General features: G+C 46.6%; 56 protein-coding genes. 21 read left to right on the top strand and 35 right to left on the bottom strand.

The genetic code is table 11. The annotated features are described in order from the left end of the window. A partial coding sequence (locus ACSW3C_RS19070) for a hypothetical protein (protein WP_486564543.1) occupies positions 1–204 on the top strand: 204 nt, incomplete at its 5' end. A 166-nt stretch (positions 205–370) separates the two neighbouring features. Here the strand turns inward: ACSW3C_RS19070 and ACSW3C_RS19065 are convergent. The 6 genes from ACSW3C_RS19065 to ACSW3C_RS19040 form a co-directional block, all read right to left on the bottom strand. Continuing rightward, positions 371–1,915, bottom strand: a complete 1,545-nt coding sequence (locus tag ACSW3C_RS19065; RefSeq protein WP_486564541.1) for a PH domain-containing protein — start codon at positions 1,913–1,915, stop codon at positions 371–373. Next, entirely contained in the window at positions 1,908–2,387 is a 480-nt protein-coding gene (locus ACSW3C_RS19060; RefSeq protein ID WP_486564539.1) for a PH domain-containing protein, read from the bottom strand. Before ACSW3C_RS19060 ends, ACSW3C_RS19065 begins: the two co-directional genes overlap by 8 nt. Positions 2,388–2,927: 540 nt before the next feature. After that, positions 2,928–4,409, bottom strand: a complete 1,482-nt coding sequence (gene cshA / locus ACSW3C_RS19055; protein WP_486564538.1) for a degradosome RNA helicase CshA — start codon at positions 4,407–4,409, stop codon at positions 2,928–2,930. Between the two features lie 344 nt (positions 4,410–4,753). After that, positions 4,754–5,458 (bottom strand): alpha/beta hydrolase, encoded by a 705-nt coding sequence (locus ACSW3C_RS19050; protein ID WP_486564536.1) that lies wholly within the window; start codon positions 5,456–5,458, stop codon positions 4,754–4,756. Beyond that, positions 5,455–6,828, bottom strand: coding sequence for a UDP-N-acetylmuramoyl-tripeptide--D-alanyl-D-alanine ligase (locus ACSW3C_RS19045; protein ID WP_486564534.1), 1,374 nt, complete (start codon positions 6,826–6,828; stop codon positions 5,455–5,457). The genes ACSW3C_RS19050 and ACSW3C_RS19045 overlap by 4 nt, the downstream gene beginning before the upstream one ends. A gap of 10 nt (positions 6,829–6,838) precedes the next feature. Further along, positions 6,839–7,906 carry a D-alanine--D-alanine ligase gene (locus ACSW3C_RS19040; protein ID WP_486564532.1) on the bottom strand — a complete coding sequence of 356 codons (1,068 nt, stop codon included), beginning with the start codon at positions 7,904–7,906 and terminating at the stop codon, positions 6,839–6,841. Between the two features lie 260 nt (positions 7,907–8,166). On the opposite strand from ACSW3C_RS19040, the gene ACSW3C_RS19035 reads away from it, so the two are divergent. Both ACSW3C_RS19035 and ACSW3C_RS19030 read left to right on the top strand, forming a co-directional pair. Then, a complete protein-coding gene (locus ACSW3C_RS19035; protein WP_486564551.1) occupies positions 8,167–9,354 on the top strand; it encodes an FtsW/RodA/SpoVE family cell cycle protein in 1,188 nt (395 codons plus the stop codon). A 94-nt stretch (positions 9,355–9,448) separates the two neighbouring features. Continuing rightward, positions 9,449–10,630, top strand: coding sequence for an FtsW/RodA/SpoVE family cell cycle protein (locus ACSW3C_RS19030; protein ID WP_486564530.1), 1,182 nt, complete (start codon positions 9,449–9,451; stop codon positions 10,628–10,630). Positions 10,631–10,725: 95 nt separating this feature from the next. Here the strand turns inward: ACSW3C_RS19030 and ACSW3C_RS19025 are convergent, their stop codons facing one another. Further along, positions 10,726–10,869 (bottom strand): Lmo0850 family protein, encoded by a 144-nt coding sequence (locus tag ACSW3C_RS19025; RefSeq protein WP_184212283.1) that lies wholly within the window; start codon positions 10,867–10,869, stop codon positions 10,726–10,728. Between the two features lie 327 nt (positions 10,870–11,196). On the opposite strand from ACSW3C_RS19025, the gene ACSW3C_RS19020 reads away from it, so the two are divergent. Beyond that, positions 11,197–12,372 carry an MFS transporter gene (locus ACSW3C_RS19020; protein ID WP_486564529.1) on the top strand — a complete coding sequence of 392 codons (1,176 nt, stop codon included), beginning with the start codon at positions 11,197–11,199 and terminating at the stop codon, positions 12,370–12,372. 52 nt (positions 12,373–12,424) lie between these two features. On the opposite strand, the gene ACSW3C_RS19015 is transcribed toward ACSW3C_RS19020, so the two are convergent. Continuing rightward, a complete protein-coding gene (locus tag ACSW3C_RS19015) occupies positions 12,425–13,690 on the bottom strand; it encodes a S41 family peptidase (RefSeq protein WP_486564527.1) in 1,266 nt (421 codons plus the stop codon). A gap of 19 nt (positions 13,691–13,709) precedes the next feature. After that, positions 13,710–15,011, bottom strand: coding sequence for an MFS transporter (locus ACSW3C_RS19010; RefSeq protein WP_486564525.1), 1,302 nt, complete (start codon positions 15,009–15,011; stop codon positions 13,710–13,712). A 114-nt stretch (positions 15,012–15,125) separates the two neighbouring features. On the opposite strand from ACSW3C_RS19010, the gene ACSW3C_RS19005 reads away from it, so the two are divergent. Next, positions 15,126–16,358 (top strand): helix-turn-helix domain-containing protein, encoded by a 1,233-nt coding sequence (locus ACSW3C_RS19005; RefSeq protein WP_486564523.1) that lies wholly within the window; start codon positions 15,126–15,128, stop codon positions 16,356–16,358. A 39-nt stretch (positions 16,359–16,397) separates the two neighbouring features. On the opposite strand, the gene ACSW3C_RS19000 is transcribed toward ACSW3C_RS19005, so the two are convergent. After that, positions 16,398–17,723 carry an L-cystine transporter gene (locus ACSW3C_RS19000; RefSeq protein ID WP_486564549.1) on the bottom strand — a complete coding sequence of 442 codons (1,326 nt, stop codon included), beginning with the start codon at positions 17,721–17,723 and terminating at the stop codon, positions 16,398–16,400. A gap of 248 nt (positions 17,724–17,971) precedes the next feature. Here ACSW3C_RS19000 and cls point away from each other — a divergent pair, with 248 nt between their 5' ends. Further along, positions 17,972–19,423: a cardiolipin synthase gene (gene cls / locus ACSW3C_RS18995; RefSeq protein ID WP_486564521.1), complete on the top strand. Its 1,452-nt coding sequence runs from the start codon at positions 17,972–17,974 to the stop codon at positions 19,421–19,423. Between the two features lie 46 nt (positions 19,424–19,469). Here cls and ACSW3C_RS18990 read toward each other — a convergent pair whose 3' ends face one another. Continuing rightward, positions 19,470–20,444 (bottom strand): M15 family metallopeptidase, encoded by a 975-nt coding sequence (locus ACSW3C_RS18990; protein WP_486564519.1) that lies wholly within the window; start codon positions 20,442–20,444, stop codon positions 19,470–19,472. Positions 20,445–20,594: 150 nt separating this feature from the next. Between ACSW3C_RS18990 and ACSW3C_RS18985 the strand changes: the two genes are divergently transcribed. Then, positions 20,595–21,746, top strand: coding sequence for an MFS transporter (locus tag ACSW3C_RS18985; RefSeq protein ID WP_486564517.1), 1,152 nt, complete (start codon positions 20,595–20,597; stop codon positions 21,744–21,746). Between the two features lie 53 nt (positions 21,747–21,799). Here the strand turns inward: ACSW3C_RS18985 and ACSW3C_RS18980 are convergent, their stop codons facing one another. The 4 genes from ACSW3C_RS18980 to ACSW3C_RS18965 all read right to left on the bottom strand — a co-directional run bounded on the left by ACSW3C_RS18980 (position 21,800) and on the right by ACSW3C_RS18965 (position 23,989). Continuing rightward, positions 21,800–22,045, bottom strand: a complete 246-nt coding sequence (locus ACSW3C_RS18980; RefSeq protein ID WP_486564515.1) for a hypothetical protein — start codon at positions 22,043–22,045, stop codon at positions 21,800–21,802. A 50-nt stretch (positions 22,046–22,095) separates the two neighbouring features. Further along, the gene (yidC, locus tag ACSW3C_RS18975) at positions 22,096–22,884 is read right to left on the bottom strand and encodes a membrane protein insertase YidC (RefSeq protein ID WP_486564513.1); all 789 of its coding nucleotides are present in this window, start codon (positions 22,882–22,884) and stop codon (positions 22,096–22,098) included. Between the two features lie 184 nt (positions 22,885–23,068). Further along, positions 23,069–23,464, bottom strand: a complete 396-nt coding sequence (locus tag ACSW3C_RS18970; RefSeq protein WP_486564511.1) for a hypothetical protein — start codon at positions 23,462–23,464, stop codon at positions 23,069–23,071. Between the two features lie 69 nt (positions 23,465–23,533). Next, positions 23,534–23,989, bottom strand: coding sequence for a GNAT family N-acetyltransferase (locus ACSW3C_RS18965; protein ID WP_486564509.1), 456 nt, complete (start codon positions 23,987–23,989; stop codon positions 23,534–23,536). 122 nt (positions 23,990–24,111) lie between these two features. Here ACSW3C_RS18965 and ACSW3C_RS18960 point away from each other — a divergent pair, with 122 nt between their 5' ends. Beyond that, positions 24,112–24,606, top strand: coding sequence for a GNAT family N-acetyltransferase (locus ACSW3C_RS18960; protein WP_238079216.1), 495 nt, complete (start codon positions 24,112–24,114; stop codon positions 24,604–24,606). Positions 24,607–24,696: 90 nt separating this feature from the next. On the opposite strand, the gene ACSW3C_RS18955 is transcribed toward ACSW3C_RS18960, so the two are convergent. The 5 genes from ACSW3C_RS18955 to mntR form a co-directional block, all read right to left on the bottom strand. Further along, positions 24,697–25,173, bottom strand: a complete 477-nt coding sequence (locus ACSW3C_RS18955) for a DUF4064 domain-containing protein (RefSeq protein ID WP_486564507.1) — start codon at positions 25,171–25,173, stop codon at positions 24,697–24,699. Between the two features lie 343 nt (positions 25,174–25,516). Then, positions 25,517–25,798, bottom strand: a complete 282-nt coding sequence (locus ACSW3C_RS18950; protein WP_238079218.1) for a GNAT family N-acetyltransferase — start codon at positions 25,796–25,798, stop codon at positions 25,517–25,519. Positions 25,799–25,865: 67 nt separating this feature from the next. Beyond that, positions 25,866–26,702, bottom strand: coding sequence for a DUF1002 domain-containing protein (locus ACSW3C_RS18945; protein ID WP_486564547.1), 837 nt, complete (start codon positions 26,700–26,702; stop codon positions 25,866–25,868). A 105-nt stretch (positions 26,703–26,807) separates the two neighbouring features. Beyond that, positions 26,808–27,665 carry a CvfB family protein gene (locus tag ACSW3C_RS18940; RefSeq protein ID WP_486564505.1) on the bottom strand — a complete coding sequence of 286 codons (858 nt, stop codon included), beginning with the start codon at positions 27,663–27,665 and terminating at the stop codon, positions 26,808–26,810. 18 nt (positions 27,666–27,683) lie between these two features. Next, entirely contained in the window at positions 27,684–28,094 is a 411-nt protein-coding gene (mntR, locus tag ACSW3C_RS18935; RefSeq protein WP_238079220.1) for a transcriptional regulator MntR, read from the bottom strand. A 133-nt stretch (positions 28,095–28,227) separates the two neighbouring features. Here mntR and ACSW3C_RS18930 point away from each other — a divergent pair, with 133 nt between their 5' ends. Next, positions 28,228–28,383: a lmo0937 family membrane protein gene (locus ACSW3C_RS18930; protein WP_238079221.1), complete on the top strand. Its 156-nt coding sequence runs from the start codon at positions 28,228–28,230 to the stop codon at positions 28,381–28,383. 29 nt (positions 28,384–28,412) lie between these two features. Here ACSW3C_RS18930 and ACSW3C_RS18925 read toward each other — a convergent pair whose 3' ends face one another. Genes ACSW3C_RS18925 through ACSW3C_RS18915 form a run of 3 tightly spaced genes read right to left on the bottom strand, consistent with a single transcriptional unit; the run spans position 28,413 to position 32,024 of the window. Next, entirely contained in the window at positions 28,413–29,534 is a 1,122-nt protein-coding gene (locus ACSW3C_RS18925; RefSeq protein ID WP_486564503.1) for a GNAT family N-acetyltransferase, read from the bottom strand. 29 nt (positions 29,535–29,563) lie between these two features. Beyond that, positions 29,564–31,669 (bottom strand): heavy metal translocating P-type ATPase, encoded by a 2,106-nt coding sequence (locus ACSW3C_RS18920; RefSeq protein ID WP_486564501.1) that lies wholly within the window; start codon positions 31,667–31,669, stop codon positions 29,564–29,566. Continuing rightward, a complete protein-coding gene (locus ACSW3C_RS18915) occupies positions 31,653–32,024 on the bottom strand; it encodes an ArsR/SmtB family transcription factor (protein WP_486564499.1) in 372 nt (123 codons plus the stop codon). The genes ACSW3C_RS18920 and ACSW3C_RS18915 overlap by 17 nt, the downstream gene beginning before the upstream one ends. A gap of 142 nt (positions 32,025–32,166) precedes the next feature. Between ACSW3C_RS18915 and ACSW3C_RS18910 the strand changes: the two genes are divergently transcribed. The 5 genes from ACSW3C_RS18910 (at position 32,167) to ACSW3C_RS18890 (ending at position 34,151) form a co-directional block, all read left to right on the top strand. Continuing rightward, the gene (locus tag ACSW3C_RS18910; RefSeq protein WP_486564498.1) at positions 32,167–33,222 is read left to right on the top strand and encodes a DmpA family aminopeptidase; all 1,056 of its coding nucleotides are present in this window, start codon (positions 32,167–32,169) and stop codon (positions 33,220–33,222) included. Further along, a complete protein-coding gene (locus ACSW3C_RS18905; protein WP_486564496.1) occupies positions 33,223–33,390 on the top strand; it encodes a hypothetical protein in 168 nt (55 codons plus the stop codon). 51 nt (positions 33,391–33,441) lie between these two features. Continuing rightward, positions 33,442–33,639 carry a hypothetical protein gene (locus tag ACSW3C_RS18900; RefSeq protein ID WP_486564494.1) on the top strand — a complete coding sequence of 66 codons (198 nt, stop codon included), beginning with the start codon at positions 33,442–33,444 and terminating at the stop codon, positions 33,637–33,639. After that, complete coding sequence (locus ACSW3C_RS18895; protein ID WP_486564492.1) at positions 33,636–33,803, top strand: hypothetical protein; 168 nt, start codon at positions 33,636–33,638, stop codon at positions 33,801–33,803. The genes ACSW3C_RS18900 and ACSW3C_RS18895 overlap by 4 nt, the downstream gene beginning before the upstream one ends. A 111-nt stretch (positions 33,804–33,914) precedes the next feature. Beyond that, the gene (locus ACSW3C_RS18890; RefSeq protein ID WP_486564490.1) at positions 33,915–34,151 is read left to right on the top strand and encodes a hypothetical protein; all 237 of its coding nucleotides are present in this window, start codon (positions 33,915–33,917) and stop codon (positions 34,149–34,151) included. A 163-nt stretch (positions 34,152–34,314) separates the two neighbouring features. Here ACSW3C_RS18890 and ACSW3C_RS18885 read toward each other — a convergent pair whose 3' ends face one another. From ACSW3C_RS18885 to ACSW3C_RS18855, 7 genes are read right to left on the bottom strand one after another with little or no spacing between them, the layout of a single operon-like run. Further along, entirely contained in the window at positions 34,315–34,689 is a 375-nt protein-coding gene (locus ACSW3C_RS18885) for a Na+/H+ antiporter subunit G (RefSeq protein ID WP_248509881.1), read from the bottom strand. Further along, positions 34,667–34,951 (bottom strand): Na(+)/H(+) antiporter subunit F1, encoded by a 285-nt coding sequence (locus tag ACSW3C_RS18880; protein WP_248509882.1) that lies wholly within the window; start codon positions 34,949–34,951, stop codon positions 34,667–34,669. Before ACSW3C_RS18880 ends, ACSW3C_RS18885 begins: the two co-directional genes overlap by 23 nt. Beyond that, a complete protein-coding gene (locus ACSW3C_RS18875) occupies positions 34,951–35,433 on the bottom strand; it encodes a Na+/H+ antiporter subunit E (RefSeq protein ID WP_238079228.1) in 483 nt (160 codons plus the stop codon). Before ACSW3C_RS18875 ends, ACSW3C_RS18880 begins: the two co-directional genes overlap by 1 nt. A gap of 39 nt (positions 35,434–35,472) precedes the next feature. Then, positions 35,473–36,957 carry a Na+/H+ antiporter subunit D gene (locus ACSW3C_RS18870; protein ID WP_486564489.1) on the bottom strand — a complete coding sequence of 495 codons (1,485 nt, stop codon included), beginning with the start codon at positions 36,955–36,957 and terminating at the stop codon, positions 35,473–35,475. Next, the gene (locus ACSW3C_RS18865) at positions 36,950–37,288 is read right to left on the bottom strand and encodes a Na(+)/H(+) antiporter subunit C (RefSeq protein WP_486564488.1); all 339 of its coding nucleotides are present in this window, start codon (positions 37,286–37,288) and stop codon (positions 36,950–36,952) included. The genes ACSW3C_RS18870 and ACSW3C_RS18865 overlap by 8 nt, the downstream gene beginning before the upstream one ends. A 2-nt stretch (positions 37,289–37,290) precedes the next feature. After that, entirely contained in the window at positions 37,291–37,713 is a 423-nt protein-coding gene (locus ACSW3C_RS18860; RefSeq protein WP_238079231.1) for a Na(+)/H(+) antiporter subunit B, read from the bottom strand. Further along, positions 37,700–40,114, bottom strand: a complete 2,415-nt coding sequence (locus ACSW3C_RS18855; protein ID WP_486564545.1) for a Na+/H+ antiporter subunit A — start codon at positions 40,112–40,114, stop codon at positions 37,700–37,702. Before ACSW3C_RS18855 ends, ACSW3C_RS18860 begins: the two co-directional genes overlap by 14 nt. Positions 40,115–40,515: 401 nt before the next feature. Between ACSW3C_RS18855 and ACSW3C_RS18850 the strand changes: the two genes are divergently transcribed. Further along, on the top strand, positions 40,516–41,190 hold the full coding sequence (locus ACSW3C_RS18850; RefSeq protein WP_248509888.1) for an adenine nucleotide alpha hydrolase family protein: 675 nt from the start codon (positions 40,516–40,518) through the stop codon (positions 41,188–41,190). Positions 41,191–41,250: 60 nt separating this feature from the next. Here ACSW3C_RS18850 and murB read toward each other — a convergent pair whose 3' ends face one another. Further along, positions 41,251–42,162: a UDP-N-acetylmuramate dehydrogenase gene (gene murB / locus ACSW3C_RS18845; RefSeq protein WP_486564487.1), complete on the bottom strand. Its 912-nt coding sequence runs from the start codon at positions 42,160–42,162 to the stop codon at positions 41,251–41,253. Positions 42,163–42,447: 285 nt separating this feature from the next. Next, positions 42,448–43,152: a DsbA family oxidoreductase gene (locus tag ACSW3C_RS18840; protein ID WP_486564485.1), complete on the bottom strand. Its 705-nt coding sequence runs from the start codon at positions 43,150–43,152 to the stop codon at positions 42,448–42,450. A gap of 177 nt (positions 43,153–43,329) precedes the next feature. On the opposite strand from ACSW3C_RS18840, the gene ACSW3C_RS18835 reads away from it, so the two are divergent. Continuing rightward, positions 43,330–44,706, top strand: coding sequence for an FAD-dependent oxidoreductase (locus tag ACSW3C_RS18835; protein ID WP_486564484.1), 1,377 nt, complete (start codon positions 43,330–43,332; stop codon positions 44,704–44,706). 66 nt (positions 44,707–44,772) lie between these two features. Then, a complete protein-coding gene (locus tag ACSW3C_RS18830; RefSeq protein ID WP_486564482.1) occupies positions 44,773–45,561 on the top strand; it encodes an AAA family ATPase in 789 nt (262 codons plus the stop codon). A gap of 49 nt (positions 45,562–45,610) precedes the next feature. Here ACSW3C_RS18830 and ACSW3C_RS18825 read toward each other — a convergent pair whose 3' ends face one another. Both ACSW3C_RS18825 and ACSW3C_RS18820 read right to left on the bottom strand, forming a co-directional pair. Then, positions 45,611–46,537, bottom strand: coding sequence for a manganese-dependent inorganic pyrophosphatase (locus ACSW3C_RS18825; protein WP_486564480.1), 927 nt, complete (start codon positions 46,535–46,537; stop codon positions 45,611–45,613). Between the two features lie 40 nt (positions 46,538–46,577). After that, complete coding sequence (locus ACSW3C_RS18820; protein ID WP_486564478.1) at positions 46,578–47,021, bottom strand: RrF2 family transcriptional regulator; 444 nt, start codon at positions 47,019–47,021, stop codon at positions 46,578–46,580. A 164-nt stretch (positions 47,022–47,185) separates the two neighbouring features. On the opposite strand from ACSW3C_RS18820, the gene hmpA reads away from it, so the two are divergent. Continuing rightward, positions 47,186–48,373: an NO-inducible flavohemoprotein gene (gene hmpA / locus ACSW3C_RS18815; protein WP_486564476.1), complete on the top strand. Its 1,188-nt coding sequence runs from the start codon at positions 47,186–47,188 to the stop codon at positions 48,371–48,373. Positions 48,374–48,420: 47 nt separating this feature from the next. Here the strand turns inward: hmpA and ACSW3C_RS18810 are convergent, their stop codons facing one another. Continuing rightward, positions 48,421–49,476 (bottom strand): YkvI family membrane protein, encoded by a 1,056-nt coding sequence (locus tag ACSW3C_RS18810; RefSeq protein WP_486564474.1) that lies wholly within the window; start codon positions 49,474–49,476, stop codon positions 48,421–48,423. Between the two features lie 254 nt (positions 49,477–49,730). Here ACSW3C_RS18810 and ACSW3C_RS18805 point away from each other — a divergent pair, with 254 nt between their 5' ends. Genes ACSW3C_RS18805 through ACSW3C_RS18795 form a run of 3 tightly spaced genes read left to right on the top strand, consistent with a single transcriptional unit; the run spans position 49,731 to position 52,861 of the window. After that, on the top strand, positions 49,731–50,351 hold the full coding sequence (locus ACSW3C_RS18805) for a TetR/AcrR family transcriptional regulator (protein ID WP_486564473.1): 621 nt from the start codon (positions 49,731–49,733) through the stop codon (positions 50,349–50,351). Between the two features lie 12 nt (positions 50,352–50,363). Then, entirely contained in the window at positions 50,364–51,272 is a 909-nt protein-coding gene (locus ACSW3C_RS18800) for an ABC transporter ATP-binding protein (RefSeq protein WP_486564471.1), read from the top strand. Beyond that, complete coding sequence (locus tag ACSW3C_RS18795) at positions 51,272–52,861, top strand: ABC transporter permease (protein ID WP_486564469.1); 1,590 nt, start codon at positions 51,272–51,274, stop codon at positions 52,859–52,861. Before ACSW3C_RS18800 ends, ACSW3C_RS18795 begins: the two co-directional genes overlap by 1 nt. Positions 52,862–53,111 lie beyond the last annotated feature (250 nt).

The raw sequence follows: 53,111 nt of genomic DNA, 5'->3' as shown, positions 1-53,111 counted from the left end.
TTATACGAGCGGTTCGCGAGAGTATACGAGCAGTCGCTGCATTATACGAGTGGTTCCCGAGAGTATACGAGCGGTCGCTGCATTATTCGAGTGGTTCGCGAGAGTATACGAGCGGTCGCTGCATTATTCGAGTGGTTCCCGAGAGTATACGAGCGGTCGTTGACTTATACGAGTGGTTCCCGAGAGTACACGAGCGGTTCGTAAACAGATACAGGGGTTGGTGGGTTTGTCGGTTCACAAAATGGCACAGACAGATGAAGAATTCGTAATATTCATCTTACAATGATCCCATGTTGTATCGTAGAACCTCCCGCCAAATGTACCTCTATAAAAAAACGGCCCGATACGCGCCGGGCCGTGTCTTCGTTCTTTATTCGCCTTCCAACGATTCGTCTGCCAGATGAAGCAGCGGCGCAGCCTTTTGCACGGTACGCTTTTCGTACCAGCTTAAAATGCGTTCCGCTTCACCTTCTTCCATAAAGTGAATGATGCCGCGGTGCTGCCCCATGCCGGATTTGGCACTGGCCACGATAGTAGCAACCTGTTTCCGTTTGTTGAAGTAGCTTTGTTTCATTTCCAACGATTGAATTCTTCTTTTTGTCATGTAGGCGGTTTGTAGGCTGATGCCGCGAAAACGCATCGTCAGCTGGCTGTCATAAATGGCGTATGCTCCTGACCGATATTGCCAGAGGCCAAATGCGATGATGACTGGAATAATAAGCAGCGACAGCAGGCCGTATGGGAAAAAGAAGTACGTCAACGCTCCGATTACCGGCAACATCCAAAGGAAATCAATTCGATAGAAAAATGCTTTTCCACGCTTCGGGAGTTTGGTTGTCGGTTCCTCAAAATGATAGTTCGGAAAAATGGCTTCCAATCTCTCTTGTACATCGTTTTTCTTTACCAAAGGGAACAGGTTGATTTTCGCTCCATCCCCGACTCCCCCACCCGCACTATGGATGGAAACCGATGCATAACCGAAGGGCTGGCGCAACGGATTCTGAATAACACTGACACTTTGCACCCGTTTTAGCGGCACGGTCACTCTCTTTTTTTCAAGCAAGCCCCTCGTAATGACAATATCATCCTCCTCTAAAGATACGGTAAACCCATAGTAGGAGAAGAACGTCATGATGACCGAAAGAATCCACACACCGACGAGTCCCGCGAATACGACGAGCCCGACAATGAGAACGCCAAATTTCACGAACGAGGCGAATTCATCAAAAATCCATTCGTATGGAATAAGATCCCCAAATTGCGAAAGGAAAATAGCCACACCAGACAAGATGACACCTATTCCTCCCGAAGTGGTCGCCAGGATGAACAAATCCTTCGATGTAAGGGCAAATACTTTATGTGCTTTTTCTTTTACCGTCTCCACCGTTTCCTCATGAAACGATTCTTCATTCAAAAGATCCTCAGCAATCGGTTGCTTACGTTTCCGCTTCGCCTCCGCCATATGCTGTTCGATTTGCCGAGCCGCCTCTTTCGTAATGGCAGTCAATTCTCCCTCCGACTTTTTCAAGGAGGAGCTGCCGGCGGTTTCCACATTTACTTTCACTAGCTTAAACGGACGGTGAAAAATCCCTTCCGTGTAATCAAGGCTTTGAATCCGCTCAAATGGAATGTATCGCTTTTTCCGGACGAACAAGCCTGACTCGATTCGCAATTCATCCTCTTCAAACCAATATTGAAATCGCAGCCACTTGATGAGTCCACTGACAGACAGCAGAATAATAAGGCCGCCTAAAATGAGGAATGATAAATAATCGATGTACCAAAGACCGGTATTCCAATCCCTGCGCCCATTCGCAAATAACAGGACGATAAGCGGGAGGATCGCTTCTTTCGCCGCTTTTAGAGTTTCGATAATCGCAGTAACCCAATGCAATCGATATCGTTGCTCAGACATCGTCTTCCGCCACCCTTGCCAGGATCGAAATCCGATTTCTCAATTCGTCCGCTTCCTCCATCTCAAGCGCCGGAATCGAATGATTGGTCGCTGCTGTTGATATTGTAATGACAGCAAGCCCATATTTTTTCAAGATCGGTCCTTGTGACGTGTCAACATGTTGCACGCGCACCATAGGAATTAATGTCCGTTTCACGATAAACAAGCCATGCTGCAACTCAATTTCAGACTCCCTGACTTCGTACCTCCACCGCATCCATCTGATTTTCGGGATCAAATAAATGGAGATATAGGAATCGACAATGACCACTGCCGCTGCAGCGACATATATCCATGTATACCAATCATTTATGTATACCAATACACCGAAACCAATTGCCAGCAGCGTCAAAATACTGGTCTGGATAATACCATACAGCCTCCACACCTTCAGGCCTTTTCTCGATATTTGATTTGCAGGTTGCGGTCTCACGAATAAACACCTCATTTTCCTTCTTTCTTATCCTCTTATACGACTCAAGTCAAAAAACGTTTCACCTCTGCATGACGAATTGCTTGGTGATCGTGAATGGCTTATTTTAAATTGAACAAAACGCTACAGGTCATCGCCCAGTTTTATCGGTCACTTGGCGATTGTTATCGATCAGTTTGAAACACTTATCGGTCACTTCCCCAGTTTTATCGGTTAACCTCTTTTTTAACGGTCAGTTCCAGATGGTTATTGGTCATTTGGTGATTGTTATCAATCACTTCGGAACACTTATTGGTCATTTCCCCAGACTTATCGGTCAACCTCCTTTTCCGCTCACACCCAACTAGTTATCGGTCACTCACAGTTAGTTATCGATAACTTCGAAACAGGTATCGGTCATCTCTCCAGATTTACCGACCAGCCCCCTTTTCACCATACTACTCACTCTCCATGGTATTAGCCTTTTGTGAATCGCATCCCTTGATAACGCAAAAAATCCAGGGGACGTCTAAACGTTCCCTGGATTTATTCTTTACTAACTTATCTTTCGTTTCTTGGTTTTGAAGAACGTTCGCGACGTCCTCCGCCTTCACGGCTGCCGCTGCGACGGTTGCCGCCATAGCCACGGCCTCCACCGAATGAACGGCCGCCGCCACGGCTGCCTTTGTAGCCGCCACGGTCACGGGATTGCGTTTTGCGGGATGGCAATGGACGCTCTTCCGTAATTTTAACCGGCGTATCGTCCGGCTCTTTCGTCAACGATTTCAACGCAGCTGCGACAAGGTCATGCGCTTCGAATTTCTCTAGCATTTCGGAAGCCATTTGCTTGTAGTCGCCTAGTTGGTTTTTCTCAACGATCTCTGTCAATTGCTCCATCGCCAAACGTTGTTGGCCAATGAGTGCTTCGTCAGATGTTGGCGGCTGCAATGGTGTCATCCGCTTTTTCGTTGTTTCTTCTACTACACGAAGATAACTCATTTCACGAGGTGTTACGAATGTGACAGCAACACCGCTTTTTCCTGCGCGTCCTGTACGGCCGATTCGGTGTACATAGCTTTCGGGATCTTGCGGAATGTCAAAGTTGTAAACATGTGTGACACCTGAAATATCAAGTCCACGGGCAGCAACGTCAGTTGCAACGAGGACATCGATTTTATTATCTTTGAATTGGCGAAGAACAGACATCCGTTTCGCTTGCGTCAAGTCACCATGGATTCCTTCCGCCAAGTAACCGCGAATGCTAAGTGCGTGGGATAGTTCATCAACACGGCGCTTTGTGCGGCCGAATACGATAGCCAGTTCAGGCTGGTGAACATTCAATAGACGAGTCAGGATATCGAACTTTTCGCTTTCCTGTGATTTCACGAAAAATTGTTCAATGTTCTCGACTGTCATTTCTTTTGATTTGATTTTAACGATTTCCGGATCCTTCATGAACGTTTCTGCGATTTTGCGGATCGGTCCAGGCATTGTCGCTGAGAACAGAAGCGTCTGGCGTTCAGCCGGTACGTTTTCAAGAATTGTATTGATGTCTTCGATGAAGCCCATGTTCAACATTTCATCCGCTTCGTCAAGAACAAGTGTCTGCACATTGTTCAATTTCAAAGTTCTGCGGTTGATATGGTCCAAAATACGTCCCGGAGTTCCCACAACGATTTGTGGATTATTGCGTAAAGCGCGAATTTGACGCCCGATTTCTTGACCTCCGTACACTGTCAGCACACGAGCACGTTTGCCGTAGCCGATTTTGTAGATCTCTTCGGATACTTGGATGGCAAGCTCACGTGTCGGCGCGATGATCAAAGCCTGTACAGAAGGGTCGTTCATATCGATTTTCTCGATAATCGGAATACCAAAAGCAGCAGTCTTACCAGTACCTGTTTGGGCCTGGCCGATGACGTCGCGTCCTTCCATGCCAAATGTGATTGTGCCTTCTTGAATCGGTGTTGCTTCTTCGAACCCCATGCGCTGTAATGATTTCTGCGTGGATTCGCTAATGTTCAAGTCTGAAAATTTTGTCAAACTACTCAATCTCCTTTAGTTTCTTCATTTAGCAATTGGTTACATTTGCAAATGAAAGCGCGGCAAATTCGAGCCTTAACTGATATGGGAACGTTTCCGATATTTTGGTTTCTCTGGAGTGGGCGGAAGTTAAGTCGAACTTCCAGTAAAATCAGAGGCATTCGTTGAAAAGGAAAGCCCGGTCTTTGCCGAGCGGCTTGGCGTCCTGATGAGGGCAGCAAACCGTTTTATTCAAAAAAAAGTACTCTTCACACAGGAAGAGTCTCATGTAAATGTATCCAATACTCATAGTAGTTTACCACGCGATTGGCTGTTCCGCAATCAATCCGCTTAAAAACCAATAATCAGAAAACGCCTTTATCCTTTTGCATGAACGCGAGAACTTCGGAAAACCAATCCGCCGAATCATCGCTGTAGCAAATATGATGTTTGCCTGACTCCGAAATGATGAGATGCTTTTCGGTGGAGCCCAGTGACTGATACAAATGCTCGCCCGTTGCAAATGGGACGATTTCATCCTTCTTCCCTTGGACAATGCATACCGGGGTCGTGATCTGATGATAATAAGGGACGACCATTCGGTTCAGCCGCAAAAATTCGACGGCCGACCTAAGCGGCGTATTGGCCAGCTTATAGTCATACAAGTGATAAAACGTATTGGGCGAGTGCTTTTTCGTCACCGATTCTGTCAGCATTTTCACGACATCTTCGAGCATCACTTTCGGGCTGATGTACTTGGCTGCCGCGCTTAAAAGGACCAATTTGTCCACAGGGTAGCGCAAACTCAAATACATGGCAATCAGGCCGCCCATGGAGAAACCAACAAGGATAACGCGATCTGATTCTTTCAGCAGCCGCTTTAGCGCCAACTCTGCTTCCATCATCCATGCTTCCGCCGAAATGCCGCGCAAATTCGGGGGAAGGCCGTGTCCCGGCAAGGTCGGAACGGAAATATTCCAGTCCGTATGATCCTTCAAATAGTGGATGAATGGGCGCACTTCAAACGGCCCGCCCGTAAATCCATGGATGACAAGCACACCCGTTTTCATTGTTCCAGCAAACTTTCCACAACCCGTTCCAGCTCCATGCCTCTCGAGCCTTTCAACAGAATGATGGAATTTGCATTCATGACTCTCTGCAATGGTTCCGTAATTGATTCATAGTCCGTTTCCGACCATATCAGTTGTCGATTTTCTTTCCCTTGCTTCTGCAACACGTCGTACAGCCACTTCATCCGAGGACCAAAGAGACAGATCCCCTTAACGTCTAGTGTTGCTAGATCGTCAGCGAGTGATTCATGGTAAAGACGCTCATCATCGCCAAGTTCCAGCATATCACCCAGAACAATCCATTTTTCATCCCGTAAATGAGTTTCCTGCAAGAACCGGATCGCCGCACGCATCGATGTCGGAGCAGCATTGTAGGCGTCATTAATAAACAACGCACCGCTGCTATGCAAAATTGGCTGCATTCGCATATCCGTCAAACGGGCTTGGCGCAGCGCCTCTGCGATCTGATCGTTGGTAAGGCCGAGCTCATGAGCGATGAGGATAGCAGCAAGGGCATTTTTCACTTGATGCGATCCGTAGACGGGAATCGTGAAGTCGCCGTTCACGACACCTTCCACTGAGAACTCGCTTCCTTCGTCCCCAGAATCCATAGAAACAAGTCGGAATGCCACCTCTTTCCCCGTCCCGAATGAAACGGTATGGATATCCGCCTGATCGACACGATCCCTAAGAAGCGGTTCATCCCCATCATAAAAGAGGATGCCGTCCTCACTGAATCCGTCAATAATTTCAAATTTCGCTTTTGCGATTCCTTCCCGGGAGCCGAGATCTTGCAGATGTGCTTCACCGATGTTCGTAATGACCGCGTAATGCGGCTTCGCCAGATGAGAAAGGAAAGAGATTTCGCCGAATCCGCTCATTCCCATCTCCAGCACGGCGACTTCAGTTTCCGGGTCAAGAGAGAGAAGTGTCATCGGGAGTCCCAGTTCGTTATTGAAGTTCCCTTCCGTTTTCCGTACTTGGAAATAAGGGCTTAGAACGCTGGCAATCAAATCTTTCGTTGATGTTTTCCCGTTCGACCCGGTGACGCCGATTACCTTGCACGTCAATTCATCGCGGTAGCTTCTCGCCATTTGCTGAAGCGCCAGCTCACCGTCCTCAACAAAAACAAGTGGAATATCAGCGGGCGGATTCGGTTCATCGATAAGCCATAAAGAAGCAGCTGCGCCCTTTTCGATCGCCTGCTGCACAAATCGGTGGCCGTTTACATGTTCTCCTCGAAAGGGAATGAACAGCTCCCCTTCCGAAATCGTGCGCGTGTCGATCGATGCGCCTGTTACGACGACATTCTCCATATGCTGTCCTTTTGCACCTAGCCAATTTGCGATATCTGCCAATTGCTTTCTCAATTCATTCGCCTCAATCCATCGTGTATTGTATTTTCTTCTTTTCTTCGTGCCGTTCCCATGCCAAGTCGATCAATCGGTCAATGAGCTCTGGATACGTAAGTCCAGAATGCTGCCAAAGGAGGGGAAACATGCTTGTCGGCGTAAAGCCGGGCATCGTGTTTACTTCATTGATGATTACTTCATCGTCTGCCGTGACGAAAAAGTCTGCACGCACAAGCCCTGCACAGTCGAGAACTTTGAAGGCGCGAATCGCCATTTCCTTCAATTCTCTTTCGACCGCGTCTGTAACTTGTGCCGGGATGACAAGCTCTGTATTGCCATCCTGGTACTTCGCTTCATAATCGTAAAATGAGGCAACCGGTTTAATTTCACCGAGGACGGAACAGGCGGGCTTATCGTTGCCGAGCACAGCGACCTCGATTTCCCTTGCGACTACGCCTTGTTCCACAATGATCTTACGGTCAAATTTCAGTGCGAACTCTACCGCAGCCACTAGGCTTTCCCGATTTTCCGCTTTGCTGATACCGACACTTGATCCTAAATTGGCCGGTTTCACGAACATCGGCCATGATAATTCGGTCTCCATCTTGTCTACAAGCTTCTCTTTCTCCGCCTGCCATTCATTCCGAAGAAAATGAACGTATCCGACTTGTTTTAATCCGGCATGGGCAAACAGCTGCTTCATGACAACTTTATCCATACCCGCCGATGACGCGAGCACGCCATTACCGGCGTATGGGATATTCATCACTTCCAGAAGCCCTTGCACTGTGCCGTCTTCTCCGTTCGTGCCGTGCAATAGAGGCAGGATGATGTCCGGTGTTCCGGCACTGCCGTTCAAGAAGTCATGGATACTGTCAGGACGGGCTGTCTCCCTGTCCAGCCGCAATTCTTCAATCGTAGCAGCCGGTGCCTGCAACGGTTCTCCCTTCCGCCATTCCCCTTCATAGGTGATATAAACTGGAATGACGTCATACTTTCCGAAATCAATTGCATTCGTGACTGCGCGTGCCGTAGACAGTGACACTTCGTGCTCAGCCGATTTCCCGCCATATAATAAACCTAGTCGTTTTTTCATTGAATTCCCTCGCTCGCCGTTAGATTTCATTCTCTCAGTTTACCATGAATTAATTCGCTCATGAACAAATCATTAAAATACTATCCCACAATAGGAACTCTTCTCTATGTCCTTGCAACTTTCAAGGGGGCGTTTCGTCCAATAGTTTGATATGAATCAAGTAAACGGGTACGCTATACTGATAGATACCCTGTTTTTATCAACGATTTTGAATAGTAGGTGTTGATCCGGAAATAGGAATTGTAGAAAAGGTGAATGCAGTGAAGCTCTCAAACAGGCCTGCGGACCGTTTTGATTGGACGCTTGCCTTTATTCTTTTGTTGTTTTGTATCATTAGCGTGACCGTGATCGCCTCAGCTCAGACATCCGGCCAATACGCCGCGAATTTTTCTCTCTTGCAAGTTCGGTGGTATGTATGCGGAGCTTTGATTGTCGCCATGGCCATGTATTTCGACCCCGATCAATATAAGAAAATTGCTTGGATCCTTTACGGGTTCGGTGTTTGCCTTTTGGCTTTTCTGATGGTTGCGCCGGGCGGTGAAGGGCAGATTGCAGAAGTCCGGATGGGGGCGAAAAGATGGCTCACCTTGCCTGTCATCGGTAGAATCCAGCCTTCCGAATTCATTAAAACTTTTTTCATCTTAGGGATGGCACGGCTTGTGAGCGCCCATCATGAAAAGAATGAAGTACAGACACTCCGATCTGACTTTCTCCTGCTCGGAAAAATCGCCATCGTCCTCATACTGCCGCTTGCTTTTATTGTCAAGCAGCCGGATTTAGGGACATCTCTCGTCTTCATCGCCATCACGGCGGCTATCATCCTCGTTGCAGGCATCTCGTGGAAGATTCTCCTGCCTCTATTCTCAGCAGGTGCTGCACTGGGAGCCGGTTTGCTTTGGATGGCTCTATATGCACAAGACTTCATGGAAGAGACACTCGGTTTCTCGCGGTATCAATTCAAGCGTGTGTATTCGTGGCTGGACCCTTACTCTTATCCGTCCGATGAAGGGTATAATCTCATCACGGCAATGACCGCGATCGGCTCAGGAGAGATGACCGGCAAAGGCTTTCAAGGACGAGTGGTCTATATTCCCGAGAATCATACCGATTTCATTTTCAGCGTCATCGGCGAGGAGTATGGATTCATAGGTGCCAGCCTTGTCATTACACTGTTCTTCGTTCTGATCTATCATTTGACGAAAGTGGCGCTCGGGCTGAAGGATCTTTTCAGCATCTATGTGTGCACAGGCATTACCGCTATGATTGCCTTTCACGTCATTGAAAATATCGGAATGAATATTCAGCTGCTGCCAATTACGGGAATCCCTTTGCCTTTTATCAGTTATGGGGGCAGTTCCCTGTTCAGCAATATGCTCGCCATCGGTCTGATTTTCAGCATTAAGTTCCATCACCGGACGTATATGTTCGATTCAGAAGATGATGTGTGAATCCATTGGAAAAATTTCATTTGCCATTTGTCGAAGAAATTCCTGTATAATAATTTCTTAGGTTTTCTATCCTCTACTAATAAGGTGACTTCATATGAAATTAGATAATCGACCATCGGACCGATTTGACTGGACCTTGGCCTTTATACTTCTATTATTTGGCGTGATCAGCCTCATCGCCATTTCATCCGCACAGACAACCGGCCAATATAACATCAACTTCATCCCTTCCCAGATTCAATGGTATGCGGTGGGGGCCGTTATTATCGCCTTAACGATGTATTTGGAACCGGAGCAATACAAGAAAGCGGCATGGATCATTTATGGAGGCGGCGTCTTCCTCCTGGCATTATTATATGTCCTGCCAGAGAGTATGGAGCTTGTGGCACGGCGAAATAACGCAAAAAGCTGGTTCCACCTTCCAGGTGTCGGTAGCATCCAGCCTGCCGAATTCATGAAAACGTTCTTCATTATCGGCTTGGCACGGATGATTACGAAGCACCATGAAAAATATTTGGATAAGACGATAAAAAGCGATTTCTTGCTGCTCGGGAAAATACTCGGCCTTCTGCTCATTCCATTATTTTTCATCATGAAGCAGCCTGACCTTGGGACAGGTCTCGTATTTTTAGCTATCACGGCCGCACTGATTGTCGTTGCCGGCATTACATGGCGGATCATCCTCCCGATTTTCGCAGTCGGGGTATCCCTCGGTACAGCAATGCTTTGGATGGCGCTCTACGCGCAAGATTTCCTTTTCAAGCTTGGCTTCCAAAAGTATCAGTTCATGCGGATTTATACGTGGCTTGATCCATATTCCTATGCATCTGACGAGGGCCGCCACTTGATCACATCGCTGAATGCAATTGGCTCAGGTGAGATTTTCGGGAAAGGCTATCAAGGCCGGGAAGTATATGTGCCGGAAAGCCATACCGACTTCATCTTCAGTGTAATTGGCGAGGACTGGGGCTTCATCGGCGCTAGCGTCGTCATCTGTCTATACTTCTTCCTCATTTATCATATGACGAAGATCACACTTGAATTAAAAGACCCTTTCAGTACGTATATTTGTGCGGGCATCATCGCCATGATCACCTTCCATGTGTTCGAGAACATTGGAATGACGATTCAGCTATTGCCGATCACGGGTATCCCGCTTCCTTTCATCAGTTACGGCGGAAGCTCGCTCATGGGGAATATGCTGGCCATCGGACTTGTGTTCAGTATGAAGTTCCATCATCGAACGTATATGTTCAGTTCGAATGATGATGATTGAGGAACCGGCTGTCTTAGGGCAGCCGGTTTTATTATTTGGGAAATCAAAAAAGAAGCAGCCTGTTCGAATTTCTCTTCGAAGCAGACTGCTTTCTTTCACTGTGACTGTATATGCGGGTCTTGTATGGGTGGCGCGAGTGCTTTCAGCATATCCAGACGGGATTTCGTCACGGTAGCCGACACACCGAGTTTCGCCAAATTGGAGATGATCTTTTTCAAGTCAACTTTATCTTTAGCCATCTTTCCACCTCGACCTTTCTGCTTACTGTTTTAGACGTGTTTATCATATGGAAGGTTTCACTGGATGAATGAAAATTGTTCCATTTTATCGTTATCTCCATCATACCACTCCTTGGCACATTTAAATCTTTCAATTATGTTACAATTTTAGGTTTTTTGTAAATGTCTTATACATGGAGCCGATAAAGTCTCCTGTTTTAATTTTTTCCAAGTATGCAGTCAGTTACATTGGATCCTTTTCCATAGTATAGGCGATATTCTTTGTGTATGGATGCGTTCCAGAGTAGAATGACTGTATGAATTGTGTGGAAAGCAGGTAGGTTTTTCATGAAAAAATCGATTGTACTTTTAATGTCTGTTCAATTTTTTGTCTATCTGGGGTTCGGGATCATCATTCCTGTTCTTCCTGAAGTGATTGTCCAGCAGCAGTTGTCCGAAGTCCATGTTGGCGGGCTGTTGACCGTGTATTCGCTCGCTTCGTTTTTCACGGCACCGTTATGGGGTTCCTTATCCGATCGGACAGGCCGGAAGAAATTAATTATGGTCGGGTTGGTCGGATTCAGCTTGAGCTTCTTTCTCTTTGCTTTATTCATTGATAACTTGGCCCTCTTGTATGTATCCCGGATTGTCGGCGGTATTTTCTCAGGCGCCCTTTATACGGCAGTCACCGGCTTTGTCGGGGATATGACGACAGAAGAGAATCGAAACCAGTATATGGGCTTTCTCGGCATGTCAATCGGGTTAGGTTTCATTTTCGGACCGGCTCTCGGCGGAGTGCTTGGGGATATTAGCTTGCAGACGCCATTCCTTACGTCTGGCATCCTGACACTCGTCATCCTGATTTATGCCAGTATCATCTTGCAAGAGCCAGAACGCCTAGGCGAGGCAAATAAACGTGCGCTCCTGCCAAAAGGCGGGCTCGTGTTATGGCAATACCGGATTCGCAATCTGTTTCTGCTGTCGTTCATGGTTACTTTAATACTGGCTGGCATTGAATCAACATTCCAGTTATTCCAGATTTCCAAAATCGATATTACGCCGAAGCAAGTGGGCTATCTGTTCATGGCGAGCGGTTTTGTGGACGCGGCCATTCAAGGCGGCGTTGTACGTCGGGTGAAAAATGGCAGCGAGGCGAAGTGGATTTTAGGGGCGCAGATTGTGACGGCGATCGGGCTGCTCATGATTCCGTTTACCTCCAGCCTATTCTGGGCCGGCTTTTCGCTCAGCGTGTTCACCGCAGGGAATGCTTTGTCACGTACCGTGCTCGTTTCTTTAACATCCAAGGAATCAGGCGGCAAATACGGCACGGCAGCGGGTATGACCTATTCGATGGATAATATGGGACGAATCATTGCACCCATCCTGTTTGCATGGTTGCTCACTCGCATGAACGGCGATATTTATTTTATCTCCGCGGGTCTCGCCATCCTCTCGATTGTCTGGATCGTCCTATTCCGTAAATCAATTAAGTCACTTCGATCCATCGAAGCAACCGCAAATTAAAGACAGACCGCCGGCATCAGGTTCATGCCAGGCGGTCTTTTTTATTCCGTAATTAATATTCAACCGCACATTTTAACATGGCTAATGCCTGCTCTAGGTCCGGGTCACCTGCAATATGATCCGGCGTCCAAGGGATATGAATATGTGGCGTGATGCCAACGCCTGTCATCCCCTCTCCTTTATCGATCCGGGAAAGCCGGGAGGTCGGATACATCAGTGTAAAACCATTCCAACTTGCAGAAGCGAGATTTGCATAATCATTCACCCCAAGTGTCGCCCGGCCGATGACTGTCACTTTGCTCATTTTTTTAACTTGCTCCACAAAAGAATCCCCAGCACTGCCGCATGTATTATCAGTGAGCACAATAATCTCCTTTGGATTCTTTAAGCCTTTGACAAATGTATTCTCTACTGCGCCACCAAAATCAAACTCGACGAAGCCTTTCCCCCGATTCCGTGTCCATTCCCGTTTAATGATGTGTAAGACCTGCCGGAAATGTTCATCTTCCACGTTGTCCAGTTCCTTATCGAGGTCCTGAACAACTCGGTCGCAGCTCGCCTCCGTGCAATTAAATATCATGGTTTCATCGGAATCTCCAAACTCCAATCCCTCTTCCGGCACCAAATACGGTAATAGCGGGAAATAGCTCGCGTCACTTCCCCCATTGTTGACCCGAACATCAATAATCCATTGTTCAGCCGTTTCCAACAGGTTCTTATGCTCTTCCACCAATTTAGCGATCGCATCCGGGTTGGCGAAGTCCGTCATCGTCAGCAGCACGGGTCCCTGCTCTAGACGGCGAAGTGAATATTCAGGCACAAATGGCTTCCTTTCAAACAGTTGAAAGGTAATGTGCTGTTGATTCCCTTCTATGTCTTCTACTACACCTTCTTCATACTGCAATAGAATCGGCGCCCAGTTCTCCCGCTCCGGATGGTTCTCGGACAGCAGCCGACGATGCTTCTCCCGTAATTCGGGAATGCTCATTCCCCCAGCGGAAATCAAACGCATGCCTGGAACTAATCTGTTATCTGAATCTACTTTTGTGATGTAGAGCGCATCTTCAAAACGCCTGACACTGAATCCCCGGGTTTTCGGTTTCTCTACCTGTTCCCCATCCGCTATCATATACAGGTGTTTATCTTTGAAATCAAGCAAGTAATCATTCACCAGATCGAGAAATTCCTTTGATGTAAGGTTCGGCTCCTTCTTCACGTTTTCCAGAAAGGCATCTGGTGCGTCCCATCCCTTTTTATCCAAACAGCCTGCATAATCATTCTGCATAATGTGTACGATCTCTTCTGCGATTTTCAACAATTCCCCATTCCCCCTTGAATTACTGTTCTGTTGCTACGTTTACTTTCACCTTTTTCTTTTCTGCAAGTTCTGGATGAGCCTTCCGAATAACAGATGGACGCGCCATGAACAGGACAACCCCGATTAAGATGGCGCCTGAAACGATCATAATCCATTGGGCCGGAACGAAATCATATAGGAAACCATAGATGACGACACCGAGCGGCATGAGCGCCATTGCCATCGTTTCAAGCAATGCGAATACCCGCCCCTTGAAATCGTCGTCGATTATCTTCTGGAACATAACTTGCATCGGTGTATTGACTATCATTATATTGACACCGAAGCTGAAGATAACAACCAGATAGTAAGCAAAAAAGACGTTAGGATGCATGCTCACGAGCAAAGGCAAAGGAACAATCATGAGCAAAATTCCAAATACGACAATTCCCCATTTTGATACGCGCAGCGGATATTTCACTTCTTTGCGCACCGAGAAATAGACGGACATGAGCAACATCCCTATCGCAGCCGCCCCTTCCACCATACCGAAGCGCGTGGAAACCATTTTCAGCTTTTCAATTAAGATAAAAGAAAAGCCGACTTGGAATGCGCCAAGCAGAAAGTTGATGAATAAGGAGATCCAAATGATCGACATGAGAATCGAATGTTGCCGTAAATAAGAAACTCCCGCTTTCATGCTTTGCCACATTGTTTCTTTCTGTTCTTCTTCCGTCTTTTCCTTCCGATTCGCAAATAGTTTGAAATTCATAGTAGATTCAAGCAAGATTGCCACTGTGGAAGCTGCCATATATACGATCAAGAACGTGTTCATTGAAACGGTTCCATATAGAATCCCTCCGACTGCTGGCCCCCCGATTGCTGCGAAAGAAACGGACATCTGGTTCAAGGACATCGCCCGTTGGATCCGATTTTCGTCAATCAACCCCGTAATGGACGAACTAAACGCTACCGATGAAAATGTCGAAGCCAACGATAACACAACCGTCGTTGCGTAAATTGCAATCAGTGAGAGCCCAGAAGTCAAACTGACCGCCAGCAATCCCCCAATGGCAAGAGTCGAAGCGATTTGCGCCACAATGACAATCGCCTTTCTTGAATACTTATCCGCTGCATAGCCTGCGAACGGAGCGATCAGCGTTCGCGGCAAGATCCCGCAAATAAGATTCATGGCAAAGTTCGTAGCAGACCCCGTTAACTGTAAAATGTAAAAACTGACCGCAAATGCGTACACTTGTGAACCAAATGCAGAAATCATCTTACTCGTTACAAAGGTCCACATATGATAAGTAGCACGTTTCAGTTTCATTGCTTGATCCATTCCATACACCCCATTTATTAAAGTTTAATTTTATTAAACAAATCATAACACGCTCCCTCTTCCCTTTCAAGCAAAAGTTTAATATAATTAAACTATATGAATGAGAATTTGGAGGTGTGCCTGATCGATACACTCGGAGAACGTATACGCACATTGCGCAAGCAGCGTAAAATGACATTAGAAGCATTGGCTGGCGATCAGCTGACGAAGGGCATGCTGAGCTTGATTGAAAACAATAAGGCGAACCCTTCGATGGAGAGCCTGATGTATATCGCTTCACGCTTGGAAGTTGATGTTGCTGTGTTATTGGAAGAGGATAATGCGGTGGAATTGAGAAGGATAATTGAAAAAGCGGATGCTCTATATCATGTGCCATATGATGAAGTAACCGATGAGCACAAGCAGATTATAAAACTAATTGAACCTGTTATGCCAAAGTTAACGAAGAACTATGAATCCGCCCGGCTGTTAGATTTGTTCGGCCGATCTCTATATTTCGAAAAAGACGAAAGCTGGTATGTCTATACAGATCGTGCAGCGGCTATTTACGAGGATCTACATATTATGTACCGAAGGGCAGCAGTCGGTATTTTTCGAGCCATGGCAAAATTCGCTGTTTCCGATTACACCGGGGCTTTGACTACCATGCTGAAAGAACGCAAATATATTGAGTCGACACACTCCTATATAGAGCCGATGACCCGTATCGACTTAGACTATCATGAAGCGATCTTGCATTTTGCCGTCGGTGACTCAGAAACCGCAACGGACGTGATGGAACAGGCTATAAAATATTCGAAAGAGCAACAAGTATTTTATAAAGTGGATCATTTGTATCGACTTGCTGCCATTCAGGCTCTCATGTCATACGACGAGGATAAATTAGAAGAATATACCAATAAATTAATCCATTACTCAAGGTTCATTGATGACGAGGAACCACTGGAGCTCACTCGATTCCTGGAAGTCCATCGATTAACATCCTATCATCACGAGTACGAGAAAGCCCTCGTCCTCATTGAGCAATACTCCGCATCCTTTTTCCATCCAGATGATATGGATAGCCCATATTCCTATTTGGAAAAAGGCAAAGCTTTATTTGGCGTCGGCCGATACGAGGAGTCTATCGAATCGTTTCTTCAGGTGAATGTGATGAGTTACATTAAACACCCGATCGACTTATCACTTTTCTACGAAGGAGAAGCCTACTTAGCGAGAAGCTATGCCGCCATGGGCGATATGGAAAAAGCAAAAGAATGGGCGCAGCGTGCATGGGATCATATTTCTGTCTTGCCTGATTCCCATTATAAAAAATCCGTCCACCAAACATATGAGCAGCTGATGTAAAAAATCCGCAGTTGGCCTAGTGCCTTCTGCGGATTTTGATTATGCTTCGATTGGTTGATTATCCAGTGATTCGTTATACGTTTCTTTATCCAATTCTCCTGTCACTTTCGCTGTCGTCACGCCTGCTGTCATCGCCCCGCTGACGTTGAGCGCCGTCCGTCCCATATCGATGAGAGGTTCAACGGAAATCAACAGACCTGCCAGTGCCACTGGCAAGTTTAATGCCGACAATACGAGGATCGCAGCAAATGTTGCACCGCCGCCGACACCTGCTACACCGAACGAGCTGATGGCCACAATGGCGACCAGTGTGAGCAGGAACATCGGTTCTAATGGATTTTGTCCGACAGTCGGCGCAATCATAACAGCCAGCATGGCTGGATAGATGCCCGCACAGCCGTTTTGCCCGATCGAAAGACCGAATGAACCTGCAAAGTTTGCAATTCCATCCGGCACGCCTAGCCGGTTGGTTTGCGTTTTAATCGTAAGTGGTAATGTACCAGCACTCGATCTTGAAGAAAACGCGAAGAGCAATGCCTCCGAAACTTTCTTCACATACGTGATTGGGTTAAGGCCGGATAGCGTCATAATGAGCAAGTGAATGCCGAACATGACGATCAGGGCCACATAAGAAGCAAGAACGAATTTACCTAGATTGTAGATAGCTCCAAAATCGGAAGTCGCCACCGTCCGTGCGATAATTGCCAAAATGCCATATGGTGTCAAGCGTAGGACGATGCGCACGACACCCATGATTAAGGAGTAGACCGCGTCAATTCCTTTTTTCACAAGCGTAGCGTTCTCTTCGTCTCGCCGAACGAGTGCCAAGTAGGCAAAGCCGAGAAAGGCTGCAAAAATGACAACGCCTATCGTGGAAGTCGGACGTGCACCGGTTAAATCCTGAAACGGATTTGCTGGCAATAAATCAATGATTTGTTCCGGCAACGCACGATCTGCCACAGTAGCAGACGTTTCTTCAATGGAGGCACCGCGTGTTGCTTCTGCTTCACCTTGCACAATATCCGACGCGTCGAGGCCAAAAACTAACGAAGCAGAAATACCGATGATAGCGGCGATGGCCGTAGTTCCGACGAGCATCCCTAAAATGGTCGCCGCTGTTTTACCAAAGTTCTTTCCGATTGTTACTTTCGTAAAGGCTCCAAGTATTGAAATGAAAACAAGTGGCATAACAATCATTTGAAGCAATTTCACATAGCCGGTACCGATGATATTAAACCAAGGCATGGAATCCTTCAAAATGGCCGAGTCCGTACCGTATGCGAAATGCAAGATGAGGCCATAAAGAATCCCAAGCCCTAATCCGGTAAATACCCGTTTTGAAAACGAAACCTTTTTCTGATGCATACGATATAGAATACCGACCAGCAGAAGCAAACCGATTATATTAACTAAAAGCAATAGGGTATCCAACTTCTTTTCCTCCTAAACATCTAATGATAAAAATTACTATAAACCCCTAAAACCAATCAGTCAAGTAGGTTTTAGCGTAGCACAGTGGAAAAGTTGTCATTTGCATTGATTCATAGCCTTCTTATTCCATCATTTTCAGGTATACTGTGTCTTAGGGGATTTCTACAGAAAGGGGGACGCATATGGCTCAATTGATCAGTATTAGTGTTACGGCGATCTTGATCCTGAACATATTCCTGGCGATCGCTCTTATCTTCTTGGAGAGGCGGGATCCAACAGCAACGTGGGCATGGCTTCTCGTATTATTTTTCATACCTTTTTTCGGATTCTTCATCTACCTGCTTCTCGGGCGGCAGTTGAGAGAAAGACAGCTATTCCGCTGGGAAGATCGAGATAAGATCGGAATTGATCAGTTGATCAACTATCAAATCGAGGCGATTGAAAAGGATACTCTTGATTTCCGGCTGGATGATACAGCCCACTACAAAGATATGATTTATTTACATTTGCGCAATAATCATGCAGTTTTAACCCAGGACAATGATGTACAGATTTTCAATGACGGAGCCGTCAAATTCGAATCACTCATCAAGGATTTGGAAGCCGCGAAAGACCATATTCATTTCCAATATTATATTCTAAGATTAGATACGTTAGGAAAACGGATAATGGACATATTAATCCGGAAAGCGAAGCAAGGCGTGAAAGTCCGTGTCCTATTCGACGATATCGGTTCGCGCGGTCTTCACGTGCGGCATTTGAAAGCGCTCGTCGAGGCAGGCGGAGAAGTGGCCGCCTTTTTCCCGGCCATCCTGCCGCTTATCAATCCTCGATTAAACTATCGAAACCACCGGAAGATCGTCGTCATCGACGGCCGCATCGGTTATGTTGGCGGATTTAATGTGGGGGATGAATACCTCGGATTGAACAAGCGTTTCGGCTATTGGCGCGACACCCATCTCCGCATTGAGGGAAGTGCCGTTCATCCATTACAGACACGTTTCATTTTGGATTGGAACCAGGCATCGGAGAAGCATAATATCATTTATGATGAACGCTTATTCCCGGCCATTCCACGCAAAGGATCCGTCGGGCTGCAAATTGTCTCGAGCGGACCGGATGCGGAATGGGAGCAAATTAAAGACGGCTATTTGAAGATGATTTTTCTGGCGAAAGAATATATTTACATCCAGACACCGTACTTTATTCCAGATGTCAGTTTCCTTGATGCTTTGCGGATCGCCTGCCTGTCAGGTGTCGACGTCCGAATTATGATTCCAAACAAGCCGGACCATATGTTTGTATACTGGGCCACTTATTCCAATGTCGGCAAACTGTTGAAAGCTGGCGCCAAAGTATACATTTACGAGAACGGCTTCATCCATTCGAAACAAATTGTAGTGGATGATGAACTGTCGACGGTCGGCACAGCAAATATCGATGTCCGCAGCTTCAAGCTGAACTTTGAGATTAACGCATTTATTTACGATCGAGAAAAATCACATGAGTTGGCAGAGCTGTTTGAACAGGATATGCAATTATCTACAGAATTGACGTACGACATGTATTTGAAGCGATCCCGCGGCATCAAAATTAAAGAATCGGTGTCCCGTTTGCTGTCACCGATTTTATAATCAAAAGACCTCCTTGCTCATTTATCGCAAGGAGGTCTTTTCTGTGTTATTTAACTCCTAAATATTCTTCCAGGGTGATGTTACGGTTGTAAATATCTGTTGCAATGTCTTTGCCAACATAGCGGAAGTGCCATGACTCATGCATATAGCCGGTAATCGCTTCTTTACCTTTTGGATAACGCAAGATGAAGCCATAGCGGTGCGCATTATCGGCAACCCATTTGCCCGCTTCTGTTTCCCCAAACGAGGAGGAAGCCCAGTGGCTTTGATTATTCTCTTCCCCAATATCAAATGCCAGTCCAGTCTGATGCTCGGAGTATCCGGGACGCGCGCTGTAGCGGTCAGCGGCCGCTTTGCCGTCTCTTTTCACATAGCGGTCGTAAAGGGACACTTGATAATCATAGGAGCGGTATGTGCTGAAAGCCGTCAGATTAATATTGGACAGTTTCGCTTCGGCCGCCATTTCATCAAATGCGGCTCTCGCATCCTTGCTTTCTCCTGGTGCATACGTGCTCGGAAGCGGGTACTTTTTATTGGCAATCAAAATTCCATTAATGTATGTCGGTTTGTCAGGGAGCTTTTGTCCTGCGATATACCCGTTATCATCCGTCACAGGTGGTTTCTTCGTTGCATTCGGCTTCGTTTCCGGTTTAGACTCCGTTTTTTGCGTCTCTTTCTTCTCTGGTTTTGCCGGCACAGCTGGTTCAGCAGGCTCTTCCTTTGGCTGTTCCGGCTGTTCCGGCTTCACTTCCTCTGGCTCCCCTGCTTCTTCTGTGCCTTTCGGCTCTTCCTCGGTCACGCCTGACTCTTCAGCCGGTTCTTCTTCCAATTGCGTTGAATCTTCTTGTACTGTCTCCGGTGCTTCTTCCTGTTTCACACCGATCTGCTCCAGGCTTTTTTCAAGATCCCAGTCATTTATCCCAATCCAGACAACTACAGCCGTCATTAGAATGGCTGTCAAAGTCAGCGTAATCGTCAATGTCAGTTTCGACTTCTTTTTATGTTTGGCTCTACGGTTCATTAATCATTTGCCTTCCTTCTGTAGCGATAACTATGTAAAATCTAAATAGGGTGAAGTTCACCTCTTCTAGTCTATCATCATTTCTCTCGGATGTGTGGGCCTGGTGCTATTTTTTTATTACAGTTACGTCGGATTGCGAGGATCTTTTCTATGAATCAACGATGGCTTTCCATGAGCTTTCTAGTCTTCTTTTTCACATGGGGCATCTTTTTGCCGTATTGGACCGGCTGGCTGACTATTGAAAAAGGATTAAGCGTCCCAGCCGCCAGCGCCATCATGGGAGCCGGCATGATAGCACGCTCCTTTTCTACCTTTTTCGTCTTCCCTTTCTTAACAAGAAGGCTGTTTTACATACGCGTCATTAAATGGACCGCGGTTATTTCTTTGTTGCTCACCCTGCTATACATACCTGATTCCTCATACGTACCGCTGCTCATTATCACCGTACTGTTCAGCGCGGTCTATCCGATGATTTTACCTGCAGTCGAAAGCGGAGCTTCCGTTCTTATGCAGCATGAACGGATTCATTATGGGAAAAGCCGGTCGTTCGGTTCGATCGGCTATACGATTGCCCTCTTATTGGTCGGTGCAGCGACCGCCATTTGGAGCGAGCGCGCCATCTTATTTTTAATGATTGGCGGTTTGATCACGATGGTCCTTTTCTTCATGCGGACCGGTCCTGTTGTTTTGGATGCAATGCCAAAACGAATCGCAGTACGGCAACCAGATGCCGGCCTCCGTGCACTCTTCAAGACATCCGGCTTTTTGCCCGTCATCATCCTGGCCATTCTGTTGCAAGGCGCCCACGCCTCTTACTACAATTACGGATTCATCTTTTTGGATGATCTTGGCGTCAACGGCTTTTTTATCGGCATCATCTTGAATATCGCGGTTCTTTTTGAAATTCTTTTCTTCACAAGAGCGGATCGCTTACTGGAGAACGTTAAGGTATCTAATATGTTCATCATCGCGGCCATCGGTTCATCTACACGCTGGCTGCTCATCTACCTGTTTCCGACAACAGCTGTGTTTATCGGGACTCAAGTACTCCACTCACTGTCTTTTGGGGTGGCGCATTACGCATTTATCCAGTTTTTATCAAAGAGGCTGCCGCATACTCAGATCGCCACGGCCCAAGGTTTTTACGCAGCCGTAGCTATGAGTCTTAGTACAGCGCTTCTCACTTTCCCGGCAGGCGTGTTGTATGACATGTCGCCAGGCATCGCCTTCCTCGGAATGATGGTCTGTTCCGTACCTGCTCTGGCCATAGCATGGGCCAACCGAAAACAGTTGGATCGCTGACAAAGAAAAAGGACGTTCTCCTTGGAATTCGGTTCCAAGAGATCGCCCTTTTTTTATGTGATGATCAATACAAGAATAACGAAGAATGCCAGTCCAAAAACGATAGCCAGCCAGCGCATCCATCTGGACTCTTTCTCCAGCCCCTGTTTCTTGAAGGACACCGCTCGGTAAGCATTGGTCATCGCAAACAACACCATCATCGATAAGATGGCAAAATCCAGATTCAGTTTAATGATAAAAAATAGGGACGTTAAGGCAGCAATGGCAATTGCGATTCCCAATACCCGTTTAGCATTCAATTTCCATCCCTCCAAAAAGGCTGGAGATCGCTCTCCAGCCAAGTTTCAACTTATTTCTTTTCTTCTGTTGCAGCACCCGGCGTGACTTCTTTGTAATAGAACTTGCGGCCCAAGTAAGTTTGGAACACAAGCAAAAGTCCACCGATTGTCCAGTAAAGCGGCAATGCCGCCATTGCTTTGAATGAAATGAACATAATCATGATTGGTGACATGTAGATGAACAATTTCATTTGTTGTTTCTGCTGCTCTGGCATTGTCCAGAGAGATACGCGTGCCTGTACGAAATAAACAGCACCCGCGATAAACATCATGATCAAATCGGGTTGACCGAGCTGGAACCAGAGGAATTGGTGATCTTTCACTTCTGGCGGCGCGTAAAGAATGGCGAAATACAAGCCCATGATGATCGGCATCTGGATGATCAACGGTAGACAGCCCATATTTAAAGGATTGACGCCATGCTTCGAGTATAGCCCCATCATCTCTTGCTGCAATTTCATCTGCTCGTCCTTGTCCTGCTTTTCACGAGCCACTTTCAGACGCTTTTGAATGTCTTCCATTTCCGGACGAAGCGCATCCATCTTCACTTTCATTTCTTGCTGGGACTTATAGTTTCTAAGCATCAGCGGCATGAGGATCAGACGAACACCAACGGTTATTAGGACGATGGCAAGGCCGTAGCTGCCATTGAACGTCTCTCCTAAGTAATGCAGGAGCCACTCCATCGGTTTGACGAAAATATTATAAAATGTGCCTTCCTGATTTTGTACCCCGGCACAGCCACTCAGAAAAACGGCGGCGGTTGTTAATATTGTGAATAGACCAATTCTTTTTTTCAATAGATTCACCTTCACTAATTTAAGCTACAGAAAATTATACAGGAAAACCGCCGTCAATACCAATGAATCTTCCCTCTCCTTCTGCAAATCATTCACCTCCTCGTGTCCATTCCCGCTCTGGCAAGGTTTATCTGGGCCGTATCCATAAAAAAATACGCCCCCTTTTTACAGGAAGCGTACTTTGTTATTCATCCTTTTTGGTATCAGACGAATTGGTTTCGTCTTGATTGTCTGTTTTGGAATCCGTGTCAGTCAGATTAGCTGTCTGCTTTTTCCGGTAGAGGCCGTCCTCCTCGGATTCTTTGGATTTATCTTCTACTTCTTGGTTATAGTAATGGACACTCGTCTGGGAGCCCTCACTCACCATTTTATTGTCTTGCAAATCATACGGATCCGAATGGCCAGGTTTTGTCGCATCGGACCGGTTCAATTTTTGCGTATTAATGAACGACTCCACTTTCGTCTTCATATTATTAAAGGCGACTTGGGCTTTATCCCGGTTTTCTTTTTTACTGAAATACGCATATGCACCTGCTGCGATAGTCGCTAGCAATAAACCATTTCCACGTTTTCGTGCCATGCCGATCACTCCTCATCTTTAATCGTTATATTATAGAACTAGTATACCCTATTCCAAGCATTTAAAAACTTATGAGTCTTCTCCAGCCTCCCAGACCATATCGATATGGGGAATGCCATCTTCATCATAAGGCTCGGATATGGCTGCAAATCCATGACCTTCGTAGAAGTCTTTCAGATGAAATTGCGCTTGCAGCCGGATTTGCCCAGGCGCCCATTCTGATGCAGACCGGGCCAGGGCTTTTTTCATTAATTCGTGGCCGAGTCCGGTCCCCCGCCGATCCGCCCGGACGATCACCCTTCCGATGGATGGCGCGTCATATTTCACGCCTGGCGGGAGCAGGCGTGCGTAGGCAGCAATGCCGTGAGAATCTCTCCCAATAATATGGATTGCCTCCATATCCAGTCCATCCAGCTCCGGATAGGCGCAGCATTGTTCAACGACAAACACATCCACACGAAGTCGCAGCATATCGTATACTTCTCTTCCATCCATCTGGCTAAGCATTTGGCAGTTCCACTCCATATTCTCACTCTTCCTTCCTATCATGACTAATAAGAAATATTTATTTCATTATGATTACAAGCATAGTTTCTGAATCTATTATTTGTTATGATAGCAGAAAGGATTGCTGAGGTGACAGTGACATGATTCGACCGATGACGGCCGAAGATATCGGCCATGTACAGCAAATAGCACGCATTACATGGAATGAAACGTATCAAGGGATCATTCCGGAAGACATTCAATTGAACTTCCTTTCCCGCACCTATTCTCACGCCATGTTGCAAAAACGCATGGAAAAGACTTGTGTCCTTATTGCCGAATGCGAAGGTGTACCAATCGGATTCCTCAATTATACGAAAGAGGATGAAGATGGAGATTCTGAATTGACAGCGATGTACATACTTCCTGATTACCAGCAAGCAGGCTTTGGCAAACAGCTGATGGAGTATGCCCTCCATTCACTGCGTACGGCCAAGCAGCTGTTCGTTTACGTCGACGGCCGCAACGAAATGGCACGGGCTTTCTATGAGAAACAAGGCTTTCAGCTGCTCGATGAATTCGATGAGTATTTCGAAGGTTTCCCAGTCGTAACCGCCCAATATGTTTATTATATACACGAACCGATTCTTGTATAATCGGACTCTGCGCCTCTCCTTCCCCGGGGAGGCGTTTTTATTGTCTTACGACAAAAAAACGCTTTCCCCCTTTTGGAGGAAAGCGCCGTCTTATAGTGGTCGCATTGTATCGGAGTTTTCGTTATACGCCGAATCCATAATCGGCTCATCTTGAAGCGGCGGCTTCTTTGTGAAGCAAAGGATACCTGCCACATACAGCAAGATGGAAGACAGTGAAAGTACTCCGCCTAACAAACCTGCGATGATAAACATGATCCCGGCCAATTTTGCGTTTTTATTGTTCCAAATATTGACGATCCCGATGATATTCAGCACTAGACTGATCAGTAAAGCGATGATAATCAGCCAGATAACACCGCCGAGAATATCGAAAATATTGAAGAACATTTCCACGTCTTGTGGTGTAAAGGCTGGATCACTAAGAAGCTCCATTTCCACTTCACTTCTGAACGTCGGGTCACTCGTAATTAATTTCAGAATGCCAACGCCGAAGAATGCTCCGATGGTCCCGAGGGCTGTCAGGACGACCGCAATAATAGATAATACCTTTTCCGCTGTGCGATTCATGATTCCACTTCCTTCTTATAAAGTTTATGCACACCAATTATACGTCATCCAACGCTGGAAGTTTCGCTTTTTTTATTTTTCGGGTAGAACGTTTCATATTTTCGGAGAAAGGGTATAAAACAACTAGTAGAAAAATCACCTTTTGAAGCGAAAGGAGAGCATGGAAATGGGTAAAAACATACCATTCACTCAGACGGACATGCTTTATACCGTCGCAGGGGCATCCATCTTGACGAGTATTGTGTACTTCGTCACACTGGCTTGGGGATTATGATGCAGTCACTTTTTGCATTTCGGACATAGAAGAAGGCGATTCCGCTAAAAGGGAACCGCCTTCTTTTTATTATGCTTTTACATCCTCGTATTCTTTGTACCGTTCAAATGCAGTGACGACATAGGAGCAGACCGCTTCCATCCGATACTCATGCTCGCGTGCATATTCCGCCGCACGGTCAAGCAGTTTTTTCGCTACGCCTTGCCCTCGCAAGTCCTGTGAAACAAATGTATGATCCATCACCATGACATCTCCGAGCATGGTCCACGTAATTTCCGCCTGCATCTTACCATCTTTCTTCAGTTGAAAAGCAAATGCATCTCCGCCTAATTCCGCGAATTCAAAACTCATCATACCACTCCTTTTCACTAGTGTACCGATGGAGAGAAAACGTTGTCAATCAATTGTTACTATGCTTTTATTGGAACCATGATTTAATTGAATCGAATAAATCCGTGAAGAATTGCTTCACTTTATCCCAGAAACCAGGATCAATGTCACCCAGTTTTTCTTTGATCGTTGCCGCCATATCATTCAACTGCTCAGATAATTTATTGAAATCAATATCCAAATTCCGAATACGGTCCATCAAATCAATTAGCAGCTGACGGTCCGCGTCGCTCAACTCAATGTTCAACTTTTTCAATTGCTCATTGACGATCTTTTCAACTTCTTCTTTTGTAGCCGGTTTGTTTTCGGCAATCTGTTTTTTAATTTCCGTCAACAATTCCGCGACTTTATCCTCATCAATGCCATTACCTGAAAACTTCGTTGCCAGGCTCAATTCATCGTTCGCAACGTCCGTCCGTTCCGTATCAAGTTTTTCTCCTGACACCTCGTACGCTTTATAGATCCCGACAAGCGCCGAATGGCCGGTTACCGCTTTTGGTGCCGCCACTTCTACGACCGCATCCTCGATGCCCGCAGTCAACATGGCCGTCGCATACATATCAGACGTCACTTGCGTAATATTACCTGGCGTGACAATGGAAATCTGCAAACCTTTCCCTGCATCTTTCCGCGTAATTTTGGCCGAAGAATACATACGCGCCTTCGGATCGCCGTCTTTAATATATTTAACCAAATCGGATCCATCGACGAGAATTTCTTCGACTTCCGCTTCTTCTTCAACCTTCAGGCTCTTCTTAACGCTCTCTTTTTCCGCGTCAGACAGATTGGCGCCATACACGACGACCGGTACCCCTAATTTTTCATCCACCGCTTTTTCAGCTTGCGCGGATGATGTTATGAACATCCCGCAAAATAGTAAACTTGCCGCCATGATCGCTGTTAATCGTTTCATAGACCAGTGCCCCTCCTTATCTATCGATTAGTACGATATGGATATAAAAAAGTTCCCTCACTTCAGATGGGTCCATCCATCCTCTTGGCTGATCCGCCGTTCTTTCATCAATTTCCCAAGCGCTCTTTTAAAAGCAGCTTTGCTGATGCCGAACATTTCTTGGATTTCTTCTGGGGTTGATTTATCCCCGAACGGCATTTTCCCGCCGACTTCGTTTAGGTAATCCAGAATGGCCTGTGCGTCATCCCCTAGCCGATCTTGTTTACGCGGCAATAATGAGCCGTTCAAGGTGCCATCATCCCGGACGCCGATAATGCGGACATCCACTTCTTCACCGAGACGTGGCTCGTGTTCCCGTTCCGTCTGATGGATGAAAATTCGATAAAGCTCCGGCTGGCTTAACAGGAACGACCCGACAGGCAGCAAGCGGTATGCCCTCGCCTTCAGGTTTTGATTGCGAAGCGATTCCGGCGCATCGGCAATCAATTCCTGGACCCGTTCTTCCGTTGCCAGTCTGCCGAAAATGGTGCCGCCGAGATCCGTGCGCAATGTCATGAACAATTCGTCATTCACTTGTGGCCAAAGTGATTTAAGCCGTGGCAGATCTGCGCGGTTAATAAGCACTTCAAAGGAAGAGCCGATATCGACATATGCGCCTTCCTTCTCGTCCAAACGTATGACACGAGCCCAACCGAACGTGTCGCATGTCATGTTCGGTATGCTTGCCGTCGCTGCAAGCTCTCCGCGCCGATTTTTATAGAGAAAGACATCAATCTGATCGCCTGCCTCAATAGACGCTTCCAGTTCGGATGCGTTCAGCATGATCTCTGTTCCGTTCCCGTCCAGCACCCAGCGAGACCCTTCACTCCGCAGCACTGTTAGCGCCGTAATATAACCTGATTGTAATTGTTCCAAATGTATCCGATCCTTCCGTCAAGTGGATTGCTTCTCTTTCATTTTGCGGACAAACTCCTCATCTTCCTCCATCGCCTCGACCAAATCTGTAATCCGATCCATCGCGTTCCAGCTCAGATGATGTTCAATCCCTTCCACATCTCTGTAGATATTCTCTTCATCAACACCGATCAGACGCAGAAACTGTTCTAGCAATTCGTGGCGGTGAACCAGTTTCTTGCCGAACTTCATTCCTTTCTCTGTCAGCTCCAGCCCTCTGTATCGCTCATAGACAAGATACCCTTCCCGGTCCAGGCGCTGTGCCATTTTCGTTACAGATGAAGGGAGTACCGCTAGTGCTTCGGCGACATCTGAAACACGCGCTTCTCCTCGTGCCTCATATTGTAAATAAATCTGTTCGATATAGTCTTCCATACTAGGTGTTGCCACTCTGTCACCCCCTATGCTATGTACCTTTCCCTTCCTGCCGACGATTGAACCTCCGCTGACGACCTTGCCGTCCCTGTTTACATTTCCTTCAATCGGGGTAAATTCAAAATACCAACTCAAAGGAGTGAATAATATGGGTAAAGTATTATGGTTTATCATCGTACTTTTACTAGCTTTCTGGATCATCGGTTTTGCAATGAAAATCGGCGGAGGGCTAATTCATCTATTACTTATCATTGCCGGAATCATCTTTGTCATTCAACTTTTGACCGGACGACGATCAGTGTAGCGGAAAGGATGCCTTTATAGGCATCCTTTTCATTTTGAATCTATTTCTATTTTCGCATAGATGCACGTATTTCGTAACTGTTTTCCGTCGGCAGACAATGAATCTTGGTGCAGGAGGCCTTCCAGCTGATAACCTGCCCGCTCGGCAACCGACCGGCTTCTTATATTTTCTTCATCACAGCGAATTTCCACCCGGTTGGCCCCGAGCTCCTCAAATGCAAAACGGGTAATCCGTTTTACCGCTTCGGTCATATAACCGTGCCCTTCAAATCTGGAATCAATCCAATAGCCGATTTCAAACTTCGGTATTTTCCAATTAATACGATGCAAACCAGAAGAGCCAATGAATTCTCCTGTTTCTTTCGAAAACAGATGGAGTCGCAAATCCTCTCTCGTTATGAAATCTGCAATCGATTTTCGCAAACTTTCCTCAACTGTCGCCAGTTCTGGCATGGACTGCGCCCAAATCATCCATTCCCGTAAGGCAGGCAATGAATTACGCTGCGCATTCCACACATCCAGTGCATCTCCCATATCGGGCATCCGGATAATCAGCCGTTCCGATTCGAAACGATCCGGAAAACTCGGTATCCGTTTCACACCGATTTTCTTGCTGAATTGCTCATCTTCCCACTGGACGGGCGTCGTCGTGCCCGCAAGGAAATCCTCGCGAGTCATTCCATACGTCACCGCATCATAATAGGAATTCTCCTTCGGCGAAAACCAAGCGTTCCGCAAATGAGCCTCTTTGACGAACCCAGCCCGTTCGAACGTCTTCCGCATCGCCAAGTTATCCTGTCTCGTATGCCCCTCCAGCCGGATTTTATCTTCGGGAAGACCAAAAACGTATTCCGTAACGAGCCGTAACGCTTTTGGCCCGTATCCGAATCCACGGTATCGATCCGCAATCCGTAAATCAAAAAGCGGTATTTCATCCTGCAGATCATAAATTTTGACGATGCCGACTATATCTCCAGTTTCATTCTCCACCCAGAATGTTTTCACCTCATCGGATTCATAGCCGCCCTCTTCAATCGTCTTCTCAATCAAATCCCGTTCCAAATGGGCATTGCCATGGAACGGCCATGTATTCGTCGTCAAAAAATGAATCAGCTGCTCCTGTTCCTCGATCGTCCATTCTCTCAATTGCATTGCCTATCCCTCCGTCTCTCCGCCGCTCCTCATCTTTGGATGCGCATCAATCGCAAGGAATTCAATACAACGAGCAACGTTGCACCCATATCTGCGAATATGGCGATCCACAACGTCAACCATCCTGGAATGATCAACAGCAGCGCTACAATTTTTAAGCCTAATGCAAACATAATATTTTCTTTGATAATCTGCAATGTTTTTCGGCTTAATTTCATCGTATATGGCAATTGATTCAAATCATCCGCCATTAAGGCGATGTCTGCCGTCTCCAGAGCCGCATCCGTTCCGGCTCCTCCCATCGCAATTCCGATTGATGAGGCGGCAAGCGCTGGCGCGTCATTGATGCCGTCACCGACCATGGCAACACGTCCATAACGGCTTTTTAATTCTTTTATGGCTGTGAGTTTATCCTCAGGCATCAAACCGGCCCGGACATCCGTCACGCCAATAGTTTGGGCAATGGCCCGAGCGGTCGTTTCATGGTCTCCGGTCAGCATGACAGTGTGGCGGATTCCTACGAATTTCAAGCGTTCTAATACGTCCTGGCTCTCTTGGCGGACAGGATCCGCGACAGCAATCAATGCTTGGAAGCTTCCAGACGCAGCACACGCCATGACTGATTTTCCTTCATTTTGAAGAGTTCTTGCCCGCTCCAGCAAATCCTGCGAGACTTCTGCGAGCTCCGAAATCCATTGGAGACTGCCAATATGAATCGTCTCCCCTGAAACATCGGCATACGCTCCTTTGCCTGTCACCGATTGAAAATTCTCCACTTCGGCAAGCTGCGCCCCTTCTGCTTTTGCATACTGGACGATGGCCTTCGCCAGCGGATGCTGTGACATGGACTCCACCGCTGCAATTTTGCCTAGAAGTGCAAGACTATCGACAGAAGCTGCCGCCACAAAATCCGTCACCTCCGGATAACCTTTCGTCAGTGTTCCGGTTTTATCAAAAGCAATGGCGTCCAAACGTCCCATCTCTTCTAAATGAACGCCACCTTTAATTAATACGCCTTTACGCGCGGCATTTCCGATCGCTGTGACAATGGCAACAGGCGTCGAGACAACGAGGGCGCATGGACAGCCGACAACGAGCACCGCCAGTCCTTGGTAAATCCATTGGTGCCACTCACCGCCGAAAAGTGGAGGTACAATGGCAACAAGGAATGCTATTAAAATAATGATCGGCGTGTAGTATTTAGCAAATTTGTCTACAAACTTCTGGGACGGCGCTTTCTCTGCCTGCGCATCTTCCACCAGGTGAATAATCTTGGCAATGGTTGTATCATGGACAAGCTTCGTCACCTTGATTTCAAGTGCACCTTCTTCATTCAACGTTCCAGCGAACACCTCATCGTTCAATTCCTTCACCACAGGGACAGATTCTCCGGTAATCGCGGCCTGGTTCACAGTTGACTTCCCTGAAATGACAACGCCATCCATCGCAATCTTCTGGCCCGGCTTGACGAGCATACTATCTCCAACTAAGATCTGTTCCGTTTCCATTTCAACTAACTGGCCATTCCGTTTCACCATAGCAGTAGGCGGTGCGATGTCCATCAGCTGCTGGATGGATTGCCTCGCTTTGTTCATCGAATACGCTTCCAGCGCCTCACTCACCGCAAAGAGGAAAACGACGACTGCAGCTTCTTGCCATTCACCAATAATAGCCGCACCAATGATGGCGATGGTCATGAGCGTCTTCATGTCGAATTCAAGTCGAATTAAATTCATGAAGCCTGTTTTGAAGATGCCTACCCCGCCAACAACGATCGAGATGCCGTATAAAACTACTCCAGCCATTGCCGCGTTACTTAGATGGGAAACCATCAGACCCGCTATCAGGAAGATGAGCGACAAGACGGTGACAATATTCTCCTTCCGTTTGAAAAACGGCACTTTCTTCTCCACTTTCCTTTGCGTCAGCGGAACCACTTTAATTCCATCAAACGCACCGGCCGCTTCTAATTCTTCCATTGAGGCATCGCCGATAACCGACAGTTTGGATGCCCCGAAATTCACCTGCGCTTCAGAAACGGAAGGAAGTTTTTTTATATTGTTCTCGAACTTCATTGCACAATTGGCACAGCTCAAGTTCTCGAGACGGAATTCTTTTTTATCCATTGTGGTCATGGTTATCACCTTCCGCTGCATGGTCATGTGAAATGCTCAGTAAATCATGGATGTGATGATCGGCAAGTGAATAGTAGACCATCTTCCCTTTCTTTTCTGATTTAGCCAGTCCATTTTCCCGCAAATATCGTAAATGATGAGAGGCCGTCGCATTGGAAGAACCGATGATGGCCGCCACATCACAAACACATAACTCGTCTTTCAGCGTCAAAGAATAGGCAATCTTAAGACGGGTTTCATCAGCCAGCGCTTTAAAAATTTGCACCATCCCTCCGACTGCAGGAAGTGTCTCCCTTACTTCCTCGACGACTTCTTCATGGATAACTGTTACATCACAAGTATCTCGGTTCACCATCTTACCCACCTCATTCAAATGATTGTTTGTATGTAGTGTATGCTTCTTTCATTGGAAAAGCAAGGACAATCAAACAATCATTTGATTATTCTGCGGAAGGGGATTTTCTTCTCATGTAGAATTGTATGGAGAGACAAAATTTATGAATGCAGGTGATCGAATGGAGCGCGGAAAATGGAATGCGATTACAGACGTGCCAGGCGTCCGAGTGGGGCATGTCACGGTTGAGGAACAACAAGGAGAAGATTGCTTGTGTACAGGGGTCACTGCCCTATTGCCACACGGCGGCAATTTATTCGAACAGAAAGTGCGGGCCGCCAGCTTCGTCCTGAACGGCTTCGGAAAAACGACGGGGCTAGTCCAAGTGGACGAACTCGGTCTCATGGAATCACCGATCATGCTGACAAATACATTCAGCGTGGCCGCCGTACTCGAAGGAACGCTGCAGCATATGCTCGATGAAAATCCCGCAATCGGCGACACGACCAGCACCTTGAATGTCGTCGTAGGAGAATGCAATGACAGTTACTTAAATTCGATCAGGCTACTGGCCGTACAGCCGGCCCATGCGATAGAAGCAATCCAATCGGCAGCAGACGGCCCCGTCTCGCAAGGAGCCGTCGGAGCAGGAAAAGGCATGATCTGCTACGGCGCAAAAGGCGGCATTGGCTCCTCTTCCCGCATCATTTCAGCGGAAGAACAAAACTTTACCGTCGGCGTGCTGACCTTGACGAACTTCGGGAAACCAGAAGAATGCAGAATCAATGAATGGCTCGCCCGAAACGGCATGAGCACTCAGGAACAGATGCCGACATTAGATGAACCGGCAGCCAGACCCGACGGCTCGGTCATTATCGTCGTTGCGACAGACGCCCCGGTAAACGAAAGACAACTAAAACGGTTCGCCAAACGAGCCGCCATCGGGCTAGGCCGCACCGGCACCAACATCCATAACGGCAGCGGCGACATCATCATCGCCTTTTCCAACGCAAATCCGGTCCAGCACACAAGCAGCTCCATGACAGACCCGCCGACCGCCTTCCTGCGGGACGACCATGCAATCATGAATACCCTGTTTGAAGCGGTAATCGACTCGACTGAAGAAGCCGTCTATCAGTCCTTAATTCATGCCGAGGACACAACTGGACGCCGCGGAAGGATTGTTGAGCGATGGCCATTTGCAAGTGAGGGGCAATGAGTGTGCTTAGGTCAGCGTGTCGCTGATGGAATGAAAAAATATGAGGGATTAAGCTTTGATTCGAGCGGAATAACGAGAGGTCGCTTCAACATTCGGGAAGTCGCGGAAATATACGAGCGGTTCAGGCGCATTTACGAGCGGTTCGACGTGAGATACGAGAGGTCATAGGATTATACGAGCAGTTCGCAATGGGATACGAGCGGTTGTCGGATTATTCGAGTGGTTCGTTCAGATATACGAGCGGTAGACACGAATATACGAGTGGTTCGTTCCAGATATACGAGCGGTAGACACGAATATACGAGCGGTTCGCCACTTTCCAACGACTTTCGCTGTTTACAAGTGGTCGCAGCGAGATTCGGAAAGTTGCCGGATTATACGAGCGGTTCGGGCGCATATACGAGCGGTTCGCCTTGAGATACGAGAGGTCACAGGAGTATACGAGCGGTTGCCGGATTATACGAGTGGTTCGTTCTGATATACGAGCGGTAGACACGAATATACGAACGGTTCGCCAAGCCACTTTCCAAGGACTTTCGCCGTTTAAAAGCAGTCGTTTCAACACTCGGGAAGTCGCCTGATTATACGAGCGGTTCGGGCGCATTTACGAGCGGTTCGACGTGGGATACGAGAGGTCACAGGAGTATACGAGCGGTTCGCTGTGAGATACGAGCGGTTGCCGGATTATACGAGTGGTTCGTTCTGATATACGAGCGGTAGACACGAATATACGAGCGGTTCGCCACTTTCCAACGCCTTTCGCTGTTTACAAGTGGTCGCAGCGAGATTCGGGAAGTCGCCTGATTATACGAGCGGTTCGGGCGCATTTACGAGCGGTTCGACGTGAGATACGAGAGGTCATAGGATTATACGAGCGGTTCGCAATGGGATACGAGCGGTTGCCGGATTATACGAGTGGTTCGTTCTGATATACGAGCGATAGACACGAATATACGAGCGGTTCGCCACTTTCCAAGGACTTTCGCCGTTTAAAAGCAGTCGTTTCAAGATCCCGGAAGTCGTCTAATACGATCTGTCGCCACGTCCAAGCAGCACCTCAACACTTACGCCACACAAAAAAGGAGACACGCGTCACGGTGTCTCCTTTTCGCTTTCTTTTTTATGCAGCACATCGTATAGCTCGTCTTCTGTTGAGATGTCCGCCAGCTTCACGTTGGAACGGTAGGCGGCTCGAATGATGAGATGGCCGGCTACCGGGGCGGTGAGGAAGACGAAGATGATGCCGAGCAGCAGACGGACGCTGATGAAGTACTCGGTCGATAGGAAGTAAAGAAACGCTCCGGATAAGGTTAATAAGACAGCCAGCGTGGAACTTTTCGTTGCGGCGTGGGATCTGGTATATACATCGGGCAGGCGGATGAGGCCAAATACGCTGATGACGCTGGCGATGCCGCCTGTCAGGATGAGGATGGCGCCTGCGTATTCACCGATCTTTTCGATGCTCAATGATAACCCTCCTCTCCAGCGATCTGGAAAAGGCGATCGTGCCAATAAAGGAGAGGATCCCTAATATTAAGATGACTTCCAGAAACGCTTTTGTTTTCATAATGACTGAAAATACCGCGATGGTCGCGATCAAGTTGACGCCGATCACGTCGAGCGCAATGACGCGGTCAGGCATGGAGGGACCCAGGATGATTCGAACGACGGCGATACCGATGGTGATGGCAAACAATATAATCGATACGGCAAGCATGAGTTTGATCATTAGCGGGTCACCTCCTTGATGGCTTTTTCAAAATTTCTTAGTTGTTTCAGCAATGCTTCCCTTGATTGCTCCACATCCATCGCATGAATGTACAGGACATTCCCTTCCGGTGTCACTTCCATGACGACCGAACCCGGGGTCAGTGTCAGCAGCATGGATAGCATCGTCACTTCCACGTCGCTCTTCAACTCTGTCTCATATTTAAAAATACCGGGTTTGATGTTCAAACGGGGGCTCAGTATCTGCTTGAGCACAATCGCACTCGACTGGGTCAGCTCCCAAATGAACCGGAACATCAATTTAATCGACGCATATAAACGCCTTAAATAAAATTGAGTGCCGAAAAAACGGTGCATGAAAAAGATGATTCCGATCCCGACAATAAAACCTGTTAAAAAGGTTGTGAAATTCAATTCATCTTCATCCATTAACGTCATCCAGAGAAACGCAATGAATAAATTCAGTAGCAGCTGGGCGGGCATAGCCGTTCACCTCTCTTCGCATCAATCGCCATCTTCACGTCAGTCCTTCCCATTCATCACAGCCTCGATATAGATGTCTGGATTTGCCAATGTATTCGCAGCGTCACTCACATAAGGTGCAAGCAGTTCCGGCCCAAAACCGAGTGCTACTGTCAAAATACCGAGCAGCAATACCGGAATCGCCATTCCTCTCTTCAAAGGCCGCTCCTCATCTTCACTGATGATTGTTTCGCCCCAGAAGGAATTCAGGAAGATCCGCAACAGTGAATAGAGGACGAAAATGCTGGAAAGGAAGCCGACGCCAAGCAGCATATACGCCTTTGCCTCGATCGCTCCCTGGCCAATTAACACCTTTCCGATGAATCCGCTAAGCGGCGGAATTCCGGCAATCGCCAGCATCGTAATGAAAAACAGCCAGCCGATCAGCGGGTAATTTCGTATCAGCCCGCTCATCTCCTCGATTTTCGACTTTCCTGTCAAATAAATCATCGTCCCGGCTAACAGGAATAAGAGCGCTTTGCTGATCATGTCGTGAATTAAATAATAGACCGCTCCTTGAAACGCGGAATCCGTCGATACGACCAAGCCGATAAGAATGAACCCGACGGAAATAATGACATTATACGAAACGATTTGCCGGATATCTTGAAACGCCAGTGCTCCAATGCTCCCTCCAACCATCGTGAGAATGGCCATGATGGCAATCAGCGTATGGGTCACCCCCGGCTCATGATAGAAAATCAAGGTGAAAACACGGAACATCGCATAGATACCAACCTTCGTGAGCAATGCACCGAAGAGCGCCGCCACTGCTGTCGGAGGCGCACTGTACGAACCAGGCAGCCAGAAGTACAGCAAAAGCCCGGCTTTCAAACTGAAGACAATCAAGAAAATCAAACTGATGACGGTCAATAAAGGCCCCTGTCCGACTTCCGCCACTCGCACAGATAAATGTGCCATATTCAACGTTCCTACGGTTCCGTATAAATACGCGATAGCGAGCAGGAAGAACCAGGAGGACAACACATTGATCGATATGTATTTAATCGATTCCACCAATTGCACCTTCCGTCCGCCCAACGTGATGAGCGCATAGGAGGACAACAGCATCACTTCAAAACAGACAAACAAGTTAAAAATGTCGCCTGTTAAAAAGGAGCCATTCACGCCTGCCAGAAGAAAGAAGATGAAGGGATAATAAAACATCTTCTCTTCAGCCCGGGCCGTGGAAGCAAAGGAATAGAGAAGCACGATGCCTGTCACGACCGTTGACGTCACCACAAGTAGGGTCGCAAAGGAATCCGCCACAAACAAAATGCCATATGGGGGCATCCACCCGCCGAAGTCGAGACGCAAAATGCCATCCAGCTGAATGCGATTCAGTATGTAAACGCCAGCTCCGGCAGTCAACACAATCGAAACCATTGCGAGAATCCGTTGCAACATAACGTTTGACCGCAGGAAAATCAGGATAATTCCTGTAACTAATGGGGCAACCATCGGCATGACAAGAAAATTATTCATCATTAACCCCTCTCAATGCATCGAGATTATCCGAGCCCGTTTCCTTGTACGTGCGATACGCCAAGACAAGCAAAAATGCGGTAACCGCAAAACTGATGACGATCGCAGTCAGGATGAGCGCCTGCGGCAAAGCATCCGTATAGCTGCCCGATTCTCCCTCGATCAGTGGAACGCCGCCTTTCTTCAAGCCGCCCATCGTCAAGATCAGCAGATGGATCGCATGGGATAGAATGGCCGTTCCCAAAATGACCCGGATCATGTTTTTAGAAAGCAGTAAGTAAACAGCGATAGTCACAAGCACCCCGACGAGTAATGTAATTAACGTTTCCATCGTTACACGTCCTCACTAATACTTAATATGATCGTGACCACCACGCCAACAACCGTCAAAGCGACACCCGCTTCAAATACAATGACAGAGGAAATTTCCGTTTCCCCGAAAATCGGCAAATCAAATACACGCGAACCTTGTCCAAGGAATTTCGTGCCGAACAAGACAGACACAATACCGGACCCTACTGCCAAAAATACGCCGAATGCCGCAATCTTTTTAAAATCAAACGGTATTCCATTATGCACCGTCTCGATATCGTGCACCAAATATAGCAACACAAAAGCCGAAGAAAGGACAAGTCCACCGATGAAACCGCCTCCCGGCTCGTGATGGCCTGACAGGAACAACTCAATTCCGAACGTCAGAATGATGAACACGATAATCTTGGTGACCGTCTTTAAAATGACATCATTGATCTCCAATATCCTTCTCCCCTTTCTTCGCTTTCAGTTTGATTAAAGAGAAGACGCCAATCCCTGCAATGAAGAGAACGACTACTTCCAGCATCGTATCAAAAGCGCGGAAGTCCCCTAATATGGTATTCACTATATTTTTGCCGCCTGCCAAACGGTACGCATCTTCAAAATAGAAGGAGATGGACGTAAAGAGTTTATTCCCCTGCACCATCAGCGCCAAGATCGTCACAATCGAACCGACCGCAACTGCAATGAAGCCGTTGACCAGCTTCGTAGATTTTTTTGCATCCTCCCGTTTCCATTCCGGCAAGAAATAAAAACATAATAGAAATAGCACAGTCGTCACCGTTTCCACCACAATCTGAGTCAGCGCCAAATCAGGTGCACGAAGTACAACAAATAGGATGGCGATGGAATATCCAAGCACACCATTCAGCAAAATCGCTGTTTTCCGGGACTTAGCCACCAGAATTGCAAGACCTGCAAGCATCATGACCGCAATAATGATATATTCGTTTACTGTGACAGCCGCGTCTTTGGACAAGTCAATTTCAAGGTTTCCGATCCAAAACAGCCCACCGACTGCTACCGCAATGAAAAATGAAAAAATGTACACAAAATAATCCCGAAGATATCCTGTCATATAACGTCCTGTCAGCATATTGGAACCACTTTCGGTTTTCGTCAATAAGAAATTGTAGATTGAATCCAAGTTCCAGCGTAGCGGACCTAGCGCATAGACTTTTTTCCATCGTTTAAACGAAATATACAGCAAGCTTCCTGCTACAATGACGCCCACTGTCATGAGCAACTGGGGATTCACCCCATGCCACGCAGAAATATGTGGAACGAGCCCTTCCAAGTCCCGATGCATCGGGAACACTGCCGTCATGGCCGGCGTCAGCAGATAACGTCCGATCACATTCGGGAAGATAAAGATCCCGATGACGAGAAATGCCAGCACAAATGGCGCAATGAGCATGCCGACCGGCGGTTCATTTGCTTCTTTATCAACCCGGTCAGATTGCGGCATGCCAAGAAACGTCTTGAATACAATAATCATGGAATAGATAAACGTAAATACACTCGCAACCCAGGCAACGACGGGAATAAGTACACGCAGAGCTCCATTCGAGACCAAATCCAATTGACTCAACTGTACAACCGCTTCGAAAAACATTTCCTTGCTCAGGAAGCCGTTAAAGGGAGGCAGTCCTGCCATGGAAAAGCTACCGATTAAAGCTACGGTAAAAGTTAACGGCATGAATGACATCAAACCGCCCAAACGCCGGATATCCCTCGTCCCCAATTCATGGTCAACTATCCCAACAACCATGAACAGCGCTCCTTTGAATGTGGAGTGGTTGATGAGATGAAACAGCCCTGCAAACGTAGCAGCTGTGAAAAGCAACACATTTGATTCATTACTGTCCAAGACGGCCATCGATCCAATTCCAAGCAAACTCATAATGAGACCTAATTGACTGATCGTTGAATAGGCGAGCAGCGCTTTTAAGTCCGTTTGGCGGACCGCATTAAACGAACCCCAAAACAGAGTGAATATTCCAACGCATGTGACCGAATAAAACCATACGGCCTCCCCGCCGAATATCGGCGTAAAGCGTGCTACGAGGTAAATTCCTGCTTTGACCATCGTCGCCGAGTGCAAGTAAGCGCTGACGGGTGTAGGTGCTTCCATTGCGTCCGGCAGCCAGATATGGAACGGAAACTGGGCGGATTTCGTAAAAGCTCCTAAGAGGATTAAGATCATTGCCATGTAAAATAACGGATCTGTCTTATCCAGACTTCCTATTTCGCCCACCATCTCACGCAGACTGAACGTGCCGGTCAGCGTATGCAGCATGAGGAAACCTGCCAGCATCGCAACCCCGCCCGACACGGTAATGAGCATTGATTTTTTCGCTCCATACCTCGACTGCTTCCGGTGGTACCAGAAGGCGATCAATAAAAAGGATGAAATACTGGTCAGTTCCCAAAAAACATAGAGGACCATAACATTATCAGAGAACACCACACCGAGCATCGCTCCCATGAACATGAGCAAATACACATAAAAGCGCCCGAGTGCTTCCCGTTCGGACAAATAATATATGGAGTAAAGGATAACCAAACTTCCGACCCCCGTAATGAGCAGGCCAAAAATCATGCTGAGTCCATCCAGGTTTGTCGTGAAGTTGATTCCAGCCGAATCAATCCAATGGATTGTATATGTATAATAGGCGCCACCGGCAACCGAGGGCACAAAACTGGCTAATAGGATGAATAATAGAATGGGGACGAGTAATACAAACCAGCCAATATGCTTGCTGTGAATCCGTTTATAGAGAAACGGAACAAAGAAAGCCATGAAGAAGGGAAAGAAAATTGCTAATAAGACAATCAAAATAGAGAGACCTCCTATACACATTTTGGTCAGACTATAGGTGGCAGAACGTGATTTTACCAGTGTTGGAATGCGTGCAATCCAGCCAGTCGGCAAAAGGACATTTTCCCGATATTCAGCGTTTGAAATGGCTCGAGGGGAAAAGATTCAAGATCACTTGTATGAAAATGGAGAGTCCACTTGACTCTTCCCACCGCTACAAGGATAATAGGTAGCCAAAGGCAACATTTAGAAGAGGAAACCAAACGGGTACTAGGTAAATTATACATGACTCGCAAATTGAGTGCATAAAAAGCGACCTATCAGGTTTCACCTTGTGTAAGTATGGCGTATCAGCTATAATGGTTTGGTTTTCATGTAGTACTATACGTTTTGAAAAACATGATCAAGAGGTGAAAACTTTCATGGGCAAAGTAAAAGGCCGTATGGACGAGAGCATTCTCGTATGTGTCTACTACGGTCCGAATGGTGAACGTCTCATCCGGCGTGGGCATAAGATGGCAAGCATCATGGACTGTCCCTTATATATTCTAACTGTCGATCCACTCCCGCTCGATGATTTCGATGCTGAGAAATCACAATACATCGATAGATGGCGACAACTTGCCGAAGAATTGGAAGTGGAGGACTTTTTCATCTGTGATAATGAAAGACGTCCTACTGCCAAAGTGATTAAAGAAATCGCACACCAGCACAACATTACGCAAATCATCATTGGGCAAACCGCCCAAAGCAGATGGGAAGAGATCACAAAAGGCTCGTTCATGAATGTGCTTCTGCGTGAAATCACGTTCGTTGATTTCCATGTCGTTTCCGTTGCACGCTACATTAAAGATGAAAGCGAAGGGATGTTTGAAAAAGGCGTCCGCGCATATCTTGTAGAAGACGGTACAGGTTACCGGATTATGTTCACCCTCTCAAAGGATGCAAGATTCGAAGGAATCTTCTTCAAAGAGATCGGCACCGACTTCAACAACGGGATCTTTAAATTCATGCATAATAATAAAATGTGTCAAGTCCCTATCGTAGACGATATCGTAACTGATCCGTCGTTGATCAGCTGCAAAATTCAATTATAGATGCAAACGCATGAAATGGCGGACGGCCTCTCCAGGGTCATCCGCCATTTCCATGTTCACTCATTCTTCTCCTACAATTTTCACTTCCATCTCCAGCTCCACATCAAAACGGGCCTTTACTTCCTTTTTGACCATTTCGATCGTCTTGATGTAGTCTGTCGCAGTGGCATTGTCTTTATTAACAATAAATCCAGCATGCTTCGTCGACACTTCAGCACCGCCAAATCCTTTTCCCTGCAAACCGCTGTCTTGGATCAGCTTGCCGGCAAAATAACCCGGAGGCCGTTTGAAGACACTGCCTGCTGATGGATATTCGAGTGGCTGCTTGGATTCCCGCTGATATGTCAAATCCGCTATTTTCGCATCGATCGCTTCCTTGTCGCCCACAGCCAGTTCAAAATCAGCTGAAAGGACATAGTAGCCTTTATCTGAAATGATGCTGTGCCGATAGCCAAGGTCCAATTCCTGTTTCGACAAAACAAAAATCTTGCCTGTTTGATCCATAACAGTCGCTTGAACGATAATATCTTTGATCTCTCCGCCATAGGCTCCGGCATTCATCGCCATCGCACCGCCGACAGATCCCGGAATGCCGCATGCGAATTCAAGGCCGGTCAATTCGGCTTCTGCCGCTTTTTTGGAGACATCGATAATATGCGCACCGGCTTCCGCATGCACTGACGTCCCTGCGATCCGTATGGCATCCAACTTGGCCATATGCAGGACGATTCCCCGTACCCCGCCATCACGGACGACCATATTTGATCCATTTCCCAACAGCAAAATTGGCACGTTATTACGATCCGCATAGGTAACTGCGAATTCCATTTCTTCAATTGTTCCAGGGATGACGAGCAGATCTGCTGCGCCCCCTAGTTTTGTCTTCGTATATTTGCTTAACGGTTCATCCAGCAGGACGACCCCTTGCGTTATTTCCTTTTTCAGCTCATCAAACCATTGATGTTTTGCCATCTTCCCACAATCCTTTCCAAGTTAGGTGAGCGAACCATCCTGGTCAACTTCAAACTCATATCTTTGCATCTGGTCTTCCATGCTGAACTCGTTTCGTTCTGATGATAAAACCCTACCAACATATAAGTATGCGTGCTATCAACATTTTTGACAAGGAATTATTCCTTCCAACTATCTCGATATAAACATATTCTGACGCAGAATGGTCCCTTCAACCTGCTCGGAAGAACACGTAACCACTACTGCATAGTTCCTAACTATCAGAAAAGAGAGCTGCAGCCATCATCAGATGGAGCAGCTGTCGTCCTTGCAAATCCCTTCCTCTTCATCGCCCAGCACTTGGAATGACGGCTGCATGCCTTCTTCCTGTGCCACTTTACGCAATGCCTCTTCAAAGACAGCAGCTGGCTGGGCGCCGGATATCGCATATTTTCGGTTGATGACAAAGAACGGTACCCCCTGGACGCCAAGCTGGCCCGCTTCTGCAATATCACGTTTGACATCCTCGGCAAATTCATTCGTATCCAGTGCTTGCTCAGCACGGCTGCCAGCAATACCGGCTTCCTCTGCAATGCGGATCAGTACATCTTTCTTCCCGATTGCTTCCGCATCAATAAAGTGAGCCTTCATGAGACCTTCTGTTACTACAGCGGCCTTCCCTTCCTGTTCCGCAAGCTTCGCAATCTGATGTGCATTAAACGTATTGGACACCTTCATCTCTTTCGAATAATGAAGCCCGACTGTTTTCGCCTGCTCCGCAACATTCTCTACCATCCGTTCGGCCTCTTGCAGGCTGACACCGTATTTCTTCGCAAGACCTGCCACCATGGATTGATCGGAATCCTCTGGTGTATTCGGATCAAGCTGGAACGCTTTAAACTCGACTTCCGCTTGCCCTGCCAGCTGGGTTGACTGGAGAGCTTCCTCCAGACGCCGTTTTCCAATGTAGCAAAACGGACAGACATAATCAGACCATATTTCGATTTTCATACTTTCAGCCCCTTTCTTCTATATGCCTCTATGAAACCGTGCTTTGTTCCTTGCATAGAAACGCTGACCACGCTCATGAAGACGCACTTCTTATAAGTTAATTTTAGAATCAATTGAATCTGGTAACAATGTATATGCCTAGTCTATTCAATTAGAGTATCAGATGGAGGGTTGACAATGATCAATTCATTATGGCTGGATACAGCCTATCCCCGGGATCCCTATCCGGCCGTCACAGACGATTTGTCCTGTGATGTCTGCATTATAGGAGGCGGGTTAAGCGGGATCGCAACTGCCTATTTCCTTGCGAAAGAAGGAAAGGATGTTATCCTAGTCGAAAAAGAGATGATTTTGGAAGGCGCAACGGGCAATTCGACCGGTAAATTGACGGTCCAGCATGATCTCGTCTATGCCAGTCTCATTAAACAATTCGGCCGGGACAATGCAAGAATTTATTATGAAGTGAATGAGGAAGCAGTTCGGTTTGGCCAATCCGTTTCGGAGGGTGATGAATACCGGACTTCGAATTCCGTGTTATTTTCCCAGACGAAACTGGGAACAGAACAGCTGCAAGATGAAATGAAAGCTTACAAAGATATCGGCATTCCCGGTGAACTGAACTGGCAATCAGAGTTGCCGATCAAAACAGAGGCCACCCTCGCAATCAAAGGACAAGGACAGCTGCACCCCGTCCGGTTTGGTCAGCACCTTGCGAAACTCGCCGTCAAAGCCGGCGCCCGGATTTTCGAGCACTCGGATATTAGAGCGATGGATCTGAAGAAAAGGCTTCTATTCACACAATCCGGCCATCATATCGAGTTCAATGAGCTCGTACTATGCACGCATTATCCGATTGAAGCGATCCGGGGACTGCAAGTATTGAAGCTCGTTGTCGACCGGTCCTATATCGTAGCAGGCAAAGCCGATATGCCGCTGAAAGGCCAGTATATTTCCGTCGACAATCCGAAACGGTCGGTCCGTACGGCTGCCATCGATGGAAAGACGTATTTCATGCTGGCAGGCCAAGCCCATCAAGCGGGCATGGAGAAGGACACCCAAGTGCATTATAATATTCTGTCCTCTGAATTGCGGAATACGTTCCACTTGGAGAACTTGACGAATGCCTGGTCCGCCCAAGATCCGTCTACCCCGGATTTAGTCCCTTATGCGGGTCCGATTGATTCTAGCATGCCGTATGTCTATTTGAACACCGGTTTTCGGAAATGGGGCATGTCCAACTCAATGGTCTCCGCAAGGATTGTTGCCGATCATATCGTCGGAAGGAAGAACAAAGCGTCCTCCCTCTATGCGCCGAATCGGACGGAATTCGGTTCATTCCTCGTGCAGGCACTGCGAAATACCGGACTTGTACTGAAGGAATTCACAGGCGGGCATCTCACTCGGACGAATTCTCCGATCTGTACGCATATGGGATGCCGTACCCGCTGGAATGAAGCCGATGAAACGTGGGATTGCCCGTGTCACGGTTCCCGTTTCCGAAAGGATGGCTCCGTGCTGGAAGGCCCGGCGACGAAGCCGCTCGATTTGGATTAACAATTCAAAAATTAATGAATTTGTGCACTCCTTTGCGCTATAATAAAAGCGAAAAGGGGTGTTCTTTTGTCTTTACGAGAAATCAGGCGTCGCGGATCTTTTCCCAGCGGCGAGTATCCATTCAACACAGATATTGTCCGTAACTTTGATTCCCTGTCCATTGAAGGCCCGGTGACCATCATTGCAGGCGATAACGGCTGTGGAAAGACAACATTATTGGAAGGCATCGCAGCAGCCGCCGAATGCATTCTGATCAGCGGTGAACCGATGGAACGGGAGCAGCGTTTTTCACCCGCCTTTGCCCTCGCGGATGAACTGAAATTGACATGGTCCGTAAAAACGAGAAACGGCTTTTTCTTCCGGGCCGCTGATTATGTGACATACACACGAAACCTGGCGCTCATTAAAGAGGAGGCGAAGGAGAAGGTCGAAGAAATCCGTGCGCGCGATCCATTTAGCTTAGAAGTGCTTCCTTACGCCAGGACGTATCATGACTTACATACATTATATGGAGATGGACTGGACAAACTGTCGCATGGCGAGAGTTTCCTCCAGCTGTTCCAGGCTCGCTTCCGTCCCAGTGGCTTCTACATATTAGACGAGCCGGAAGCACCTCTGTCTCCACAACGGCAATTGTCATTGCTCGCTTTGATTCATGACTTTGTAAGGGAAGGAGCCACTTTTCTCATTTCGACCCACTCCCCTATATTGATGGCTTACCCTGGAGCAGATCTTTACGAAGTGACGGATGGACAGCTGCAGTCCGTTCGATACGAGGAGATGGAGCACGTCAGCCTGACAAAGAACTTCCTGAATGAGCCGGAACGGTATTTGCGTTACTTATTGGAATCATGATAGACAAAAAAGGAAGAGCAGCCTAAGTAATGGCCACTCTTCCTTTTTTTCATTTCAACGCTTCAGTTAGAATTGGAACGATTTGTTTTTTCCTTGAAACGACACCTTTCAGCGTCGCGCAATTGTTGTCCAATCCTACTTGGAATGCCGCGCACGCACGCTCAGCGGCCGTTCCTAATGCCAAGACAACGGAATCGTTATTGAGAATATCCGTTACAACGAAGAAGAACAGGTCTAATTCCTTCTCCTCAATAATGCTGTTCAATAAAACTTCCAACTCGTCCTGGCGGCTCAATACATCCGACACATCAACCGCATTTACTTGGGCAATTTCCACTTTCTTATCGCCCATCGTAAATTCTTTTGCATCCAGCGTAATAAGCTCTTCAAGCGATTTCCCGCTCAAGTCTGCCCCCGCTTTCAGCATTTCAAGGCCATATACCGCTGCATCGACTTCTGCAATGGCAGCAAGCTCATCCGCGGCTGCTTGATCCTCAGCTGTGAAGGTAGGCGATTTAAATAGCAGGGAATCGGAAATGATTGCCGACAGCATAAGACCCGCGATATTCTTTGGAATCTCAACGCCGTGCTCTTTGTACAACTTGTTCAAAATCGTCGCTGTGCAACCGACCGGCTCTGCGCGGTAGTAAAGCGGATCGCTCGTTTGGAAGTTGGCAATCCGGTGGTGGTCGATTACTTCAATCACTTGAACCTCATCTAAATCATCAACGCTCTGCTGCTTCTCATTATGGTCAACGAGGATGACTTGTGATGCGTCCGGTTTTGCTTTTTCAATTAAACGGGGCGCTTCAAAACCGAATTGCGCAAGCGCGAACGCCGTTTCTCCTGAAATAGAACCAAGACGCACTGCTTCCGCGTCCATACCAAGTTGTTGTTTTAAATATGCATAACTGATTGCTGCTGTAATTGAATCTGTATCAGGATTTTTATGCCCAAATACTAGTACTTTACCCATGCCTGTCCCTCCTGCAATTATCTTTTCAGTTTCTAGTTTATCATAAAGGCCGATCGAACAAAATTGCGGCTATTTCATCACGATTCACGACAAAGTCCGCAATCGTATAGCGATCCAACACGGCGAAGTATGCCAGTAGCGCTTCCTGCAAAACACCCTTTAAACGGCATGCAGGTGCCAATGCGCATAGGTTCGACTCGGAATTGAAGCATTCGACCAAGTAAAAATCGTCTTCCGTCTTGCGGACAAGCTGGCCGATATTAATGTCCTTCGGATCGACTTTCAGCCGTATGCCGCCTCCTCTGCCGCGAATGGTTTCAATCAATCCCATTTTCCCAAGTTCATGGACGACCTTCGTTAAATGGTTTTTCGATATTTGAAAGCTATCGGATATCTCTTGGATCGTCGATAACTCGCCCTCTTCTTTTGCCCCTAAAAAGATGAGAACACGCAATGAAAAATCTGTATACATCGTTAAACGCATAATCTCACCGCTCTTTCTCACACTATTATAGCGACTGTGGCATTTTCGTGAAAGAAATGTGTACAAAATCGTACAGGTGATTTAAACATGTATTTTAAATATAGCTTTAAAGCGTAATCAGGTTTATAGTGAAATCATCAAAAACAAGAAAGGTAGTGCTTCACATGCTTTCGCAAAAAACTATTGATATCGTTAAATCCACCGTTCCCGTCCTTGAACAACACGGCAAAACAATTACGACAACTTTTTATAAAAACATGTTCGCAGCTCATCCTGAGCTTCTTGATATTTTTAATCATGCCAATCAATCGAAAGGACGCCAACAGACGGCGCTTGCCAACACAGTCCTCGCTGCCGCCAAATATATCGACAACTTGGAAGCGATTGTGCCTGCCGTCGTGCAGATTGGGCATAAACACCGCTCACTTGGCATTCAGCCTGAGCAATATCCGATTGTCGGACAGCATTTACTAGGCGCTATTAAAGAAGTGCTTGGAGATGCAGCGACACCAGAAATCCTGGAAGCATGGGGAGAAGCCTATGGCGTGATCGCAGATGCGTTCATTGGCGTGGAACAACAGATGTATGATGCAGCTGAACAAGTAGAAGGCGGCTGGAGAACATTCAAGGAATTTATTATCGACGAGAAAGTGAAAGAGAGCGATGTTATCACTTCGTTTTATTTAAAACCGGTGGACGGAAAAAAATTGCCTGACTACAAACCTGGCCAATATATTACGATCCGTTTCCGCATCCCGGGCGAAGAGCATATTTTAAATCGCCAATACAGCTTGTCGCAAGCTCCTGATAGCGAACGTTTCCGCCTTTCCATCAAACGGGAGGATGAAAACGCACCTGGCGGTAAAGTGTCTGTATATCTCCATAAAGAAATGAACGTTGGCGACAAACTGGAAGTAAGTGCACCTGCAGGTGACTTCCATCTTGATACGGAGAGCAGCAGCCCGGTGACATTGATCAGCGGCGGAGTCGGCCTCACACCAATGATGGCCATGTACGATTATATTGCTAAAAATACACCGGAACGCCAAGTGGCCTTCTTGCACTCCGCACGGACCCGCAAGCACCAGGCGTTTGATGAAGTATTACGTAAGATGAACAGCGAATTGCCAAATTCGACGTATGAAGTGCTTTATTCCGAAGAAGGCGATGGATTTATTACAAAAGACTTCTTGAAAAAGCATGTGATCGACGGAAGCGATGTATACGTATGCGGACCAACTCCATTCATGCAAGCGGTCGTCTCCAATTTGTACGACCTTGGCATTTCCCAAGATAAAATCCATTTTGAATTCTTCGGGCCTGCTGAAGAGCTTGAACTGGTCAAGCCATAAAGAAAAACCGCACCATCCCTTTTGTTATGGGGAACGGTGCGGTATTTTTATCGTCTCACTTTTTCCGGCAAGCGGAAAGAAGCGAAGATGAGTGCTGCTACGAGGAAGAGACCGACGTAACCGATGAAATTATAGAAATTGGCTACCAGATTTTTAAATCCGACAAAGCTCAAGACAAATCCAATCACCAATGTGATTAAGATGAACCACTTGAAATTCGGCGTACCAATCTTAACGAAGCGTGCGCCGAAAGCGTAAAACATACTAACGGCTGTATTGAAGATCATGCCATACAGAACGAACGCCATGAAAATACCAAATACCGGAGAGATTTCATTAATGATGACGAGCATTGGCAAATCTGCATCTGCTACAGTTTCCACCTTCGCGAAAATTGCCAAGTGGCTCAATAAGATCAGAACTCCAAGCCCTAAGCCTCCGACAAACCCGCCCCAAGCTGCGACTTTCTCATCCTTCTCTGCACTACCCATAACGATGGACATGGATGCGCCCACTGCGATATTAAAGGACACATAATTGATTCCGGAAATAAACCAATTTGGCAATGTCGTAGGAACGTCATTTGCAATTGGATTTAACACCGCAAAAGACGTATCCATTGTCGCAAGCGCATAAACCGATACGACAATTACCGCCAGAATAAGAAATGGCGTAATACTTCCAATAACCGCTACGACCTTGTCCACGTTCAATAATATCGTCAGGAAGACCAGAACGACCATCAACAGACTGCCGACAAATACCGGCAAGCCGAACTGCTGATTTAAATTCGCTCCTGCCCCCGCCAACATGACGGCTCCAACGCCAAACAACGTGAAAATAATGACATAGTCCACAATAAACCCAATATACTTGCCGCTAATTTTATAAATAACATCTTTGTATGACTCCGTCTGCATCCGGCTTCCAAGCCGCGTCAACACCATTCCTAAATAAGCGAACAGGGCCGTCGATAAGATAGCAGCGGCAATTCCCATGAAACCGAAACTAGTAAAATATTGAAGTATTTCCTGACCAGAAGCAAACCCCGCACCGACAATAATCCCGATGAAAGCGCTTCCCATTTTTAAAACCCTTTTCATGGTGTACCCCCTGTGGTTGAACTTTATGTGTGTTATTTGTGCAAAATAATCCGAATATTAAATGCACTTCTTTTTGTCCCGCTTCAATCTACCATGCATTTGATTTGATTTCAACTATTCTTTTAAAAAGTTAGTACATTGTGATTACAAGAACCTGAAATGGTAATAACATACTAAAAAATAGAATAGAATTGACCAATCTGGTCTATCACTGTTATACTTTAATCGACCATACTGGTCGAAGGAGGAGTCACATGACTGTTTTTGAATCAATTGATAATGAAAAAAGATACAGAGTGTTAAATGCTGCTCTTCAAGAATTTGCAAATCACAGCTATGAACAGGCATCCACCAATCGTATTGTAAAGCAAGCTGGAATTGGAAAAGGCATGTTGTTTCACTATTTTAATTCCAAAGAAGATCTGTTTCACTACCTCATCAATCATGCAATTCAATTTATTAACGAGCACTACGTAGTGCAATTGCAATTGGATGAACCGGATTTCATAGAAAGAATGAAACAGGCCGCCGAGCTAAAATTGAAAATATACCGTGCACACCCCGAACTTTTCAATTTCGTAGCAATGGTCTATGTGAATGAACCCGAAAGATTAACTGAACTTGAAATGAGAAAGTTACATGACATGCAAAAAAATGGATTTACTCAGTTATATAACGGGATTGACACGTCATTATTCCGTGATGATATTCCAACAGAACAAGCTCTTAAACTGATCCAATGGTCCATCGATGGTTATCAACAGGAAATGATCGGAATCTTGAAAGGCAAGAAATTAGACCAAGAGGATTTTGATCCTTACTGGAAGGAATTTTCCGATTATATGCAAGCTTTAAAGACGGCTTTTTATAAATAAGGGGGAACTTGAATGAATGCCATTGATATTAAAGAGCTGACAAAGAAGTTTGGAAAATACCATGCCCTCGATGGATTGAATCTCTCTGTAAAGTCGGGAGAAGTATTCGGATTTATCGGTCCAAATGGGGCTGGGAAGTCAACAACGATCCGACTGCTCTTAGGCATGCTGCGGCCGACTTCTGGAGAAGCATCCATTTTCGGAAAAGACGTATGGAAGGATGCAGTAGAGATTCACCGTCGAATCGCATATGTCCCAGGAGATGTTAATTTATGGCCGCAATTGACGGGCGGAGAAGTAATTGATCTGCTCGCCAATTTACATGGCACTTTGAACAAAAAACGACGCGATGAGCTATTAGCACTATTTCAACTAGATCCGACCAAAAAATGCCGCACTTATTCCAAAGGGAATCGTCAAAAAGTCGCGCTAGTAGCTGCCTTTTCTTCGGAAGCAGATTTATTCTTGTTGGATGAACCTACTTCTGGTCTTGATCCACTGATGGAGCAGGTATTTCAAGATTGCGTTGAAGAAGTGAAGTCTGAAGGAAAAAGCGTTCTTTTATCAAGCCATATTTTATCCGAAGTGGAAAGATTGTGTGACCGAGTCGGTATCATTAGGAATGGAAGATTGATCGAATGCGGTACTCTTAGTCAGCTTCGTCATTTAACCAGGACGCGTTTAGTTGTCGAGACAAGAGAAACCGCCGACTCACTTATGATATGGAAAGGCGTGCATGATGCGAAACAGACGGAGAATGGTTGGGTTTTTCAAGCTGATTCGGATGAATTGGAGACGATCATGCGTCAGCTGAGCGACTATGGAATTCTTAAGTTAGAGAGTGCGCCACCCACGCTTGAAGATTTGTTCATGAGACATTACGAACAGCAGGATGATTCGTTAAAAGGCAGGAGTCGCTAATGGAAACCAATTTTGCAGGAAGCATCCACTTGTTCCGATTCATCCTTCGTAAATCTTGGTTGTACATTACAATCTGGTTACTCGGCATCAGCTGTATGACGTTGCTTGTACCTCTCTCATTTAGCGAATTGTACCCCACTCAGCAAGCTCGCGATGTAATGGCCGAAACGATGCGCAATCCAGCAATGACAGCAATGGTAGGTCCTGGGCATCTTGAGAACTATACAATCGGCGCCATGGTTTCCCATCAAATGCTCTTGTTAACAAGTGTCGCAGTTGCCATTATGAATATCCTGTTAATCGTAAAGCACACGAGAGCGGAGGAGGAAGACGGCCGAACTGAATTGCTGAGTTCTTTACCTATTTCACGCAAATCACAATTAGTTGCTGCATTGTTTGTCCTTCTGCCGCTGAATATGTTGCTTGCCGTAATTATTGGATTTGGACTGTTTGGACTTGGCATTGAGGATATGAATTTGGCAGGATCATTATGGTACGGGGCTGTACTTGGCGCAAGCGGTATATTTTTCGGAGGGATTGCCGCTGTTTGTTCACAACTTCTAGAAAGCTCCAGAAGTGCGATAGGTCTTTCATTCACATTCATGCTTATTACCTTTCTGCTGCGCGCCTCAGGTCAGGAATGGCTGACTTGGACTACTCCTTTCGGCTTAGTTACACTTGTTCAACCATTTAGCGTGAATAATGGCTGGCCAGTGCTTCTGTTGGTGACGGGATTCCTTCTACTCACCGCTTTCGCGATGGCCCTCCACCACAATCGCGATATAGGCGCAGGTTTTCTCCCTTCAAAAGCAGGAAGAGCGCATGCCTCAATCTTTCTAAGACAGCCACTTGGACTCTCATGGCGTTTACAGCGAACCGCCTTTTGGTCATGGGGGGTAGGAATGCTCGTATTAGGATTAGCATATGGCTCCATTCTAGGTGATTTGGAAGATTTCTTTGCAACAAATGAAATGCTAACGAGTATGCTAATTAGCGATTCAGGCAGCACTCTGGCAGCTCAATTTCTTCCTATGCTTATGGTTGTCCTAGCGTTAATCAGCTCCATTCCGGCTCTTTTAGCACTTAACAAGCTCCAATCAGAAGAAAACAAATCCCGTTTGGACCTTGTATTAAGCAGAGCGGTCTCCAAGAGAATGCTGATGGCTTCTTATCTTATTGTAGCTCTTTTCAACGGGATAATAATGCTCGGTCTTTCCTCAATCGGCCTATGGATAGCAAGTCACACTGTGATGGAAGATCCGTTTTCTCTAGGTACTTTGCTCGGTGTAAGTTTTGCACATCTTCCAGCGCTGATGATTCTCATCGCAATAAGCGCGTTTCTTATTGGTTTATACGAAAAAAAGAACTATCTCGTCTGGCTCTATGTTCTGTACTCTTTTATTGCAATTTATTTCGGTGGCTTATTCCAGTTGCCCGACTGGATGGAGAAATTGTCCCCTTTCGGTTTTGTATCTAAATTGCCGATTGAGGAAATGAATTGGATGAATATAGTTGGAATGATTGTTGTGACGATTGTGTTACTTGCCGTTAGTATTGACCGATACACGAAAAGGGATTTACGTGGTTAGGAAAAAGATACCTCTCAGAATCATACGCTATGCAAAGGCAGGAATAGCAGTCCCTTGCCAAGTGGTAATCAACACACCTTTACGTGTTGATTTCATGAGCCGATCATACTCAGCTGCTATCTCATATACCTCTATAGCATCCTAGAAGGCAAAACAAAAAAACCGTTTGCACGGGTTTTTGCAGAGCGTAGACAAAAGCATATTAATTTGTTGTCTCGTATAAAAATAATAAACAACTGTTACTCACATA

This window comes from Sporosarcina sp. AD_1 (genome assembly GCF_057373025.1).
The sequence above is the reverse complement of the archived record's forward strand: the minus strand, read 5'-3'. Positions and strand labels throughout refer to the sequence as shown.

Bases quoted from the DNA above. Each gene is read 5' to 3' on its own strand.
- ACSW3C_RS19065 (WP_486564541.1), bottom strand. From the start codon at position 1,915: ATGTCTGAGCAACGATATCGATTGCATTGGGTTACTGCGATTATCGAA.
- ACSW3C_RS19050 (WP_486564536.1), bottom strand. From the start codon at position 5,458: ATGAAAACGGGTGTGCTTGTCATCCATGGATTTACGGGCGGGCCGTTT.
- ACSW3C_RS19040 (WP_486564532.1), bottom strand. From the start codon at position 7,906: ATGAAAAAACGACTAGGTTTATTATATGGCGGGAAATCGGCTGAGCAC.
- ACSW3C_RS19030 (WP_486564530.1), top strand. From the start codon at position 9,449: ATGAAATTAGATAATCGACCATCGGACCGATTTGACTGGACCTTGGCC.
- ACSW3C_RS19025 (WP_184212283.1), bottom strand. From the start codon at position 10,869: ATGGCTAAAGATAAAGTTGACTTGAAAAAGATCATCTCCAATTTGGCG.
- ACSW3C_RS19020 (WP_486564529.1), top strand. From the start codon at position 11,197: ATGAAAAAATCGATTGTACTTTTAATGTCTGTTCAATTTTTTGTCTAT.
- ACSW3C_RS19010 (WP_486564525.1), bottom strand. From the start codon at position 15,011: ATGGATCAAGCAATGAAACTGAAACGTGCTACTTATCATATGTGGACC.
- ACSW3C_RS19000 (WP_486564549.1), bottom strand. From the start codon at position 17,723: ATGCATCAGAAAAAGGTTTCGTTTTCAAAACGGGTATTTACCGGATTA.
- cls (WP_486564521.1), top strand. From the start codon at position 17,972: ATGGCTCAATTGATCAGTATTAGTGTTACGGCGATCTTGATCCTGAAC.
- ACSW3C_RS18990 (WP_486564519.1), bottom strand. From the start codon at position 20,444: ATGAACCGTAGAGCCAAACATAAAAAGAAGTCGAAACTGACATTGACG.
- ACSW3C_RS18985 (WP_486564517.1), top strand. From the start codon at position 20,595: ATGAATCAACGATGGCTTTCCATGAGCTTTCTAGTCTTCTTTTTCACA.
- ACSW3C_RS18970 (WP_486564511.1), bottom strand. From the start codon at position 23,464: ATGGCACGAAAACGTGGAAATGGTTTATTGCTAGCGACTATCGCAGCA.
- ACSW3C_RS18965 (WP_486564509.1), bottom strand. From the start codon at position 23,989: ATGGAGTGGAACTGCCAAATGCTTAGCCAGATGGATGGAAGAGAAGTA.
- ACSW3C_RS18960 (WP_238079216.1), top strand. From the start codon at position 24,112: ATGATTCGACCGATGACGGCCGAAGATATCGGCCATGTACAGCAAATA.
- ACSW3C_RS18955 (WP_486564507.1), bottom strand. From the start codon at position 25,173: ATGAATCGCACAGCGGAAAAGGTATTATCTATTATTGCGGTCGTCCTG.
- ACSW3C_RS18950 (WP_238079218.1), bottom strand. From the start codon at position 25,798: ATGAGTTTTGAATTCGCGGAATTAGGCGGAGATGCATTTGCTTTTCAA.
- ACSW3C_RS18945 (WP_486564547.1), bottom strand. From the start codon at position 26,702: ATGTTCATAACATCATCCGCGCAAGCTGAAAAAGCGGTGGATGAAAAA.
- ACSW3C_RS18930 (WP_238079221.1), top strand. From the start codon at position 28,228: ATGGGTAAAGTATTATGGTTTATCATCGTACTTTTACTAGCTTTCTGG.
- ACSW3C_RS18925 (WP_486564503.1), bottom strand. From the start codon at position 29,534: ATGCAATTGAGAGAATGGACGATCGAGGAACAGGAGCAGCTGATTCAT.
- ACSW3C_RS18920 (WP_486564501.1), bottom strand. From the start codon at position 31,669: ATGACCACAATGGATAAAAAAGAATTCCGTCTCGAGAACTTGAGCTGT.
- ACSW3C_RS18915 (WP_486564499.1), bottom strand. From the start codon at position 32,024: ATGGTGAACCGAGATACTTGTGATGTAACAGTTATCCATGAAGAAGTC.
- ACSW3C_RS18910 (WP_486564498.1), top strand. From the start codon at position 32,167: ATGAATGCAGGTGATCGAATGGAGCGCGGAAAATGGAATGCGATTACA.
- ACSW3C_RS18880 (WP_248509882.1), bottom strand. From the start codon at position 34,951: ATGATCAAACTCATGCTTGCCGTATCGATTATATTGTTTGCCATCACC.
- ACSW3C_RS18875 (WP_238079228.1), bottom strand. From the start codon at position 35,433: ATGCCCGCCCAGCTGCTACTGAATTTATTCATTGCGTTTCTCTGGATG.
- ACSW3C_RS18870 (WP_486564489.1), bottom strand. From the start codon at position 36,957: ATGAATAATTTTCTTGTCATGCCGATGGTTGCCCCATTAGTTACAGGA.
- ACSW3C_RS18865 (WP_486564488.1), bottom strand. From the start codon at position 37,288: ATGGAAACGTTAATTACATTACTCGTCGGGGTGCTTGTGACTATCGCT.
- ACSW3C_RS18850 (WP_248509888.1), top strand. From the start codon at position 40,516: ATGGGCAAAGTAAAAGGCCGTATGGACGAGAGCATTCTCGTATGTGTC.
- murB (WP_486564487.1), bottom strand. From the start codon at position 42,162: ATGGCAAAACATCAATGGTTTGATGAGCTGAAAAAGGAAATAACGCAA.
- ACSW3C_RS18840 (WP_486564485.1), bottom strand. From the start codon at position 43,152: ATGAAAATCGAAATATGGTCTGATTATGTCTGTCCGTTTTGCTACATT.
- ACSW3C_RS18835 (WP_486564484.1), top strand. From the start codon at position 43,330: ATGATCAATTCATTATGGCTGGATACAGCCTATCCCCGGGATCCCTAT.
- ACSW3C_RS18825 (WP_486564480.1), bottom strand. From the start codon at position 46,537: ATGGGTAAAGTACTAGTATTTGGGCATAAAAATCCTGATACAGATTCA.
- ACSW3C_RS18820 (WP_486564478.1), bottom strand. From the start codon at position 47,021: ATGCGTTTAACGATGTATACAGATTTTTCATTGCGTGTTCTCATCTTT.
- hmpA (WP_486564476.1), top strand. From the start codon at position 47,186: ATGCTTTCGCAAAAAACTATTGATATCGTTAAATCCACCGTTCCCGTC.
- ACSW3C_RS18810 (WP_486564474.1), bottom strand. From the start codon at position 49,476: ATGAAAAGGGTTTTAAAAATGGGAAGCGCTTTCATCGGGATTATTGTC.
- ACSW3C_RS18805 (WP_486564473.1), top strand. From the start codon at position 49,731: ATGACTGTTTTTGAATCAATTGATAATGAAAAAAGATACAGAGTGTTA.
- ACSW3C_RS18800 (WP_486564471.1), top strand. From the start codon at position 50,364: ATGAATGCCATTGATATTAAAGAGCTGACAAAGAAGTTTGGAAAATAC.
- ACSW3C_RS18795 (WP_486564469.1), top strand. From the start codon at position 51,272: ATGGAAACCAATTTTGCAGGAAGCATCCACTTGTTCCGATTCATCCTT.